The sequence below is a fragment of the Micromonospora sp. NPDC048999 genome (assembly GCF_040649295.1).
In the GTDB taxonomy this organism is placed as follows: Bacteria; Actinomycetota; Actinomycetes; order Mycobacteriales; family Micromonosporaceae; genus Micromonospora.
Window position 1 is genome coordinate 1 of record NZ_JBEZFI010000035.1, and the last position, 56,101, is coordinate 56,101.

54 protein-coding genes are annotated in these 56,101 nt (G+C 68.4%); 19 read left to right on the top strand and 35 right to left on the bottom strand.

Annotated elements, in window-relative coordinates; all coding sequences use genetic code 11:
• Positions 1 to 382: 382 nt before the first annotated feature.
• Positions 383 to 1,666 carry a low temperature requirement protein A gene (locus tag AB0C02_RS26060; protein WP_357551570.1) on the bottom strand — a complete coding sequence of 428 codons (1,284 nt, stop codon included), beginning with the start codon at positions 1,664 to 1,666 and terminating at the stop codon, positions 383 to 385.
• 160 nt (positions 1,667 to 1,826) lie between these two features.
• Between AB0C02_RS26060 and AB0C02_RS26065 the strand changes: the two genes are divergently transcribed.
• Complete coding sequence (locus AB0C02_RS26065; RefSeq protein ID WP_357551571.1) at positions 1,827 to 1,997, top strand: hypothetical protein; 171 nt, start codon at positions 1,827 to 1,829, stop codon at positions 1,995 to 1,997.
• 102 nt (positions 1,998 to 2,099) lie between these two features.
• Positions 2,100 to 2,606: a transposase gene (locus AB0C02_RS26070; protein ID WP_357551572.1), complete on the top strand. Its 507-nt coding sequence runs from the start codon at positions 2,100 to 2,102 to the stop codon at positions 2,604 to 2,606.
• 372 nt (positions 2,607 to 2,978) lie between these two features.
• Here AB0C02_RS26070 and AB0C02_RS26075 read toward each other — a convergent pair whose 3' ends face one another.
• Positions 2,979 to 3,125, bottom strand: a complete 147-nt coding sequence (locus AB0C02_RS26075; protein WP_357551573.1) for a hypothetical protein — start codon at positions 3,123 to 3,125, stop codon at positions 2,979 to 2,981.
• 102 nt (positions 3,126 to 3,227) lie between these two features.
• Here AB0C02_RS26075 and AB0C02_RS26080 point away from each other — a divergent pair, with 102 nt between their 5' ends.
• The gene (locus AB0C02_RS26080) at positions 3,228 to 3,674 is read left to right on the top strand and encodes a hypothetical protein (RefSeq protein ID WP_357551574.1); all 447 of its coding nucleotides are present in this window, start codon (positions 3,228 to 3,230) and stop codon (positions 3,672 to 3,674) included.
• Between the two features lie 930 nt (positions 3,675 to 4,604).
• Here AB0C02_RS26080 and AB0C02_RS26085 read toward each other — a convergent pair.
• From AB0C02_RS26085 to AB0C02_RS26095, 3 genes are all read right to left on the bottom strand, one after another.
• Positions 4,605 to 5,054, bottom strand: a complete 450-nt coding sequence (locus AB0C02_RS26085; protein WP_357551575.1) for a hypothetical protein — start codon at positions 5,052 to 5,054, stop codon at positions 4,605 to 4,607.
• The gene (locus tag AB0C02_RS26090) at positions 5,051 to 5,512 is read right to left on the bottom strand and encodes an Asp23/Gls24 family envelope stress response protein (protein WP_357551576.1); all 462 of its coding nucleotides are present in this window, start codon (positions 5,510 to 5,512) and stop codon (positions 5,051 to 5,053) included. The genes AB0C02_RS26085 and AB0C02_RS26090 overlap by 4 nt, the downstream gene beginning before the upstream one ends.
• 1,332 nt (positions 5,513 to 6,844) lie before the next feature.
• The gene (locus tag AB0C02_RS26095) at positions 6,845 to 8,080 is read right to left on the bottom strand and encodes a hypothetical protein (protein WP_357551577.1); all 1,236 of its coding nucleotides are present in this window, start codon (positions 8,078 to 8,080) and stop codon (positions 6,845 to 6,847) included.
• 176 nt (positions 8,081 to 8,256) lie between these two features.
• Between AB0C02_RS26095 and AB0C02_RS26100 the strand changes: the two genes are divergently transcribed.
• Positions 8,257 to 9,810, top strand: a complete 1,554-nt coding sequence (locus AB0C02_RS26100) for an NAD(P)/FAD-dependent oxidoreductase (protein WP_357551578.1) — start codon at positions 8,257 to 8,259, stop codon at positions 9,808 to 9,810.
• A 668-nt stretch (positions 9,811 to 10,478) separates the two neighbouring features.
• On the opposite strand, the gene AB0C02_RS26105 is transcribed toward AB0C02_RS26100, so the two are convergent.
• The 3 genes from AB0C02_RS26105 to AB0C02_RS26115 form a co-directional block, all read right to left on the bottom strand.
• Positions 10,479 to 12,062, bottom strand: a complete 1,584-nt coding sequence (locus tag AB0C02_RS26105; protein ID WP_357551579.1) for a glycoside hydrolase family 43 protein — start codon at positions 12,060 to 12,062, stop codon at positions 10,479 to 10,481.
• Between the two features lie 285 nt (positions 12,063 to 12,347).
• On the bottom strand, positions 12,348 to 12,536 hold the full coding sequence (locus AB0C02_RS26110) for a glycosyltransferase (RefSeq protein ID WP_357551580.1): 189 nt from the start codon (positions 12,534 to 12,536) through the stop codon (positions 12,348 to 12,350).
• Positions 12,537 to 12,781: 245 nt separating this feature from the next.
• Positions 12,782 to 13,711 carry an acyl-CoA desaturase gene (locus AB0C02_RS26115; protein ID WP_357551581.1) on the bottom strand — a complete coding sequence of 310 codons (930 nt, stop codon included), beginning with the start codon at positions 13,709 to 13,711 and terminating at the stop codon, positions 12,782 to 12,784.
• A gap of 846 nt (positions 13,712 to 14,557) precedes the next feature.
• Here AB0C02_RS26115 and AB0C02_RS26120 point away from each other — a divergent pair.
• A complete protein-coding gene (locus AB0C02_RS26120; RefSeq protein WP_357551582.1) occupies positions 14,558 to 14,824 on the top strand; it encodes a hypothetical protein in 267 nt (88 codons plus the stop codon).
• Positions 14,825 to 15,408: 584 nt separating this feature from the next.
• Here AB0C02_RS26120 and AB0C02_RS26125 read toward each other — a convergent pair.
• From AB0C02_RS26125 to AB0C02_RS26145, 5 genes are all read right to left on the bottom strand, one after another.
• The gene (locus AB0C02_RS26125) at positions 15,409 to 15,531 is read right to left on the bottom strand and encodes a hypothetical protein (RefSeq protein WP_357551583.1); all 123 of its coding nucleotides are present in this window, start codon (positions 15,529 to 15,531) and stop codon (positions 15,409 to 15,411) included.
• A 472-nt stretch (positions 15,532 to 16,003) separates the two neighbouring features.
• Positions 16,004 to 17,554: a hypothetical protein gene (locus AB0C02_RS26130; RefSeq protein WP_357551584.1), complete on the bottom strand. Its 1,551-nt coding sequence runs from the start codon at positions 17,552 to 17,554 to the stop codon at positions 16,004 to 16,006.
• Positions 17,551 to 18,921, bottom strand: coding sequence for a tetratricopeptide repeat protein (locus AB0C02_RS26135; protein WP_357551585.1), 1,371 nt, complete (start codon positions 18,919 to 18,921; stop codon positions 17,551 to 17,553). The genes AB0C02_RS26130 and AB0C02_RS26135 overlap by 4 nt, the downstream gene beginning before the upstream one ends.
• A gap of 41 nt (positions 18,922 to 18,962) precedes the next feature.
• A complete protein-coding gene (locus AB0C02_RS26140) occupies positions 18,963 to 19,502 on the bottom strand; it encodes a class F sortase (protein ID WP_357551586.1) in 540 nt (179 codons plus the stop codon).
• A gap of 227 nt (positions 19,503 to 19,729) precedes the next feature.
• Positions 19,730 to 21,292 carry a DUF4331 domain-containing protein gene (locus tag AB0C02_RS26145; RefSeq protein ID WP_357551587.1) on the bottom strand — a complete coding sequence of 521 codons (1,563 nt, stop codon included), beginning with the start codon at positions 21,290 to 21,292 and terminating at the stop codon, positions 19,730 to 19,732.
• A gap of 392 nt (positions 21,293 to 21,684) precedes the next feature.
• Between AB0C02_RS26145 and AB0C02_RS26150 the strand changes: the two genes are divergently transcribed.
• Entirely contained in the window at positions 21,685 to 23,946 is a 2,262-nt protein-coding gene (locus tag AB0C02_RS26150; RefSeq protein ID WP_357551588.1) for a catalase, read from the top strand.
• Positions 23,947 to 24,220: 274 nt separating this feature from the next.
• Entirely contained in the window at positions 24,221 to 24,403 is a 183-nt protein-coding gene (locus tag AB0C02_RS26155) for an antitoxin (RefSeq protein WP_357551589.1), read from the top strand.
• Between the two features lie 37 nt (positions 24,404 to 24,440).
• Here AB0C02_RS26155 and amaP read toward each other — a convergent pair whose 3' ends face one another.
• The 5 genes from amaP to AB0C02_RS26180 form a co-directional block, all read right to left on the bottom strand.
• Positions 24,441 to 25,016, bottom strand: coding sequence for an alkaline shock response membrane anchor protein AmaP (amaP, locus tag AB0C02_RS26160; RefSeq protein ID WP_357551590.1), 576 nt, complete (start codon positions 25,014 to 25,016; stop codon positions 24,441 to 24,443).
• A complete protein-coding gene (locus tag AB0C02_RS26165) occupies positions 25,016 to 25,552 on the bottom strand; it encodes a DUF6286 domain-containing protein (protein ID WP_357551591.1) in 537 nt (178 codons plus the stop codon). The genes amaP and AB0C02_RS26165 overlap by 1 nt, the downstream gene beginning before the upstream one ends.
• 12 nt (positions 25,553 to 25,564) lie before the next feature.
• A complete protein-coding gene (locus tag AB0C02_RS26170) occupies positions 25,565 to 25,993 on the bottom strand; it encodes an Asp23/Gls24 family envelope stress response protein (RefSeq protein ID WP_357551592.1) in 429 nt (142 codons plus the stop codon).
• Positions 25,990 to 26,169, bottom strand: a complete 180-nt coding sequence (locus AB0C02_RS26175; protein ID WP_357551593.1) for a hypothetical protein — start codon at positions 26,167 to 26,169, stop codon at positions 25,990 to 25,992. Before AB0C02_RS26175 ends, AB0C02_RS26170 begins: the two co-directional genes overlap by 4 nt.
• Before the next feature lie 363 nt (positions 26,170 to 26,532).
• Positions 26,533 to 27,006, bottom strand: a complete 474-nt coding sequence (locus AB0C02_RS26180) for an Asp23/Gls24 family envelope stress response protein (protein ID WP_357551594.1) — start codon at positions 27,004 to 27,006, stop codon at positions 26,533 to 26,535.
• Positions 27,007 to 27,461: 455 nt separating this feature from the next.
• On the opposite strand from AB0C02_RS26180, the gene AB0C02_RS26185 reads away from it, so the two are divergent.
• The 5 genes from AB0C02_RS26185 (at position 27,462) to AB0C02_RS26205 (ending at position 30,453) form a co-directional block, all read left to right on the top strand.
• Positions 27,462 to 28,139: a hypothetical protein gene (locus tag AB0C02_RS26185; protein WP_357551595.1), complete on the top strand. Its 678-nt coding sequence runs from the start codon at positions 27,462 to 27,464 to the stop codon at positions 28,137 to 28,139.
• On the top strand, positions 28,136 to 28,528 hold the full coding sequence (locus AB0C02_RS26190; protein ID WP_357551596.1) for a phage holin family protein: 393 nt from the start codon (positions 28,136 to 28,138) through the stop codon (positions 28,526 to 28,528). Before AB0C02_RS26185 ends, AB0C02_RS26190 begins: the two co-directional genes overlap by 4 nt.
• A 21-nt stretch (positions 28,529 to 28,549) precedes the next feature.
• A complete protein-coding gene (locus AB0C02_RS26195; RefSeq protein WP_357551597.1) occupies positions 28,550 to 29,146 on the top strand; it encodes a DUF3618 domain-containing protein in 597 nt (198 codons plus the stop codon).
• A 549-nt stretch (positions 29,147 to 29,695) separates the two neighbouring features.
• Complete coding sequence (locus AB0C02_RS26200) at positions 29,696 to 30,106, top strand: ATP-binding protein (protein ID WP_357551598.1); 411 nt, start codon at positions 29,696 to 29,698, stop codon at positions 30,104 to 30,106.
• Positions 30,103 to 30,453, top strand: coding sequence for an STAS domain-containing protein (locus AB0C02_RS26205; protein WP_357551599.1), 351 nt, complete (start codon positions 30,103 to 30,105; stop codon positions 30,451 to 30,453). Before AB0C02_RS26200 ends, AB0C02_RS26205 begins: the two co-directional genes overlap by 4 nt.
• A 147-nt stretch (positions 30,454 to 30,600) precedes the next feature.
• On the opposite strand, the gene AB0C02_RS26210 is transcribed toward AB0C02_RS26205, so the two are convergent.
• From AB0C02_RS26210 to AB0C02_RS26225, 4 genes are all read right to left on the bottom strand, one after another.
• A complete protein-coding gene (locus AB0C02_RS26210) occupies positions 30,601 to 31,113 on the bottom strand; it encodes a DUF3618 domain-containing protein (protein ID WP_357551600.1) in 513 nt (170 codons plus the stop codon).
• The gene (locus tag AB0C02_RS26215; protein WP_357551601.1) at positions 31,110 to 31,550 is read right to left on the bottom strand and encodes a phage holin family protein; all 441 of its coding nucleotides are present in this window, start codon (positions 31,548 to 31,550) and stop codon (positions 31,110 to 31,112) included. The genes AB0C02_RS26210 and AB0C02_RS26215 overlap by 4 nt, the downstream gene beginning before the upstream one ends.
• 123 nt (positions 31,551 to 31,673) lie before the next feature.
• A complete protein-coding gene (locus AB0C02_RS26220; protein WP_357551602.1) occupies positions 31,674 to 31,799 on the bottom strand; it encodes a hypothetical protein in 126 nt (41 codons plus the stop codon).
• A 371-nt stretch (positions 31,800 to 32,170) separates the two neighbouring features.
• A complete protein-coding gene (locus AB0C02_RS26225; RefSeq protein ID WP_357551603.1) occupies positions 32,171 to 33,205 on the bottom strand; it encodes a reverse transcriptase family protein in 1,035 nt (344 codons plus the stop codon).
• Positions 33,206 to 33,877: 672 nt separating this feature from the next.
• On the opposite strand from AB0C02_RS26225, the gene AB0C02_RS26230 reads away from it, so the two are divergent.
• Together AB0C02_RS26230 and AB0C02_RS26235 are read left to right on the top strand one after the other, a co-directional pair.
• Entirely contained in the window at positions 33,878 to 34,156 is a 279-nt protein-coding gene (locus tag AB0C02_RS26230) for a hypothetical protein (protein ID WP_357551604.1), read from the top strand.
• A 218-nt stretch (positions 34,157 to 34,374) separates the two neighbouring features.
• On the top strand, positions 34,375 to 35,067 hold the full coding sequence (locus AB0C02_RS26235; RefSeq protein ID WP_357551605.1) for an alpha/beta fold hydrolase: 693 nt from the start codon (positions 34,375 to 34,377) through the stop codon (positions 35,065 to 35,067).
• 348 nt (positions 35,068 to 35,415) lie between these two features.
• On the opposite strand, the gene AB0C02_RS26240 is transcribed toward AB0C02_RS26235, so the two are convergent.
• The gene (locus tag AB0C02_RS26240; RefSeq protein ID WP_357551606.1) at positions 35,416 to 39,345 is read right to left on the bottom strand and encodes a hypothetical protein; all 3,930 of its coding nucleotides are present in this window, start codon (positions 39,343 to 39,345) and stop codon (positions 35,416 to 35,418) included.
• A gap of 228 nt (positions 39,346 to 39,573) precedes the next feature.
• Between AB0C02_RS26240 and AB0C02_RS26245 the strand changes: the two genes are divergently transcribed.
• Positions 39,574 to 40,485, top strand: a complete 912-nt coding sequence (locus AB0C02_RS26245) for a hypothetical protein (RefSeq protein ID WP_357551607.1) — start codon at positions 39,574 to 39,576, stop codon at positions 40,483 to 40,485.
• Positions 40,486 to 40,543: 58 nt separating this feature from the next.
• Here AB0C02_RS26245 and AB0C02_RS26250 read toward each other — a convergent pair whose 3' ends face one another.
• The 8 genes from AB0C02_RS26250 to AB0C02_RS26285 all read right to left on the bottom strand — a co-directional run bounded on the left by AB0C02_RS26250 (position 40,544) and on the right by AB0C02_RS26285 (position 49,959).
• Positions 40,544 to 41,458: a site-specific integrase gene (locus AB0C02_RS26250; RefSeq protein ID WP_357551608.1), complete on the bottom strand. Its 915-nt coding sequence runs from the start codon at positions 41,456 to 41,458 to the stop codon at positions 40,544 to 40,546.
• A gap of 364 nt (positions 41,459 to 41,822) precedes the next feature.
• Positions 41,823 to 42,731 (bottom strand): IS3 family transposase, encoded by a 909-nt coding sequence (locus AB0C02_RS26255; RefSeq protein ID WP_357551630.1) that lies wholly within the window; start codon positions 42,729 to 42,731, stop codon positions 41,823 to 41,825.
• Entirely contained in the window at positions 42,704 to 43,003 is a 300-nt protein-coding gene (locus AB0C02_RS26260) for a transposase (RefSeq protein ID WP_357551609.1), read from the bottom strand. Before AB0C02_RS26260 ends, AB0C02_RS26255 begins: the two co-directional genes overlap by 28 nt.
• Positions 43,004 to 43,639: 636 nt before the next feature.
• Positions 43,640 to 44,515: a hypothetical protein gene (locus tag AB0C02_RS26265; RefSeq protein ID WP_357551610.1), complete on the bottom strand. Its 876-nt coding sequence runs from the start codon at positions 44,513 to 44,515 to the stop codon at positions 43,640 to 43,642.
• Between the two features lie 430 nt (positions 44,516 to 44,945).
• Positions 44,946 to 46,319 carry a hypothetical protein gene (locus AB0C02_RS26270; RefSeq protein WP_357551611.1) on the bottom strand — a complete coding sequence of 458 codons (1,374 nt, stop codon included), beginning with the start codon at positions 46,317 to 46,319 and terminating at the stop codon, positions 44,946 to 44,948.
• Positions 46,320 to 46,367: 48 nt separating this feature from the next.
• Positions 46,368 to 47,021, bottom strand: a complete 654-nt coding sequence (locus AB0C02_RS26275) for a hypothetical protein (protein WP_357551612.1) — start codon at positions 47,019 to 47,021, stop codon at positions 46,368 to 46,370.
• A gap of 725 nt (positions 47,022 to 47,746) precedes the next feature.
• Complete coding sequence (locus AB0C02_RS26280; RefSeq protein ID WP_357551613.1) at positions 47,747 to 48,352, bottom strand: hypothetical protein; 606 nt, start codon at positions 48,350 to 48,352, stop codon at positions 47,747 to 47,749.
• Positions 48,353 to 48,921: 569 nt separating this feature from the next.
• Entirely contained in the window at positions 48,922 to 49,959 is a 1,038-nt protein-coding gene (locus tag AB0C02_RS26285; protein WP_357551614.1) for a hypothetical protein, read from the bottom strand.
• Between the two features lie 757 nt (positions 49,960 to 50,716).
• Here AB0C02_RS26285 and AB0C02_RS26290 point away from each other — a divergent pair.
• Together AB0C02_RS26290 and AB0C02_RS26295 are read left to right on the top strand one after the other, a co-directional pair.
• The gene (locus AB0C02_RS26290; protein ID WP_357551615.1) at positions 50,717 to 50,914 is read left to right on the top strand and encodes a hypothetical protein; all 198 of its coding nucleotides are present in this window, start codon (positions 50,717 to 50,719) and stop codon (positions 50,912 to 50,914) included.
• Between the two features lie 73 nt (positions 50,915 to 50,987).
• A complete protein-coding gene (locus AB0C02_RS26295) occupies positions 50,988 to 51,311 on the top strand; it encodes a hypothetical protein (RefSeq protein ID WP_357551616.1) in 324 nt (107 codons plus the stop codon).
• A 95-nt stretch (positions 51,312 to 51,406) separates the two neighbouring features.
• Here the strand turns inward: AB0C02_RS26295 and AB0C02_RS26300 are convergent, their stop codons facing one another.
• Complete coding sequence (locus AB0C02_RS26300) at positions 51,407 to 51,796, bottom strand: Lsr2 family protein (RefSeq protein WP_357551617.1); 390 nt, start codon at positions 51,794 to 51,796, stop codon at positions 51,407 to 51,409.
• Between the two features lie 97 nt (positions 51,797 to 51,893).
• Between AB0C02_RS26300 and AB0C02_RS26305 the strand changes: the two genes are divergently transcribed.
• Together AB0C02_RS26305 and AB0C02_RS26310 are read left to right on the top strand one after the other, a co-directional pair.
• Positions 51,894 to 52,088, top strand: coding sequence for a hypothetical protein (locus AB0C02_RS26305; RefSeq protein ID WP_357551618.1), 195 nt, complete (start codon positions 51,894 to 51,896; stop codon positions 52,086 to 52,088).
• Positions 52,089 to 52,108: 20 nt separating this feature from the next.
• A complete protein-coding gene (locus AB0C02_RS26310) occupies positions 52,109 to 52,915 on the top strand; it encodes a nucleotidyltransferase domain-containing protein (RefSeq protein ID WP_357551619.1) in 807 nt (268 codons plus the stop codon).
• Positions 52,916 to 53,558: 643 nt separating this feature from the next.
• On the opposite strand, the gene lexA is transcribed toward AB0C02_RS26310, so the two are convergent.
• The 3 genes from lexA to AB0C02_RS26325 form a co-directional block, all read right to left on the bottom strand.
• A complete protein-coding gene (lexA, locus tag AB0C02_RS26315; RefSeq protein ID WP_357551620.1) occupies positions 53,559 to 54,209 on the bottom strand; it encodes a transcriptional repressor LexA in 651 nt (216 codons plus the stop codon).
• A gap of 872 nt (positions 54,210 to 55,081) precedes the next feature.
• A complete protein-coding gene (locus AB0C02_RS26320; RefSeq protein ID WP_357551621.1) occupies positions 55,082 to 55,813 on the bottom strand; it encodes a DUF981 family protein in 732 nt (243 codons plus the stop codon).
• A 7-nt stretch (positions 55,814 to 55,820) separates the two neighbouring features.
• Positions 55,821 to 56,051 carry a helix-turn-helix domain-containing protein gene (locus AB0C02_RS26325; protein WP_357551622.1) on the bottom strand — a complete coding sequence of 77 codons (231 nt, stop codon included), beginning with the start codon at positions 56,049 to 56,051 and terminating at the stop codon, positions 55,821 to 55,823.
• Positions 56,052 to 56,101 lie beyond the last annotated feature (50 nt).

Below are 56,101 nucleotides of genomic sequence, written 5' to 3' on the forward strand. Positions count from 1 at the left end.
TCTGCGACATCCACATCGGCCAGACCACACCCTGACCACAACCGCACCCAAACCCCGGCCAGTCAACCCCCGAAGGACTTACGGCGCGGACCACTTAGTCCAAACACGACGGAGGCATACGGGATGGCCACTCAGACTCAGCGCCCTTCCAATCCTTGTGCTGGCCGCATCGTCGTCAGCGGGGTCAGGGCGTGGGCGTACCTCGCTGGGGAGAGAACCGGTCATGCCGAGCACCGCCCGAGCCTTGACCCGCGCCGCCGGCGACCGCGCGAAGGCCGCCGGGATCCCTACACCGTGGCCCGCGAACAGCTCCTGCTGATCCGGCAGCTCGTCGACGAGCCGGAGCCGGCCCCCCACATCACGGCAGCCCGGGCCGGCCGGGTCACTCGCCCTCGTCGGGTTCGTTCGGCTCGTGCCAGCGGGCCCGGTAGGCGGCCTCGTGCGCCTCGTGGCTGGCCCGTTCCTCGAGGATCAGCCTGCGCAGCGCCGTCCGGCCCTCCTCGAAGATCACCACTTCCGCACCCACCATGCCCACGCAGATCACGGTCAGCAGGGCGAGGGCCCCGAGCGCCGGCAGCCGCTCGGCCAACGGGATGCAGACGGCGAGCAGCCCCACCGTGCCCACCCGGGTCCAGCTCACGGTGTGCAGGATCCGCAGTTGGAACAGCATGCTGCCGCAGAGGTAGAGGATCACCCCGCCGAAGAGCAGCGCCACGGCGGGGCCGAGCGCTGGCCCCCAGTCGGGGATCTGCGGGTTGGTGATATCACTGACGATATCCTCGGCGCCGAGTGCGAAGAGGATGATGCCGGCGATCATCGGCAGGTAGCAGTACCCGTAGGCGTCCCGGGCCATGGTGATCCGGGGTCCGTCCTCCGCCGCGTGCAGGGCGATCCGGGCGGCCGGCCCGATCATGTCGTAGTGCGCCCACCAGAGCGCGGCGGTGAAGAAGATGCCGAGCACCGCCGCCGCCACGGCCGCTGCGGTGGGCGGCTGCCCGATGAGGTTGCTCCCGACGCCGACCGAGATGACCGATTCGCCCAGGGCGATGACCAGGATCAGGTCGTACCGCTCGGTCCAGTGCTCCGCCGAGGCGAGGCCCCCAGCCCAGCTGCCGGTGAGTAGGCCGGTGCCGTATTGGAGCAGCACGACCAGGGCCCACAGCCCGTCTCGGACGAGTGGTGCCGCGGCGGAGCCGTGTATGGCCAGAGGGATCAGCGCCGCGGCGAGCAGGAGCAGGGTGCTGCCCGCCATCTCCGGGACGAACCGCATCAACTGCCGGCGCTCGTTCGGGCTGTCCCGCACTACGTACAGGTAGAGCAGCACGTGCACCAGGCGGACCACGATGTAGCTGACCGCCGCCACGATCGGCCCGGCCGCGCCCCGCACGTCCTGGAACGCCTGCGGCAGCGACAGGGCGAAGGTGAACAGCGCCGCCATGCCGACCGTCATCAGCACCGGCACGAAGCCCTCGCCGAGCCGGACCCGGGCGGCGACCGCGCTGTGCACCACCCACGACCACCAGAGCACCGCGAGGACCAGCAGGGCGTGCAGCAGCGCCCCGACGGTGATGTCCCGCGCGGTGGCCCGGGTGATGATGAAGAACGAGAAGACGAAGACCAGGTCGAAGAAGATCTCGAACCGGTCCACCCGAGCCGCAGGGGCCATCGGCACCACAGGCCCGAGGCGCCCCCGCCACCCAAAGCCACTCACCCGACGAGTCTTTCAGCGACCGCGCGCTCCCGCGCCGGATTCCATCTCCCTCAACCCCGGATACGCTGCGTATACCGAAAAGCACCCGAACACCCCAAGCGCCGTAGTCCGGTCAATGCATCGAGGGGCGCTGTGGCCGCTGGCGTTGGGCACCGAGTACGTGGCGTCATGGACCGGCTGGCCGGTGCCCGGCCTCGGCCGTTCCCGGATAGGCCAGCTGACCCGCCGGCGCACCGAGTTGACCGTCGCCCGGGGGCAGAAGATCCAGCGCCTGGAGAAGAGCTGAAGGACACCGGCATGAAGCTGACCAGCGTCATCAGCAACGTTGTCGGAGTCACCGGCCGTGCCATCGTCGAGGCGCTCATCGCCGGCGAACGCGAACCCGCAGGTGCTGGTCAGCTTGGCTGTGGGACGGGCGCGGAAGAAGATTGCCGACCTCGTCAACGCCTTGGACGGCACCTTCACCGATCATCATGCCTGGATGTGCCGGCACTACCTGGATCAGATCGACCATCTCGACCGGCTAATCGTGCGAATGGACGAGCGGATCGCCGCACTGACCAAGGATCGCGATGACGACCTGAAACAACCTCGACACCCTGCCCGGCGTGGGCCGCCGGGCCGCCGGGCCGCCGAGGTGATCCTCGCCGAGACCGGTGGCGACATGGCCCAGTTCGCCACCGGGCATCTGGCCTCCTGGATCGGGGTCTGCCCGGGCATGAATGAGTCGGCCGGGTCAACACGTCTGGAAAGACCCGCGACGGCAACGCCAACCTCAAGCGCATCCTCGGCGTCGCGGCGCTTGCGGCGCTGCGAGACAAGGACTCCTACTACGGGGTCTACTACCGGCGCATCGCCGCCCGCCGCGGCGGCAAGAAGGCACTCGTCGCAGTGATGCACAAGCTGGCCATCGCGATCTGACACATCCTGCGCGACAAGACCGTCTTCCGTGACCTCGGCGCAGACTACTTCGCCAAACGCGATCCCGAACGCACCATGCGCCGAATGCAACGCGAAGCCAACAACCTCGGCCTGACCATCCGCTTCGAGCCGATCCCCCAGGCCGCTTGACCAGGTCAAACCCGTTGTGGTCACTCACATTTTCGTGTCAGGTTCCGACCCTTGTCCTCGTCACCCCGAGTGCGCGGCGTGGGCGCGCGGTGCGGGGCTCGGATTCTGGCCGGCGGGGTCGGCCACCTGCGAGGGTAGACCGACCCACCGACAACCGGGGCAAGAGCCGTCCCCGGGCTGGAAACTACGGCCGGGCCTACGAACGGGCGTCGTAGTCGAGCGCGCCGGCCAGCTTCGCGAGGTCATCGGTTGCCTCGACGGCGTGGGTGTAGGCGCTGAGCGCGGCCACCGTGGGGGGCGGAGGGGGCGCCCGCTCGGGCCTGGTGATGGCACCGCAGGGCATCAGTGGTGGTGGTCCTGGGGCAGCTCTACCCAGGCCCGGGGCCGAGTCCGCCTGCTGGCGCAGGCCTATCGAGGTGGACGCGAGCCCGTGTATGTTGCCTCGATGAGTCGAGAGGATCAAGCCTCCGCCGCCTCCTTCGGCAGCCGCGCGGTGTTGTCGGCGCAGATGCTGCTGTTGGCCTTCTGCCTGATCGGCAGCTTCGGTGTGCTGCTCGTGGCCGCGCTGCACACCGGCGATCTTTTGGCTGTGCTCGATCCGCAGCTGGAACGGTTGGGCGACCCAAAGGATTCGCTTCCGCCGGTCGGCCCGGACTCGCCGTGGAACCCGCTGCTCTGGGTGTTCGAGCTCGGTCGGGTGGTGGCGATGTTCGTCTTCCCACTCGCGTTCGCGGCCTTGGTCCTCGGGGTGGTGGCCCTGGCCCGCACCCGGTGGATCGGCGACCGGAAAGCATTCGGCTGGCTCGCCATCAGCACGGCGGTGTGGTTCGCACTGGCGGCGCTCGCGCTGACGCCGTACGGCACGCAGCTACACGTCTGGCTGCTCGACTGAGCCATGAACCCCGCAGACGGCGCAATCCGTCAGCGTTGCTGCGGTGGTGCGGGCGGGTGGCCGTCGTCCTGCCTGCCTGCCTGCCTTGATCATCGAGTACTCGGGATGACGAGCAGCCGGTATGCTGCGGAGCGATCATGACCCATGAGGAGTGCGATGAGCGGCGGCATGCAGGGGCAAGGCTCGCGGGAGGGAGGTGGCGATCCCGGTGGGCCGTCCGCGATCGTTCCCCGCCTCCGCCCCGTCTGTTAGCAGTTGGGACTGGCCCCTGGCTGGTGCGGCCAAACAGTCCCGGCGCGGCGGGGGTAAGCGGGTAGCAGCGACGCTCTCCACTGCGGCAGGCGACGATTTCAGGCACGTACCGTGCCCGACGACCGGGACAGCATGACCGGCACCTCCTCCGGGTTTGAGTGGACGGCGCACCGGAACAACTCGGACACGTGTCGCGGGTCGTCCATCGCCGCCCCCGCCCAGGGGTGTGCACCCTTCGAATCGAGACAACGCCGCCACGCTAAGCAGCGATGGCCCGGGCGGGCATCTATATTTCAGGGCGGCCGTGGACACATGTCAGGCGGCGACGTCGGTGCGGCCCCACCGCCCAGGCACTCCCCGCAGCGTCAGATGCCGGACGTTTCGGGGCAGGTGCGGGTCGACGGCGAGCGCGTCGGGGCCGGGTGAGAGTCCGAGGATGGTACGTAGCAGGAGCAGCGGGGTGCCTGAGGCCCATGCTTGTGGTGAGCAGGCGGTCGGGTAGCGGACGGGTACACCGGTAAGGTTTCGGTCAGCGCCTACGAAGACTTCGGGTAGACGGTGGCGGAAGTGGCGGGCGGCTTCCAGCAGGGCCACCGCGATCCGGCAGGCCTGCGCGTGCCGGCCATAGCGTGCCAGGCCGGCGGCGATGGTCGGAGTGGTGGACCCAGTCCGCCCAGGTCAGCGCCCTGGTTCTCGCGGCGCCAGATCGCCATCTTCAGCGCGTCCAGGGCCAGGTCGGTGTAGAGGCTGGTGGCGACCTGCCAGCCGACGATCATGCGGGAGTACACGTCCAGCACGAAGGCGGCGTTTCCCGGCCCGAGGCGGGTCCTCCAGATCGGCGATCGCCACATCGACCCGACGACCGGCGGCCAGTGGCGCCACCGCCGCCCGGACCTGGCCGGCGAGTTCTCCGGCGGTGACCCCCCACCGGCTCCGGACCTGGACCACCACGGCGTCGGCGTCGACGGCCACGCCCTCGACCCGGCGACCGGGCAGATAGGCGGTACGACCTCCCATCCAACCCGCGGTCAGGCCCACCACGTCCGGACAGGCGCGGGCCGCGGCCGCGACGGCGTCCACGTCGACACCGTCGACCACCGCGTCGCGCTGCCCAACAATGGTGGTCATGACACCCGCGGCTCCTGCCGTTGGCCGTCGGCCTCGGGCAGGTGCACGTCATCGATGCTGATGTTGACCTCGGCGACGTTGAGGCCGGTCATCCGTTCGACGGCCGTCTTGACGTTGCGCTGGATGTTCCGCCCCAGATCGGCGATGCTGACCCCGTACTCGACGATCACGTCCAGGTCGATCGCGGCCTCGTTCTCGCCGACCTCGACGCCGACCCCCTGAGACACGTTCGGCCCGCTGCTGCCGGGAATCCGCTCCCGGATGGCACTGAACGCGCGCGTGCCCGCGTTGCCCATGGCGTGCACGCCCGCCACCTCCCGGCACGCCATCCCGGCGACCTTCTGCACCACGTTGTCGGCAATCATGATCTTGCCGTCTCCGCTGGTGAGCCGGTTCTGGCGGGCTGACTGGGCGCCACCCGCACGTCCAGCCTGCTCGGCCCTGGTCTCCTGACTCATGAGGCTGCCACTCCCTCGGATACTCGTCGACCCGGCGCGTTAGACGCTCTTCAGCGTGAGGGGTCTCACGGCCATCCAGACGCCTTTTGAGCGATGCATACCCCTTTCGGAGCACGCAGAGAGCTGCGACCATGCCGGCGACCTGTCGCCGCTGTCGCGCGAGGCACCCTGGCGCCCCGCAACATCTCACCCATCTCCCGCGGAGATGGTCTTCAGCGCGGCACTACCGCTGGCGCCAATGACTACTCGACGACCTCACTATCAGAGACATTGGAGGCGGTGCATGCCGCCATCATGGAGCACACCTACCTCCCGATCATCATCCCGCCGAGGCGATCACGGTCATCCGCGCGGCCTCGCATGCCTCTACGCCGGACAGCCGACCCCGAACACCGGCACCCGAAGAATCGGGCGGGTTGGGTGTTGGCGACGGGGCGGCGGGCAACCACTGCTGTAGGCGGCGGTTCCGGTTAAGGACCGCCGCCCCGTCACGCGCGCCGAAGGTATGGCGGCAGGATGCTGGGCCTACCGGCTCGTTGCCCTTCGTGCGGTTGGTCAAGCGGCGGGAGCGGGCGAGAAGTGCGCCCGCCGCGCCAACGCCGGTGACTCTATCTATCCACGCTCACTCCTCCGGGCGTCGCGCGGCCGGTCACCCTTTCGCGTGACGACCGGTCGCGGGCAACGTTCGCCGCCTCGGAACCTGGCACTGCCACACCCCGAACGGGTCCCTCGCCACCGCCCACCTACAACGCGACGGCACCGCGCCCCACATGAGCTGCCGTTATGGCCAGCGTTTGCCCGCGTCACAGCGATCCGTAACTTCGCCACTGACCGATGTGTCATGGCCGTGGCTCTGCCGGGGAACCGGTGTGACGAACCTGCTCGCCGACTGCGCGCAGGTGATCGCCTCGGCTTGGGGCCGGGTGGTGCTCTGCCCCGACACCGACCTGTGCGGGCGGTCACCGGCGAGGTGAGTGCTCTGCTGTGCTGTGCTGGGTACTGACCGCCTGCAACCCGGCCCTGCGGTGCGTCGAAGCCGGCGACGCAGCGGAGGCGATGCACCGGACACTGTCCATGGCCCGACCGGGCGATGCGATCCTCGTGCTGTACGAGAAGCTCGACCCGATCCTGTCGCTTGCTGCACACGATGGGCGCCACCTCAGCCGAGGAGCCAGCCCCGCTGATCCCCGAAGCGACAGACGCCGCAAGGTGACACGGCGGTCCATGGCCCAGCTCGATCCCGCTCTGTCGCCACATCCGTGGCAGGTGCGGGCCCGCTCAGTCGCCGGTTCGGGCCGGTCCGCCGCTGGCCCGCACGCCAATAAAAGGCGGTCAGATGATGAAGTGGTTCCAGTAGGCAAGCCAGGTCACGAAAAGCACACCCTGGAGGAGGGCCAGGCCGGCGGTCAGCCACCGGTCGAGCGTTGCGTGCCGGGCCCAGCCGGCCAGCACGAGCGCCACCGGGAAGGCGGCGAGCAGATAGCGCAGCAGACTCTTGTACACCGGTGGTCCCATCGACAGCGGCACCAGCACCATGATCAAGCCGTATACGACGTAGGGTGGGCGGATCCGGCGGACGCCCGCGACCACAACGACCAACGTCAGGACGGCGGCCCCGACCCGCAGGGCGTCCGCGAGCGACCGCCCGGCCAGGCCGTGCCACAGCACGCCCAGCGGGTTCTGCACGGTGACACCCCAGCCCTCCCTCTGGGCGTGCTGGTAGGCGAACCAGTCACCTCCCTGCCACCGGCAGAACGCCATGAAGACGAGCCATCCCGACGGCAGCAGCAGCAGCGGCCAACCGGCGCGGATGTACCCGGACAGCGCGCGTCGACCGAACCGGAAGTCGTGCTGGCTCAGCAGCAGCAAGGCGAGCGGCACCACGACGAAGAAGCCGACCGAGCGGCTCAGCGCCAGGAGGAACCCGACCACGCCGACGAGCAGCCAGCGCCGGCGCTCGGCATAGTGGAAGGCGGCGAGCGTCAGGCACAGGAACAGCGACTCGGTCAGCGCCGCCTGGAACAGGAACGCGGTGGGCAGCAGCACGAGATACCGGACGAACCGGCGGGCCATGGCGTCGTCGCCGAGCAGTCGGTCCCCTAGCCGGTGGGCGTAGTAGAGCATCAGCAGGAACGCCAGGTTGGCTACCAGCAGCAGCGCCACCGCGGTGTGCCCGCCCAGCAGTGGGGCCAGCGCCCGGCCCAGGAACGGGTAGAGCAGCGGGAAGGCGAACTCCTGCCAGGGCCGGTCCAGTGGCAGCCGGGACAGGTGGTCGTAGAGGAACGAATCCCAGGCGAACCAGAGCGAAAGCCAGCGATGCGGGGAGATCGCCCGCTGTTGGTGGCGCATCATCCACTCGTCTGCAGGCGGAGTCCAGGACACCCGGTCGAAGGCGTTCAGCGCGAGCATTCCGACCAGCGTGAGCAGGATCTTCGTACCGAGGAACACGGTGACGGCGAAGCGCCAGGGCGCCGGGACCCGGTCGGCGGCTGCCGCCACCCGGTTCCGCGTGGCGGCGGCGCGCGCGCCCCGGCGCCCGGCCCCGACGGCCCGCCACCTGTCCCCCACAGCGTCTCCCGATCGCGCCGGACGAGCCGGGCGACCCGGCCCGGACGGTGGCACATCCCCCTTTGGCCGCCCTTGATACCTGAGCGGGCACGCTCACCGGCGGCCGGACCGGGTGATTCGGCGCGCACGGCGGGTAAGCGGAGCGCCCGGATCCGGAAGCAGGGGGCGGAACAGGCATGGACGAACAGCGGGACACGGTGGTCATCGGCGCAGGGCCTGCCGGTCTGACCGCGGCGTACGAGCTGCTTCGGCGGGGTGCTCCGGTGCGGGTGTTCGAGACCGACGAGGTGGTGGGTGGGATCAGCCGCACGGTCGAGCGGGACGGCTGGCGCTTCGACATCGGTGGCCACCGGTTCTTCACCAAGGTGTCCCGGGTGGAGGAGTTCTGGCACGAGATCCTGCCGGATGAGGACTTTCTGCTGCGGCCCCGGATGAGTCGGATCTACTACCGGGGCGCGCTCTTCGACTACCCGCTCAGCGCGGCCAACGCCCTGCGCAACCTGGGCCTGCGGGAGGCGGTCCTCTGCCTGGGTTCGTACGCCCGGGCCCGGCTGCGCCCGCCCAAGGACCAGACGCATTTCGAGGGCTGGGTCTCCGCCCGCTTCGGGTGGCGGCTGTACTCCATGTTCTTCAAGACGTACACCGAGAAGGTCTGGGGCATACCGGCCGACCGGCTCCAAGCCGACTGGGCCGCGCAGCGGATCAAGAACCTGTCGCTGTCCAAGGCGCTCGGCAACGCGCTGGTGCCTCGCCGCAGCCGCACCGACGTCACCAGCCTGATCGAGGAGTTCCAGTACCCGAAACTCGGCCCCGGCATGATGTGGGAGCGCTGCGCGGAAGAGGTACGCCGTCGCGGCGGCCGGATCGAGCTGGGCAGCTGGGTGACGACGGTACACCGCGACCCGCAGCGCCGCCGGGCGATCGCCGTCACGGTGGACGGCGTGGGCGGACAACGCACCGTGCCGGCCGCGCACGTGATCTCATCGATGCCGATCTCCGAGCTGGTGGCCGCGCTGCGCCCGCCCGCGCCGCCGCAGGTGCGGGCTGCCGCCGCCGACCTGCGCTACCGGGACTTCCTGACCGTCGCGCTGGTGGTGCCGGCCGAGTTCGCGTTCCCCGACAACTGGATCTACGTGCACGACCCGACGGTCCGGGTGGGCCGGATCCAGAACTTCGGCTCCTGGTCACCGCACATGGTCAAGGACGGGCGCACCTGCCTGGGGCTGGAGTACTTCGTCTTTGAGGACGACGAAACCTGGTGTACGCCCGACGCCGAGCTGGTCGCGACCGCGACGGCGGAACTACAACGGCTCGGCCTGGTCCGGCCCGGTGTGGTCGAGGCCGGATACGTGGTGCGGATGCCCAAGGCGTACCCGGTCTACGACGAGCGCTACCAGCACAGCGTCAAGGTCATCCGTGACTGGCTCGCCCGGGAGGTGCCAAACGTCCACCCGGTTGGCCGCAACGGCATGCACCGCTACAACAACCAGGACCACTCGATGCTGACGGCGATGCTGACCGCCGAGAACATCACCTGCGGCGCGAACCACGACGTCTGGTCGGTCAACGTGGAACAGGACTACCACGAGGAGGCCACCGGACGGGACAACCACAGGCGCCAGGGCACCGGCCGCGACGCACCCATCGTCCCGGCACCACCCGCAGCCGTCCTGCCAGCCCTCGGCGGCGGTCCCCGACCGGGGTCGCAGGCTCAGGTACCCCTCAGCTGACCGACTACCGCCGGGCAGGTCAGCCGTGGCACTCAGCCGTTTGGCCGGTACTGGTGCTGGCGTTCGCCATCGTGGCCATCGACATACCGCCGAAGGTTCGGATGGCAGTGGTCAGCTGTGCCCAGCAGACGGCGGACCTCGCCGAGGGTGCGCGGATGAGCCGTCGTGATCGGATCCGCCGCGCCACCTCTGCGCCCGGCCTGCGATGACGGCGATGCCGCCGGCATGGCCTCAGCGGCGGTGTCGGGTGTGCCTCGACACGGGCGGGGGTAGACCGACGCCCCGCACTATTCGAGCCGCGAGGCGGACAATACCCGAGCCCAGGTCCAACCAGGTCGTCGTCATCGCCGGAGCCTCCACCCGCATGCGATCGCTCGTGTGCACCCATTTCGACGGCGTCGCCCTGCCGGCTGCGCATGCCGTGACGGAGCACGGCGCCGGGCGGTGGCGGCCCACCGGTCGCCACGTCAAGGCCGCTGGGCCGTTCTCCGTCGGGAAGGGCCGTGATGGGTGAGACTGTAGCCACGCGCCGGGGCCTGAACTGCAGGGGCGCCACCTGAGACGGCAGGCCCGCCCCTTTTCTGTTCATTCCACTCGTCCGCAAATGGCCACGTGGCTGGGCGCCAGAGAGCTCCTGCCGGGGTGCTGCCGCCGCCCGCGAACCCGGATCACGGCGCAACGATCGTCTCTCCCGCACGGTCCGAGCCGGTTCCATGTTCCCGGGGCTCGTAGTCGAGCCAGTCGAAGTGGACGGTCCCAGATGCGGCGTACATGCCGATGACGCGGCCGGTGAAGCCGCCGGCGACCTCCGTCGACAGGTAGCGGCCATCGAGTTCGGCCAGCACCACGACCCTGCCGTCCGCCTGCTCGACGCCGAACCGGAGCACGTCGGGTCCCTTGCTGGGGTACCAGTCCTCGCGCGATGAGTCCAGCGCCTCGACCCGGAGGCGGACCGGGCCGGCCGCGACCGGTCGGGTGGCCACCATCGACAGCACCGATCCGATCCGCGCGACGACCCGGACCTGGCCGTCGCCCGCCTCGATTTCGTAGTGGTGTCGCTCGTCGAGGCGTACGGCGAGCCCGCCGCACCCGCCGGTCGGGTCGATCAGGGTACGGACGCGGCACGACAGGTGCTGCTGGCGGCGGCCGACGAAGGTGATGTCGGGGGCGTCCAGCGACGCCCCGCGCGCCCGTAGCGTGAGCCAGCCCGGGCGTTCCGCCAACGACCAGCTATCAGCGGGCCGGGAGCGCACCGAGGCCCAGCGCGGATGCAGACGGTCGTCGTCGAAGTCGTCCCGCGACGGCGGCACCGGGACCGGGCGGGCGGTCCATGACGGCGCGGCCATGACCGGCGCGACCTCACTCACCACCGGCCAGCCGTCGATCCAGGTCACCGGCGCCAGTAACGTCTCCCGCCCGAGCACGTGCCAGGCCGGGGTACCACCACCCGGGCGTACGCCCAGCAGCACCATCCACCACGACCCGTCGACAGCCTCGACGAGGTCGGCGTGACCGGTGTTCTGGATCGGCTTGTTGGTGCCTCGGTGGGTCAGGATCGGGTTGGCCGGGCACGGCTCGTACGGGCCATCAGGCGCCGTTGCGCGGGCGATCGAGACGGCATGTCCACGTTCGGTGCCGCCCTCAGCGATCAGGAGATACCAGTAGCCGCCGACCTGGTACAGGTGCGGCGCCTCCGGGGCCTGCGCCCCCGGGGCGCCAGACCACAACCGGCGGGGCCGGCCGAGGGTCTGCCCGGTCCACGGGTCGATGCGCACCTGTTCGATCCCGGCGTAGGTGCACCAGCAGGTGCCATCGTCGCCCCAGGCGAGGTCGGGGTCGATGCCGGCCAGTCCCGGCACCCACACCGGATCCGACCAAGGGCCTGCCGGGTCACTGGCGGTGCAGATCAGGGTGCCGCCACCGTCCGCGACATTGGTGACGATCAGCCAGAAGCGCCCGTTGTGCTGCCGCAACGTCGGCGCGTATACGCCGGCGGACGCCGGCGTCGTCACCGGCAGGTCCAGCTGGCCCGGCCGGTCCAGCACGTTGCCGATCTGCTCCCAGTGCACCAGGTCCCGACTGTGGAAGAGCGGCACGCCGGGGAAGTACTCGAAGCTGGAGCACGCCAGGTAGTAGTCGCCGCCGACCCGGCAGACACTCGGATCGGGATGCAGACCCGCGATCACCGGGTTGGCGAACGTACCGTCGGCCCAACCACGTACCCCGGCCGCCGCCGCGCGGGTTCGCGCCATCGTCAACATGTGCCTCCCGGGTTCGAGAATCGTTCCCCGGGCCGGGTGATCGCGGGGTGTCCCGTCGGCGGCCCTCGTCGTCGGTCAGGAGGTCAGCGGCGACAGCCAGTTCGCGCCTGGACCGCCAGGGCTTTCCCGAGGCGTACGGAAGAACGTTTCTGACCAGAAAGTAGTGGCGGTTGACGATATCGTCAATGGCCTCTGCCCCACTGTCAGGACGATCAGGGGCTCAGCTCGTCCGCCGCTCTTCGCGACGAATCCATCCCGGATGGTGGGCGTCCAGCGTCAACGTCGCGTTGTACCGGTCTCGGCCTGGAGCCTCTCCCTCGCCGGGCAGATCACGTGCACCTCGTGCCCACGGCCAAGCAGCCCGGTGGCGAGCCGGTGGGTGAAGTTCGCCGCGCCATTGACATCCGGCAGGTAGGTGTCCGCGCCGATGACGATGCGCTGCGGTCGGGGGCGGGGTTCGTTCATGACGGACTCCAGTCATGGTGCAGGCCGGCCGAACGGGTGCCGATCTGGGCGAGGTGAGGAAAGGGGACGGAACGGGTGATGTGCAGCACGCCCACCACAGCCACGGCCGAACAGGTCAGCCCGGTCGCGTAGCCCGACCAGCAGTCCGGCCCACAGTTGGGCGGGCCGCCCCGCCTCGGCGAAGGGCGCCTGCAGCCGCCTCGTGTTGCAGGCGCGCGCCCGCGCACAGCAGTAGTGGCCCTGGTTCAGTTTCTGTCGGCAGACAGGGGTTGGGTTGGTCGCGTGCCGACTGTCCGCAGGTGCTGCAGCGCTTGCGCCCACGACCGGGTCAGCGTGGTCTCGTGGTAGGAGACGCCGTGCTCTGTGCAGAATCGGCGGATCAGTGGCTGGGCGCGACGCAGGTTCGGTCGAGGCATGCTGGGGAAGAGGTGGTGCTCGATCTGATAGTTGAGCCCCCCGAGCAGGACGTCGATGAGCCATCCACCGCGCACATTGCGAGAGGTCAGCACCTGCCGCCGCAGATAGTCGAGGCTGCCGGCTTGGTCAAGGATCGGCATGCCCTTGTGGTTGGGCGCGAACGAGCAACCCAAGTACAAACCGAACAGGCCCTGGTTGACCAGGATGAACACGATCGCCTGCGGAATGTCCAGGAGCAGGAACACGGCCGTGAGGTAGCCGCCGATGTGCAGGGCGAGCAGGCCGGCCTCGGCCGGGCGGTGCTTGAGCCGGCCGCGGCCCAGCACGGCCTTGACGCTGTTGACATGCAGGTGCAGGCCCTCCAGCAGCAGCAGAGGGAAGAACAGCGTGGCCTGGTGCCGGACGAACACCGCGCCGAGACCGCGCCGCACCTCGGCCTGCCCTGGGGTGAACGACAGGGGCGCCACGACGATGTCCGGATCATGCCCCTGAGTGTTGGGGTGAGCGTGGTGCCGATTGTGCTTGTCCACCCACCATCCGTAGCTGAGACCGATCAGCAGGTCGCCGAACACCAAGCCGACAACATCGTTGGCGCGACGGGAGCGGAAGATCTGCCGATGCCCGGCATCGTGGCCGATGAACCCCGCCTGAGCGAAGACCACCGCGAGGACCGCCGCGACGACGGTCTGCCACCACGAGGGCCCGAGCCGGACCAACACCACGCCCGCGACGCCGAGACACCCGAGCACCAGCCCCATGCGTAACGCGTAGTACCCGGGCCGCCGGTCGAGGAGACCAGCACCCCGCACCAGGCGGGACAGGTCGCCGTACTCGCTGCCCCGCTCGCTGCGGGCACCAAGATTCGTGTCGCTCACCCTCGTTACTCCCGTAAGCCGCACCAATCGGCATGTCCGGTCTGGCGGGCGCCGTCAGCCGCAACCGGCCAGGCACAGGTCTCACTGGGCGTCCCACCATCCGCGAGACCGCCATCGATGCTGATCCCGCCCCAGCAGGCTCTACCGCACACTGCGGCTCCCGCTGCCTCCGGCGCTCAGCCACCGAACCGTTCGAAATTCCCGCGAAGCGCCGCCCTCGTCGTGTCACCGTTGGCGCGGTGAACGACGTGATCGTGGTTGCGTGTAGTCCCGAATGAACACGCGGACCAACCCGGCAGGTCCCGGCTCCAGTCTCACTCATGGCTGCCCCTCCTACACGGGAAACGGCAGCTCACCCAGCGGCCGTGGCGTAGTGGCCCGCGTGATTGCCATACAAGTCCGCCGATTAGGTGCATGGCCTCGGCGGTCGAGTCGGACAATCAAGGCCATGCAGGCACGTTGGGCTCAGGGAATAGTCGTGGGGCGCAGAAGAAACCCAAGCGTTCGACAAGCGTTGATCCTCGCCTTCGGGGCGGGGGCGTTGGCCGGGGCGGCGGGCACGCTGACGCTGCGGCTTCGCAGGCAGGGGGGCGACATCCCGGCGGCTGATGTCGCCGGCCATCTCGACACCGCCTTCCCGTCTCCGGTCGGACGTTCCGACGGACCCTCGCAGGGCTTGGTGACCGCGCCAGCGCTGCAGCAAGGCTGACGCGGCCATCGGCAACCCAGATGACCCGCACGGTCAGCCAGAAAGCCTCCCAGCGCGCCGCGGTCGCGAAGCAGAAGACCCGCCAGGCCGTGGCCGCGGCACGCCGCTCGGCCGCAGCCGGCACCCAGACCACCGGTAAGGCCAAGTCCGCCGCGGTCACCACCGCACGTGCCGCAGCAGCGAAGGTCGGCACCACGGTACGCGCCAAACCCGTACCGTTCCTCACGGCCGCCGGCGCCGCAGCCGCCCTCGCGGTCGTGGCCTACCGACGCCGCCGGACGCAATGACCAACGGCTCGGCCAGACAGCCGCAACAACTGATCGGCCATGCGCGCAGCGCAGAATGCGTAGCGCCTCCCCGTCACCATCGACACCTGGCACCGGCAGCCGGTCGGCGTCCAGACGCAGTGCGGCCAGCACGGCCAGGTGGGCGTCGATCGGTCGGACTTGCCCTTGCCCCGGCGCTGCCTGCGCGCACCGGCCCGCCGGCGGCGGAAAGCGAGCGCTAGCCCCGCGCTAGCCCCACCCCCGTAGCTGCGGCTGCTCTCGAGCGAGACCGCACCCGTCGGCACCGGCCCGGATGGAGTCACCGAGCGGCGCCTCTGACGGATCATGCCTTCGGCGGACAGGCTTCTGAATCAGGCCAACGCGGTGGGCCAGGCCGGTGCTGGCGACCGGGGACGGGTCAGAAGAAGGGCCCGCACAAGCGGCCAGACGGATCCGTAGCGAGGCACCCGGTACGCCGACACCGGTCCTGGCGGCAGTCCACCCAGAACCGCTGCACGCTCCCTCCGTCGGACACTCCCGGGCGTGGCTTGCCTCACGTCCCGGGCACCGTGTTGGTACCGGCGGGGTGCCGCCGTTGTGGTGATTCAGTGAGGCAGCTTTTGGCGGAGGTGCTCGACCTGGCGTTCGAGGCGGTCAATTGCCTGTTTGTTGTTGACAACGGTGGCGACATCGGTGGCGAAGGCGATGGCTAGCAGGACGGCGATCACGCTGAGGACCAGGCCGCCGATCGCGACTTGTGGCCGGTGACGCCGGGGCGTCGGGTCATCCGTAGTGCCACGACGCCGAGGATGAGCCCGATGATTCCTAGCACCAGTTTCACGGGGGCGAATATGGTGGTCAGCACGCAGACCAGGGCGGGGACCCCGAACATCAGGGCGAAGGCGGCGGCGGAGCTTGTCTTCGCCGCTGCGCCGGGGCCAACCCGTTCGAGCTCGGGGTGGCCACCAGGGCTTTTGCAAGGCCGGTGTTTGCGCCATTCAGAACATGCCCACCGCGCGCCGTTCCGGCTGGCCTTCCCGGTGCGGGGTGAGCCGCTGCTGCAGGCCGACAGGAGTGCTCCTCGACCTGGATCAGGGTCGTCTCGCCGCGCTGGCGCCGGTCGTGCGGTTGGCCGCCGTCCAGCGTGCCCCTGTTCGTCAGCGACGAGGCGCCGATGATCGACGTACAGGCTGTCAAGACCTAGAGCGACCCGACCGCTCGGAGCGTCAGGGTGACTCCGAGGGCGAGGACGAGGGTTGCGGTGAGGATGGGGGTGGCGGTGGCGAGGCGGCCGGGCCACGCGCCGGACCATGGTGGCAGTTTCGCTGTGCGCAGTCCGTTGTGCAGTCGGACGAGTAGTAGTCCGGCCAGGGTGAGGGTGGCGGCCATGCCGAGGCCGTAGGCGATGACGAGGAGAACGCCGAACCAGGTGCGGCCGAGCGCGATGGCGCCGAGTAGGACGATCAGCGCGGATGGGCTTGGGACGATTCCGCCGGCTATGCCCATGCCGAGCAGGCCGGCCCGGCGGGGTGGAGCATGTCGGTGGCCGTGGCCGTGGCCGTGGCCGTGGTGGTGATCGTGGTGAGACTTGCCGTGGTCGTGGTGGTTGCTCGTGGGATTGTGGATCTGGGTGTTGGACTCGTGGGGCGAGGCGGATCCGACGAGCGCGGGAGCGGGGCTGGGTTCGCGGGGTCGCGGGCGGCGGGTGAGTGCTGATTTGAGTAGGGCGGCGCCGATGGCGGTGATGAGTAGTCCGCTGATGGCGCCGAGCCAGCCGAGGATGAGTTCTCCGGCGAGGCTTGTCGCGGTGGTGAGGAGCAGGCCGACGGCGAGGACGGCGGCGGTGTGGCTGACGGTGACGGTGGCGCCGACGGTGACGGCGTCGCGGTAGGTGCCGCGCCGTCCGGCGATGTAGGCCGCCATGATGGTTTTGCCGTGTCCGGGCAGCATCGCGTGGGCGGCGCCGAGGAGCAGGGCCAGGGCGATGCCGAGTATCCCGGCCAGTGGGGTGAGCCGATGTGCGCCGGTGAGCGCGTTGAGTCGGTTGCCGAGGGCGCCTACCGAGCGGACGAGGGGCCCTGCGAGGGGGATGGTGACGGCTCCGGTTGCGGTGGTCCCTGTTCCGGGCGTGGTGGTGCGTAGCCGCACCGAGCGCTGGTTCAGTGGTGAGGACAGCAGGTCATCGGGATACTTGCGTAGTTCGTCGCTGATGCTCGTGGTGGGTACGGGTGAGCTGTTGATGCCGACGCCGTCGCCGTTTGCGGTGATCTCGTGCCAGCCGATGCGGTCGGTTTGGAATCTGTCCTCGATGTTGATCGTGGTGGGTTGGCGCAGACTAATCGTCGTTGTGAGGTGGCATTCGAGGCGGGCGGTGGGCAGGTTCGCCGCGCCGGGCCGGTAGGTGAAGGTGCTGGCGGTGACGTGCCAGGTGAGGGTCCGGCCGGCGGCTTCGGTGTGCAGGGTGTTGGCCATCGCGGTGCAGGTGGTGGCGGCGTAGGTGGCTTGTTCGTTCGGGCTGACGGTGCCGTCGCCGTTGCTGTCCACGGCGGGTTTGTGTTGCAGGGTGGGTATCTCGGCCTCGTCGAGGACGGCGAGGTCGTCGATCCGGTCGGGGTGGAGCCGTAGGCCGTGGTAGTGGTTGACGGTGAAGTTGCCCAGGGGGTGCGCCGCCGCGGGTGTGGCCTGGCAGAGGCCGGCGCCGACGGTCAGGAGGGTCGCCGCGAGCGTGATCGTGCAGATGTGGCGTTTCATCGTTGGCCGCCGAGTTGGGTGAGGAGTTGCTGGGCAGCCGGCGCCTGGATGATGTCGAAGTACGGGTTGATGGTCAGTGCCTGGTGCAGGTCTTGTCGGGCTCCGTCGAGGTCTCCGACGGCGGACCGGATGGCTCCTCGGTGGTAGTAGATGCTGGCGTTGCGCCAGCCGAGGGCGGTGGCTTGCTCGGCGTAGGTGAGTGCCTCGGTGTGGTGTCCGTTGCGGTGCAGGGCCCAGGCCATCGCGTCGGCGGTCCAAACGGTGTGTCGGGTGGCCCATTCGGCTCGTGCCTGCGCGAGGGCTTCGGCTGGCTGCCCGTGGTCGGCGAGGAAGATCGCCGCGGTGAGGTGGTCGGTCACCCCGTTGGCGGCGAGGAGTTGCCGGGCGGCGGTGACCAGGTCGTATTGCTGTTGCGCCTGGTGGAGCTGCCCGGCTGCGGCCAGGTGGTCGCCGTACTCGGTCAGCAGTTCGGGTAGTGGAAGGGCCTGCACGGCCCGGGCGTAGTCGGCGAGGGCTTCCGCGGTCTGTCCGAGCGCGGCGCGTGCTCTCGCCCTGCCGGCGTAGAGCTGCTGGTAGGTGGGGTCCGCGTCGATGCCTGCCTCGTATTGGCGCAACGCCCCTTGCGGGTCGCCGTTGTTGAAGGCCAACTCGCCCAGGTAGTACCGGCAGAAAGCGATGTCGGCGGCGGCGGTGGCGGCGGTCAGCGCGCGGTTGAGGGCGTCTCGGGCTTCGCTGGCCTGTCCGTGCAGTTCCAGGTCGTATGACGCGCGGGTGAACGAGGAAACCCCGGGCTCGACGTCGAGCATGCGTTGCACGTGCGTGCGTGCCCCGTCGGCGTCACCGAGTTGGGTGAGCGAGTCCACCAGCACCCCGTGGACCGTGCCCGCGTACGGGTTGAGGGCCTCGGCGCGGCGGCCCCAGTCGCGGGCCGTGGTGAAATCGTGGCGCGCGTTGGCGAGCGCGCCCATCCCGACCATTGCCTGCCAGTTGGTGGTGCTTTCCAGTTCCAGGGAGCGGCGCAGCGCGCCCTCGGCCTTCGGGTAGTAGGACGGGTCGGCGGTGATCCGCGCCTGCTGGACGTAGGCGGAGCCGAGCCGGGCCCAGGTCGGCCAGTCGTGGGGAACATGTTTGAGGCGTCGCTGCGCGGCCGTGATCGCCGACTCCAGAGCCGTTGAGGTGCGCCCGCCGGTGGTGGGGCCGGCCGGTGGCGCCGCGGGACGACGCTGACCGGGCAGGGAAGTGGAGACGATCGGCGTGCCGACCAGCAGCACCACTGCGGTGAGCAGCAGAACGATCGACAGTCGGTTGAGTTTCGGCAGTGTGGCGATGAGCGGACGCACTCGACCGGGGCGGCGCGGCGGGAGCACGCCAGGAGCCTCAACTTGTTCCAGGCCCCGCCGGCGGCGGATCATGATCCGCCGCCGAGCAACGTGGCGTAGACGACCAGGTTGTCCCGGTAGCTGCCCGCCCGCCGGTCGAATGTCCCGGTACAGGTGATCAGCCGCAGTTCCGGCCGGTCCCCTCGGGCGTACACCTCGCCCGAGGGGAACTGGGCCTTCGGGTATTCGCTCAGCCGGTAGACCCGGAACCGCCACACCTTCCCGGCGATATCCCGAATGCGGACGTCAGCGCCCACCGTGACGTCCCGCAGCCGGTAGAACACGCCCGGCCCGGTATGCGAGTCCACGTGTCCGACGATCACCGCGGGCGGTCCACCCGCCTGTCCGGGCATCGGACCGTTGGCGTACCAGCCGGCTACCTGGTAGTCCGCGGGGGCGGGCAGCGCACCGTCCGGCTCACGCGCTAGATCGACCAGCGTGGACCGCACCCCGATCGAGGGGATCGCCAGCTCGACCGGCTGCGCCGGCGATCCAGAGCCGACCTGACCGGCGCCTAATTGAGGCAGGACGGCCGGCGCGGTAAGCCTGTGGGCGGCCACCGCATGCATCGGTGTCTCCTCGGTCGCGGCCCGCGCCGCAGCCGTTGGCGTGGCCAAACCCACGGCGACGGCCACCAACACCACTATCGGGAATCGGCGACGCCCCCGCAGCGCGAGGGCCTTTCCCCCGTGTGGTCTTCCAGGCGCCTCACTCATGCCGGAAACCTCCCGTGACTAGTGCGGGCGCGGCGCAGGCCGTCCAGCGCCAGGCCGGAGGGCCGCGCCGCACCGTTCACTCAGTTCCCGCTCGCCCGCGCGCCTTTTGCTGCCGCCCGGTTGCGGCGGCGGCCGAGCAGCAGGCCGGCTCCGAAGAACCCGACCGCGCCGACACCGCCGGCGATCGAGATCCACGCGGCGGGGCGCGAAGCGGTGCCGCCCGCGCCGCTGGGCACCCCACCCGAAGGCATGCCGTCGGCATCGATCTGGTTCACCGCCACGTTGCTCGGCAACGCGAGATACGGGAACGTGTTCCCGAAGGGCACGTTGTTGGTGTTGACCTCATCGCCGGCGGCGAGCGCGGGCACCAACTGTCCCGTCTGCGCCGCCCCCTCAAAGGCCTGCAGCTCGATGTCGAGGACATCGTCGGTGAGGCGGCGGCCGTTCGGGAAGCCCTGCGGGTCGCCGCCGAGCACACCCAGCCGGTTCGGGTTGGCGGTCACTGGGACGCTCATGTTCAACCGGAGCATCTCCGAGGGCACGAACGACGCCGGGTTGACGTCGGCGTTGAGGATCTGCGAGTTCAGGTCGGCCTGGATCGGTGCCTTCGTGCCGTCCAGGGTCGGCGCGTTCTTGGCGATCCCGGTCAGGAAGATTTCGGCGAGGTCGTTGCGGGGCGTCGCCGGCGCCGGGATGTTGTAGATCTTCTGGATCACCTGCGGCAGTTCCGGGTTGAGGATCCGGTCGATGAGCTTCTGGTTCTTGCTGTCGTCGGCCGGTGTGCTGGCGTTGAACGCATCCTTCTGGTTCGCCGCCGGTACCAGCTCGTTGACCAGCGGATTACCCAGCCGGGACACCTGCACCTGTTCGCCTCCAGCATTGGGGGCGTTGACCTGCATCCCCTGCTGCGACGTGGCGCTCCAGACGCCGACCACCGGGTTCTTCGTGGCATCGCCGTTGAGGGCGAGCGCCGACTTGGGCACCTGCAACGCCACGGTCTGCACGTTGTAGCCGGCGAGAGTGTCCTGGCCGCGCTCCGACAGGTTCCCCCCGTAGATCAGGTCGAAGACCCGCAGATCGAGAAAGAAGGGATCGTCGGCCTGACCTGCGTACGTCTGGCCGCCGCCCTCCACCGGCACGATGGCCTGCTGCCGCAGCCGGCCGTAGTCCGGCATCGACGCCGGCCCCACGTCCGACGGTGCGACCGGCCCGTCCTGCACCAGGACACGCGACTGGCCACCCTTGATCTCCGTCAGCGTGTAGGTCTGCTTGAACAACAAGGTCGGATCGGTCAGATTGTTGACCACGCCGTTGTTGTAGAGGAACGTCGTACCGTCACGCTTGTCGTCGTTGGTGAAGACCCACCGGTAGGTGATGTCCGCCTTCGCGTCACCATCATTGTCGATGTTGATCTCATAGTGCGCGCCAGGCTTGAAGAAGTAAAAGTTCGGGCCCCCGTTGGGCTCCTCGAAAGGCAGCCAGTTCGCGATCAACGTGACCGTGTCCTGGTTGTCCGGGCTCACAAAGGCGTATACGTCGGTGTTGTCCACCTCCGGGTCACCGGCGATCAGCGGCGCCTCCCGGTGGCTGGACGCACCCGCCACCCCCGACACCAACCCGACACCGCCGGTAGTGGAAAGCACCGCCAGCACCGCGGCCGAGGCATAGCACGCCAGACCAGCTCGCCCCGGCCATCTCACCAGAACACCGCGCATCTCCCACCCCCGTCTGATCACAAGGAACCCCGATCGATCCCCACACGCTCATCAGATTCAACAGGGCCCACGAGCGGCGGGGACGGAAACATGAAAACCTTTGCGCGGGTCGACCGTGCGGCACGCATGCCAGCAGCGGAAGGCGTGTGAAACCCGGCCGGAGTTGTTCGCCTGCTCTGCCCCAGCGAGCCGGGTGCCCGGCCCGGTCCCGACGTGCCCCCAGTCACCCATCTCCGTGTGGGTGTATCCGGTTTTGGGTGCTCTTGGGTGGGTAGAGCCGGAAGGTCGGCTTGCGTCGCTTCGAGGAGGTACCTGTCCCAATGGATTCCCCCAAACCCGTCGAGGCTGTGAAGGATGCCGTGGAGGCAGCCACGGAGAAGGTGGCGGATGTCCTCGCCCCGGACGTTCCCGGCGCACCGGGCAGCGCCCCACCGTCTGTCGACGAACCGACCCGCCCGCGGGATCCGTTGCCGCCGGAGACAGAGCAGGGCAGCCCGGATACCCGCACGGCGACCGGCGCGAAGACCGGTGCGCCGGCCACCGCGAACGGTCAGCAGGGGTCCTTCCTCACCACCTCCCAGGGAGCCCGGCTCCGCGACACCGATCACTCCCTCAAGGCCGGACCACGAGGCCCGGTGCTACTCCAGGACCACCACCTGCGAGAAAAGATCACCCACTTCGACCACGAGCGCATCCCCGAGCGCGTCGTTCACGCGCGGGGCGCCGGGGCGCATGGCCTGTTCACGTCGTATGGCACCGCCGAAGGGGTCACGCGGGCCGGCTTCCTGAAGAAGGGGAAGGAGACCCCGGTCTTCGTCCGGTTCTCCACGGTCATCGGGTCCCGTGGGTCGGCCGACACGGTCCGCGACACCCGCGGCTTCGCGACCAAGTTCTACACCGACGAGGGCACCTTTGACCTGGTCGCCAACAACATTCCCGTCTTCTTCATCCAGGACGCCATCAAGTTCCCCGACGTCATCCACGCCGCCAAGCCGCACCCCGACCGGGAGATCCCCCAGGCCCAGACCGCCCACGACACCTTCTGGGACTTCGTCTCCCTGCACACCGAGGCGCAGCACCACACCATGTGGACCATGTCCGACCGGGGCATCCCCCGATCGTTCCGCATGATGGAGGGCTTCGGCGTACACACCTTCCGGCTGGTCAACGAGGCCGGGGAGACGGCGCTGGTCAAGTTCCACTGGAAACCGAAGCTCGGCGTGCACTCCCTCACCTGGGAGGAGGCGCAAATGCTCGGCGGCATCGACCCGGACTTCCACCGCCGGGACCTGTACGACGCGATCGAAGGCGACGCGTACCCCGAGTGGGAACTCGGCATCCAGGTCCTCCCCGACACCCCGGAGGAGACCTTCGCCGGGATCGACCTGCTCGACCCCACAAAAATCGTGCCGGAGGAGCTGGCACCGGTGCAGCGGGTCGGCAGGCTGGTGCTCAACAGGACGCCCACCAACTTCTTCGCCGAGACCGAACAGGTCGCCTTCCACGTGGTCCACCTGCCGCCGGGCATCGACGTCACCAACGACCCGCTGCTGCAGGGCCGGCTCTTCTCATACGTCGACACGCAGCTCACCCGGCTGGCCGGCCCGAACTTCTCGCAGATCCCGATCAACCGCCCGCACGCCGACGTCAACGACATGCTCCGCGACGGCTTCCACCAGAACGCCGTTCACGCAGGCGTAGCCCCGTACCGGCCGAACTCCCTCGACGGCGGCAACCCGTTCCGCGCCGGCGACGCCGACCACGCCTTCGTCGACGTGCCGGTCACAGTCTCCCAGGCGCCCAAGATCCGAGCCAGCCCGGCGTCGTTCGACGACCACTACAGCCAGGTGCGCCTGTTCTGGCTGAGCATGTCGCCGGTGGAGAAGGAGCACATCATCGGCGCCTACACCTTCGAGCTCGGCAAGTGCTACCACCAGGCGATCAAGGAACGCCAACTGCGCTGCCTGGCCAACATCGACCCCGTGCTGTGCGCGCAGGTCGCCGCCGGCCTGGGTCTGCCCGTACCCGAACAGACCGAGCCGCTCGCCGACATCGCGCCCAGCCCGGCACTCTCCCAGATCGGCCGAGAGTGGCCGGGAGATGGCCGCAGCATCGGCATCGTGATCGACCCGGACGGCGACCTCGACGACCTTGACCAGATACGCCTCGCTGTGTTCGCCGCCCGCATGGTGCCACTGCTCATCGCCCCGCGCGGCGGCATGGTGGGCGATGTGGCCGTGCAGCGAACCTTCGCCACCGCCCGATCCGTCGAGTTCGACGCGCTCCTACTGGCCGGCGCACCGGCCCCGGCGCCGAACGCGCCGCCCGTACGAGATGCCAAGACTGGCACGGCGAAGCCGACTCAGGTCGACCCACGGATACTGCTGCTGGTCGAGGAGTGCTGGCGGCACGCCAAGGCGATCGGAGCCTGGAGCGCCGGCACCGACGTGCTGGACCAGACAGGCGTAGCCGGCAGCGAGGGCGTCGTCACGGGCGACTCGGCCATCGACGTTCTTACGGCCGTGCGGCAGCTGATGGCCGCGCACCGGGTCTGGCAGCGGTTCCCCGCATCGCTCTCCTAACCGGTCGAAGCAGCCGTCGAGGGCCGCCTCCACCTTGGTCAGAAGCGGCCCTTCTCTGCCGACGGGAAGACGCGGGACGCCGCAGACACCGGCAGGAACTGTGGGAATGCGTCGGACCGGACACAACGCTGCGGGGCTGGGCTCCGCTGGGATCGAGGACGGGCCGACTGGTTGACCACTTCCGCCCTCCACACATTACCGACCGCGAGCGCGGGCAGCCGTTTGTGCGCCCGGGCCGCGGGGAAGGCACGGACGTAGGAAGGGAGATCCAGACATGCGTGACTTCATGGACAAGGCCGAGGACGTGGCCAAGCAGCACCCGAAGCAGGCCGACGAGGGCGTTCAGAAGGCCGGCCAGGAAACCGACCAACGCACCGGCGACCGGTACGACAAGCAGGTCCAGAAGGGCGAGCAGGAAGCGCAGCAACGCATCGACCAGGGCGGCCGCAACCACTGATTACGTCGGGCGATCCCTGGCCCGACAACCCCAGTCCTCAGCTGACGCGAGCGCTTCGGTGGCGGCTGTAGCTGAGGTCGAGGGTGACGGGCAGGTCCGGCTTGCCGAGGGCGTACCGGATCCGGGGCAGGGCGAGGGTTTCGAGCTGCTCGCGCAACGCGGCGATGTCGACGTCGGGATCGGCCGTGACCCGCAGCGCCAGGCGGGGAGTATTCGGGCTGCCCCAGAGCCGGGTGTCGACGTCGTCCACACCCGGGCAGTCCTCGATTTCCGCGCTGACGGCGCTGGCCAGGGCACCGGAGTCGAGGACGGTCCGGCCCGCGGTGCCGTCGGTGCTGATGTTGATCCGCCGTTGACCGGGTTCGGTGGCGACGACGGCGGCCAGCCAGCGCAGGCCGAGCAGCGCGAGGATCGCGGCTGCCACGGCCGCCACCGGCCAGAGCCAGCCGCCATGGGTGCTGAAGAAGCGCGCGGCCGGGTTGGCGAGCAGGGGCTGCCCACCGTGGTTCGGGCCGAAAACGTTGGTGCCGGCGAGGAGGATCGTGATGCCGGCGGCGAGCAGGACCAGCGCGAGGAGGGTGAGCAACGTCCGGTGGGTGCGGTCGGCGCGCATCAGTGCCGCTCCTCCCTGTCGATCCGTACGGTCAGTGCCGGGACCGTGGCCAGGCGCAGCGCGTCGAGGCGGTGTTGGGCGGCCGAGGCCACCGCCTCGTGCAGGGTGTCCACCGGCGCTGCCCCGTCGTGGACCTCGGCGCGGACACGCACGTCGTGCCAGCCGACCATGACATGGACATCGTGAACGCCGTCGACCTCGATGGCCGCGTTCCGCAACGTCCGCGCCAGGCCGCGCCGGGTGATGGCGGCGTCGGTGGCGGAATCGACGGGCTGCAGCCGCAACCGTTCGGGCCGACGGGGTTTGAGCTGCGCGGCGAGCAGAAGCAGACCGAGGACGACCAGGCCCACACCGACCAGCCGGACGATCCCGCTCCCCCAGGTCGTGCCGGACGCCCAGCGGTAGAGGCCAGGCCAGTTCAGCACGACCGGCTTCGCCCCGACCAGGTGGGCAACGATCTCGATCAACACGAGTACGGCGCCGAGGGTCAGCCCCAGGCTCAGCAGGAACGCGAGCAGACGGTTGGCGATTCTCACCAGAGCCTCGATTCAGTGCACCCGGCTGCCGGCCGCGCGGTCGGTGACCAGGTCGGTGACGGTGATCTCCACCTCCTGGACCCGTAGCCCGGTCAGGTCCGACACCCGGGTCCGGACGCGGTCGCGGACCCGGGCGGTGACCTCCGGGATCGAGGCCGGCCAGCGGACGCTGATGGACAACTCGATCCTGGTCACCGAGCCCTCGACGTAGGCGGACGCGCTCGCGGCGGCGTCCAGGTCGGTACGGCGGATGCCGAAGCGACCCGCTCCGGGCAGGGATCGCCCGAGAACGCGCGGCGTCGCGCTGCCCGCCTGGGCGATTTCCTGCGCCGCCCGCGCGGCGATCTTCTCCACCACCCGGTCGTGGATGTTCAGCCGGCCCAGATCTTCGTGCGCCGGCTGGCCCGGGCCGCTTGCCAGGGCATCGGTCACTGCGGTCACCGGCTGCTCCGCCGGCCCTGGACGTACGGGGCGAGATTGACCTCGCCGGCGAAGAACTTCGACACCGCGTAGCCGATCGCCGCGAACAGCGCGACGATCAGCATCTGACCGAAGCTGCCGAATGCCAGGGCGAAACCCAACGCCAGGCCGACGACGATGCCTATCAACTTGATCATGCTGTCGCTCTCCACATCATGCTGCGCGGACTGTGAAAGCGGTGAACGCCCTGCGTCGGACGGATCGCCGGGCGCGGCAGACGAGGCGCGGCCGGAGGTTCACCCAGTCGCTCTGTCGTCCCCGGATCAACCGGGTCGGCCCACCCCGTCCCGGCACCCGTCCGTCCCGTCCGTAGGCGGATCCTCCAGATCAGCGGACAACCAACGTCGACCCGACGCCCGGCAACCAGCGGCACCACCGCCGCCCGGACCTGGCCGGCCAGCGCTCCGGCGGTCACCCCCGTTATCGGCTGCGGACCTGGACCACCACGGCATCCGCGTCGACGCCGTCGACCGCCGTGTCGCGCCGGCCAAGCGTAGCGGTCATGACATCCGCGGCTGCTGCTGTTGGCCCTGCCGCTGGCCATCGGCCTCGGGCAGATGCACGTCATCGACGCTGATGTTGACCTCGACGACGTTCAGTCCGGTCGTCCGTTCGACGGCCGTCTTGACGTTGCGCTGGATGTTCCGTCCCAGATCGGCGATGCTGATCCCGTACTCGGCGATCACGTCCAGGTCGATCGCGGCGTCGTTCTCGCCGACCTCGACGCCGACCCCCTGGGACACGTTCGGGCCGCTGCTGCCCGGAATCCGCTCCCGGATCGCGCTGAACGCGCGCGTGCCGGCGCTACCCATCGCGTGAACGCCGGACACCTCCCGGCAGGCCATCCCGGCGACCTTCTGCACCACGTTGTCGGCAATCATGATCTTGCCGTCTTCGTTGCTGAGCTTGTTCTGGCGGGCTGACTGGATACCACCCGCGTGTCCAGCCTGCTCGGTTTTGGTCACCTGGCTCATGCGGAGTGCACTCCTTCAGCTGCTCGTCGATCCGGCGCAAATCCCAGACGCTCCCATGGTGCGGGGTCCACGAACACGTGGGCGCCTTTTGACCGGAACATGCTTCTTTCGAGGTCGGCGTATCCGAAGGCGCGGGTGGTGGCGGGTGTACCAGGAGATCCGTCAAGGCGCGACGACAGGAGGCACGAGATGCGGATCGATCTGCAGATGCGATCGAAGCAGGGCTTTGGGGAGAAGCAGCCGCGGCATCGTGCCGATCGGATGCTTCGCGGCATTCGTGGTAGTTCCAGGCGCGATAGCCCCCGCCCTGGTCCAACCCAGGCCGGGCGTCGCTTGTAAGGGCGGAGTTTACGGCTCTTGTTCCCAGTCCAGCTGTGAATGTGGTGAGGCGGTGAGGGTACGCGGGTGGTGTTCCGGGCCGCACCACGGCCTGGAGCTGAGGAGAGGAGCACGTGATGACGGCGATCAACCAGAGCAGACCGCCGGGCGACACCACTGAGCAGGCCCGCCGGGCGGCGTCCCAGGTGGGTCAGCAGACGACGCAGGCGGGTGGCCAGGTCGGTCACGCTGTCGCCGAGCAGGGCCGGCAGTTGGCTGCGCAGGCGCGGCAGGAGGCTCGGAACCTTTCCGGGGAAGCCACTTCGCAGTTGCATGACCAGGCCCGGACGCAGCAGCATCGGGCCGCGGAGGGGTTGCGCGGTCTCGGTCGGGAACTGGGTTCTATGGCCGATCGGGGCGGAGATACCGGTATGGCCGGTGAGGCTGTCCGGCGGGCGGCGATGGTCGCGGATCGGACCGCTGGGTGGCTCGACGAGCGTGAACCTGGCGAGGTGATGGACGACGTACGCGGGTACGCCCGCCAGCACCCAGGGATGTTTCTCGCCGGCGCGGCGGTGGCCGGAGTGCTGGTCGGCCGGCTCACCCGAAACCTGGCTTCCGGGAACGGGAGGCGGCCAAGCGAACAGATGGGCCAGACCTCGCAGCCGGGCCACCCGACCGGCCAACAGGCGTCCGAGGAAGCGGTCCAAGCTCCGTACACCGGCGAAGGCCCCTACATCGGGGCGGCGCGGGCGCAGACCGCCCGGCCGGCGAGCCAGCGGGAGACGAACCTTCCGGGTGAGGTGGCACCGTGAGCGCCCCGGAGAAGGAGCGCACTCAGTCGGTCGGTGAGTTGCTGGGTGACGTGACCCGTGACGTGTCGACGCTGTTCCGCCAGGAGATCGAGCTGGCCAAGGCGGAACTGCGCGAGGAGGCGAGCCAGGCCGGCAAGGCCGGCGGCATGTTCGGTGGTGCCGCGCTGGCCGGTTTCCTGACCGTGCTGTTCGTCTCGTACGCAGTCTGGTGGGGTCTGTCCGCCGTGATGGACCAGAGCTGGGCGGCACTCATCGTGGCGGGAGTGTGGGCGATCATCGCCGCCGTCCTCCTCGCCGTCGGGCGGACGAAGCTGCGGCAGCTGCGCGCGGTGCTGCCCCGGACGCAACAGACCGCACGGCAGCTGCCCGGCGCCCTGCGTGGCCGGTGAGCGAGCCGGAAGGGAGCAGACATGTCGACCGATCCGGACCGGATCCGACAGCAGATAGAGCAGACCCGCAACGAACTGATCAGTGACGTCGACGCGCTGAGCGACAAGGTCAACCCACGGCGGATCGCCGGTGACCGTGTCGACCAGGCTCACGGGGCGCTCACCCGGGTCAAGGAGAAGGTGATGGGTACACCGATGGACGGGCAGGGCGCCGGCCAGCAGATGTCGGCCGCTGCAGGGTCGATGCGCGACCAGGCGCGCGAACTCGGGCAGCAGTCCCGGCAGCAGGCTCAGGGCAACCCACTGGCGGCCGGCCTGATCGCCTTCGGCGCCGGGCTGCTGGTCTCCGCGCTGATCCCAGCCAGCCGCTCCGAGCGGCAGTGGGCCGGTCAGGCCAAGGGGATGGCCCAGCAGCACTCCGGCGAGCTGCGCGAGCAGGCCAGCCAGGTCGGTCACCAGATGCGGGACAATCTGCGCGAGCCCGCGAAGCATGCAGCCCAGTCGGTCGGGTCCACCGCGGTACACGGCGCGTCCGCCGTTCAGGGTCAGGCCAAGTCGTCTGCTCAGCAGGTACAGGGGCAGGCACAGGGAGCTGCAGGTGAGCTTCGGCAGGGCTGAGCCAGGTGCGGCGACGGGGCGGGCCCTCATCAGCGAGCCCGCCCCGCAGCGTCGTCCCATTAGTCAGGTCAGCGGTGGAGGGGGCTGATGGAGGCCCGCCGCTGCGCGAGGCGGAGCGTCACGAGCCGGCTCATTTCCTCACCGCCCGGTACCGGCTGTTCACGGTCATCGCCGGGCAGGTTTGCGGCGGCGGCGGAACACCCTGAGTGGCCGCTGCGCCGGGTCGAGTTGCTCCGGCTGCACCAGGACCTACAATCGGCGCGGCTGCCGGCGTCGGCCGGCAAGCCGCTCCTTCACGCGTCTGCCGGCGTTCCCGTACGAGTGGGCAAGGGCACCCACTGGAGCGACCCTGATTCCCCGCTCAAGGCGCGCGCATCCACGTTCACCGCATACCCCGCACCCGCCAGGCCGAAAGCGAGCTGAATCCGCACTCGCAGCAACGCCCGCTGCCGTGGGTGCCGAACCAGAGGCGAGGAAGACCAAGCGCCGCATGCTCGAGTCAAGTTGCGGTTCTCTGCGAGATAAGCCAGGTGATGTAGCGTCCGTTCCATGGTCAGCGCGAGAGGCGACGAGAGCCTGTCGCTTGCTGCGCTGATCACGGCTGAGCAGGTGCCCGAGTTGCGGCACGCCGTCACCGCCGCCGCAGCCGCTGGCCTCCCCGACGAGGAGTTGAAGGACTTCGTGCTGGCCGTACACGAGCTGACCACCAACGCCGTGCGCCACGGCGGCGGCAGCGGGCAACTGGCGCTGCGCCGGCTCGGCGACCAGCTCACCTGCCAGGTCAGCGACCACGGCCCCGGCATGACCGGACAGGTGCCCGCTCTGCCCGATCCCACCCGGCCCGGCCGTCGCGGCCTGCGGCTCGCCCAACACCTCACCGCGGGACTCGTGCTCGACAACACTCCAACAGGACTGTCCGCCACCGTCACCGCCGCACTGCCGAAGGGGAAGGCGCGATGACCAGCGACAATTTGTGGCAGGCCCGAACCGAGACCCACCCCGACCGTGCCGTGGTGACCCTGTCCGGCGAACTCGACATCACCGCCGTCGACCAGCTACGCGACCTGCTCACCACCACCCTGCGGGCCAACCCGGTCGTCGACGTCGACCTGTCCCGGCTGACCTTCCTCGACTCGACAATCCTCAGCGTTCTCGTCACCGCCTACCAGGACGCCACCGCAGCCGGAGGCACCCTGAACCTGATCAACCCTATCGGTCACGTGCACCGGGTCCTCACTGTCACCGGCATCCTGCCCCTACTCGAACCCGGCGACACCGCAGAAGCCACCCCGCCCCACCACGCCTGACACGTGCGGCTGGGACCACTCGCGCAGCCCGTTGTCGTCGTCCCCGAACATCCTCCGCTCGGCTGTGATGACAGCCTGATGCAGTCGTAGCCGCGGTTGCTCGCCCATCAGCGCGAGCTGGCCGACCTCGCCGCCGGAGAGGACATGTCAGGATCGGCGACGGACGTGTCTCGGTTGAAGCTGTCGTGCTGCCACCGCGACGCCGATGCCGGTCATGGCAGCAATGACGAGGACAGCCGGGCGGCGGCGGGCTGCTGATCGAACTCTTGCGGCCACATCGCGGATCACGCTGACGGCGGCGGACCCAGCCTGCTTTGCGGCAGATTGGCCGCTGCTACGAAGTTCTTCTGTCGTCCGCATCGTGCGCTGGCGCAGTGTGTTGCCGCGTTGCTGCAAGTCGCGGGCGGCGCGCGTGAAGCCTGTGCTGTCCGCTCGTTGGCGTGCTGTCCGCAGCAGTGCTGAGCTCTTGCCGCGCACCGCCTGGGCCGCGTCTGTCAGCTGTTGCCGGACGTGGCCTTTGATCTGGTTGGCGCTGTCTCGGCCCCGTGCCTTCACGTCCGTCTTGGCTGCCAGCGCCTGTACCGTGTCGGCCAGCTCGGCGCGCGTCCCCTCGACGTCCCTGCGGATGCGCTCCGGGTCGGTGCTCTCGCTCGCCGTCATCGCCCTCGTCCCTCCTTGACGGCCTGCTGTACGGACTCGACGTCCTTGCGCACGCTGTTCAACGTCGACTGCGGTGCAAGAGGCTCCACCCGTTTGCTCTGCTTCTTCCCGAACAGCGCGAGCAGGCCAGCCACCGCGAACAGGACCACCGCCACGACCAGAGCGGCCAGCCACGCCCACATGACCTTTTCCAGTAGCAGAATGAACGCGGCGACGAGTGCGCCCCCGCCGTACACGGCCACCCCGCCAGCCCCGCCGAACATCACCGCAGCGAAGCCGGCGCGTTTGCCTTTGTCGGTCAACTCCACGCGGGCCGAGGCCAACTCATCGCGCACCAGCCGGCTGATCTGGTCGGTGGCACGCTCGATGAGTTGCGCAACCGTAGCCTCTGCCGCCGGCTCTGGTGCTTTCCCGTCGCCCTCGGATGCGCCATCCATCTGCCGTCACCTCCTAAAGCAGGGGGTTTGCGAGCCGAGCGGGGACGCGGCGATCAGGCACTGTGCGACCGTCCCCGCGCCGCGCCCCGGCCCCAGGCGGAATCCGCCTGGTCAGGCCGCAGGTCAGCGAATGGCCGATGCCGTAGCGGTGGTGTCGTCGCTCGCGCCGGTCACGGTGGCGCTCAGCGATCGCGTTCCTACGCCTCCGGTGACGGAAGAATCGCCGCCAAAAGCGGCCAGATCACCCATCGTCGCGTCACCTCGGGTGCGTGACCGGCTCGCACGAACAACCGCCACCGCGGCCGCCGCCGCTGTCAGGACCATCGCCGCTGCCTGCAGCAGTGGCCGTTTCCTGCTTCCCCTACGTCTCATGTCGCACGCCCTCTCCTTGCGTCTCAGCTGGGCCCAGCCCATCGTGAACCCGGAAAGAGACAAAGAATGGCATTGGGGACGCTTGTACCCCGTTCGTGCCTCTCCGCCCGCAGGGGCCCACTTGGCGTCGAGTCGAGGTGCGTATGCGCCGCGGCCACCCCGGCGTCTGGCCCACAGCCCTGGCTGTGAGCAGGGCTCACTGCGGATGTTGTGGGGAGGTGTCCACCGCCGTGTGGTCGCGTGGCGGTTCACTGTGCAGCGAGTGCCTGGGCCAGCAGCCTGGCCAGCTTGGCGGCCCGTGTGGGGTGGTGATAGGCGATCCAGGCGACGCGTCCGGTGAGGTGTTCGGCGAAGGCCGGGTGGCCGGAATGGTTCTGCGCCTCAAGGCCGGTGCGGGTGACGTTGTGGAGGATGGCGCGGAGCCGGTCGTATTCCTCGCGGGGCGCGGCGGGCCGGTGGTTGACGACAAGTCCAGCGAGGAATTGCCGGTCGGCTTGGCCACGGACTCGGATCTTGTCGGGGTGAATCCGGAAGCCCTCGTCACGCACGATCCCGGTGACGGCGGCGATGAGGTCCCTGGCGCGGCGGGTGGCGAGGTCGCCGGAGAAGGCGAGATCGTCGGCGTACCGGGTGTAGTTGACCGCGAAGGCGTCGGCGAGGCCGGTCAGACGTCGGTCGAGGCGGTAGGCGCACAGGTTCGCCAGCGCCGGTGACGTCGGCGCGCCCTGCGGCAGATGACCAGCCCGCGCAGCCGCGAGCCGCGCCGACCGGTGCGGCAGGTCGGCGGGCGCCTGACGCAAGATGGTGTGCGGGGTGCGGGTGGTGAACAGTCCAGTGAGGGCGTGGGCGACGGGTTCGGGGTAGCCCGCGGTGCGCAGCAGCCCGTACACCCGGGTGGCGGGGATGTGGGTGAAGAAGGCGAGCAGGTCGATCCGGACGACGACCGGCTGTCCGGCGTGAGCGGCGGCGAAGGTGTGCGCGGAGCGTCCGGGCACGAAGCCGTGTGCGGCAGGGTGCGTCGGGATCGGATCGAGGACCTCGGCCAGAAGCCGCCGCTGCAGGGCACGCAGCCGAGGCTTGGGTGCTTCGATGAGACGCCCTCGGTCGGTCCACCGGTATCGGTAGTGGTGCAGCCGCTGGTCCATGGCGCGGCGGTTCATGCCGCGCCGATCCGCGTACCAGTCGAGGTGGTCGATGCTCAGGTCGAGCATCGCGGCCAGAGCGCTGATGTCGTCGATGACCGGGGTGTGCCATGGGTGGCGTACGGTGCGGGTCGGCGCCACCGGGCGAGCGCGGATGACGATCGGCCGGCCGTGTTGGCGGGCTGCGGTGACCGCGCCGCGCAGCGGTTCGAGGGTGGTGCCGAGGTGAGGATCGCGTCCCCGGGGTTACCCCGGAGAGACCACGGCCGCGCTCCACGATGGGGAGCGGCCTGGTCAGCTCGGGACACGCCGCCATTCGTGCAGCATAGAAGAACTCCGAACCAGCGCCGGTACCTGACGCCAGGGCACGGGTTGGTGTTCTGGCGCATCGCCGTCGGCCGCCGAGAGCTGGCTGGTGGCTGCTCCTGGACATTGCGGCCACCCAGCCCATCGGGAACTGCGTTGTCGACAGTCTGCCGCGGGGCCGGAGGTAGTCCGTGCGCTCGTACCGAGATGGGCAGCTAGGCCCAGGCTCAAGGGTCGGCTTGGTCCGTACCGCTCGGAGCTGACGGTCCAGGCGGAAGTTGCTCGAAGATCACGGCCGGCGGGTCAAGGCAGCTACCGCCGGTCATGCCCTCCGTCTGTCGGACTGTGCTGCCGTTGGACGGCGGTCTTGTCTGTACAAGCGGCTGTACCGGGCCGCTACGAGACCGACGTGAGGGACGATATGCGGGTCGTCGAGGTGGTGGCCTACAACCCGGCCTCGTGAATACCGAACGTGGCGCGCGGGTGGCTGAGAGGGGAGGAACAGGTATGTCAACCGAACCGGAGCCGGGCCTCGCGCCCGAGCACGCGAAACCCCGCTATGCCAAGGTCGATCCGATCATGATGACGGTCGACGGGCAGGACTTTCGCATTCGTGAGCGTGCAAAGCCCGGCGAGTACGACTTCGACTGGCTCAGCGGGCCGCACGACTACGGCTTCGGGCTCAGCAGAGCTGACGGCTCCGCAATCACCCTGCCTGAGATGGAGGAGGCCATCCGCAACTTCCTCGCTGGGATCGACCCCGCCACCGGATACCTAAAGGAGTAGCTCAGCGGGCAGGACCTCCCCCGGCAGCTCCGCGAACGAGGGGTCACACGACCAAGATGGGCCGGCGAACTGCGCGGATGGCCTTCTAGCAGCGGAAACGCCTCTCGACGTCTCACACAGCACTCCCTCGCCGACCGTCGACCTGTTGCCGACCAGATGCGGACCACTCATCCGGCCAGGCGATCCGGAGCATCATCCGGTTGTACGAGGATGGGACTGTGCTCGCCGAACCGACGATGGTCCTCGTCCACAGTCCGCTCCTCACCTCGGCGACGTGGGACGCCCTGCGGCCGCACCTTGAAGCGGCGGGGTGGCGCGTGGCCGTACCAGACCTTCGCCCTTTGGTCGAGGCACCGTCCTTTCACGCAGCGGTCTGTGCGGCAGCGGCTGCCAGCGTCGCCCCCGGTGCGCCAATCGTCGTCGTCGGCCACAGCCGCGCAGGCCCATACTTGCCCGGCATCGCCAACGCGATCGGCACCGACCGGCTCGACGTCGTCTTCCTGGACGCCCGCCTGCCGCACCCGGGCACCAGCTGGATTGGGTCACTGCCGCCGGAGCGGGCCGCGTGGCTGCGGGAAATTGCGGTGTCGGGCCGGCTGCCGACGTGGGACACCTGGTTCCCCACCAGCTCCCTCGGCGATCTCCTGCCCGACCCCGGCCAGCGGCGCCAGGTGCTGCACGGCCTACCCGAGCTGCCGTGGAAGATCGTCTCCGAGGTGCTGCCCACACCAGGCAGCCCGTGGCACTCGGCCAGGCGGATCTACCTCCAGCTGAGCGCTGCGTACCAGTCCACCGCAGAGCAGGCAGAAGAGTGCGGGTACCGGGTCCGGCGCGTGGACGCCGATCACCTGGCGATGGTCACGCAGCCCACGATGGTCACGGATCTACTTCTATCGGCATTACGCGCATAGCCCGCGATAGCTGCAACCGTCACCGAGCTACGGACCCCGCCTCGTCGGGCAGCAGCCAGACCGCCTGCCGGGCCCTCGCTCACCTCGAACTGTCCGGGGCCAACCTGAGCGACCGGCACCGGCCTGCGGACCTGCCCCGCCTACGGATGCTGGAGCTCTCCCTGACCCAACGGCGCGACTACGTGTGCTCGATCCGCTGCCTTTTTGCCCGCCGGCTGCGCTGCCGGGGCCGGGTCGCAGCAGCCGTCCCTCAAACGCACGCCCGCTCTGCGGTAGCAGACTGCAACAGGGATAGTCGAACTCTGTTGGAGTCCACCCGTCGGGACGCACGCATGTTCTATCCGTCGGTCAGGCCACCCCGGACAGGTGAGACCGACTCGGAGCGACCTCGTGGCGGACGTTCGGCCCAGGACACGGCGCAGCCGAATCCGCCAGAATCCGCGAAAGGCAATCAATGGTAGCGAAGGGCACCAGCGGTTGCGGCACATAGGCGGCCGGGATCGGCGCGGGAGTTACCACCATCTCGACCACGGTCCAGCCGCCCATCTCGGTGTCCAAGCCGTGGGCGCGAAGCAGCGCGTCAAGCTGGCCTCTGATTGCGCCCGCCTTTTTCACGAGCTTGGGCAGATAGGGAGTACCACGCTGGGGGCGGAAACCCTCCCAACGTGCATGACCCGAGTCGGGCGCGCCGTGAAAGTCGATGATGTCGTAGAGCACCCGCTCGATGTCGGTGGCAACGTGCCCTGCCTTCGCCTCCATGACGAACACCCGACGATGTGCGACGTCGATCGCGATGAGGTCAATTTCGCCGGGAATGGTGATACCCCATTTTTCGGCCCGTCTTGGCTTGAGGCGGGGAATCAGAATTCGGTCGGGCGCTTCGGCTTCGCGTTCGACGTCCGCTTCAAAGGCCTTCTGCTCGCACTGCTCCCAATCCTTGAAGGCTTTGATCACCTCGGCTGGCGCATCGGGCCATGGCAGGCGGGCAACCTCGAGGTATCCGAAGAGTAGTTTGGCTGAACGGGCGACACGTCGGGGCATCAGGATCAGCGTGGCAGCCCTGTCAGGTACGGGCAGGAGGGGTCTGCCGGAGAGACGCTCGCCGAGTGAGGCCAGCTGCCCACCGATCGTGATGCGGGACGCGATGTCGGTACGCAGGGTCAGAAGATCGACCGCCCGGTGTATCCGGTCGGGCTGCAGGCCGGACCAGCGACGAGCGGTGTCGACAAGATCGATGACGCGGACTTCGGCGATGTCGTTGCTGGTCTCCCACCCGGCGGCGACGGTGAGGACGGCAAGTATCTCGTCGCAGCCGGTGCCGTAGGCGACGCCGAGGATGTTGTTGGCCCTCAGCGCTGCTTTGGCCGCCTGTTGGTGCAGCGGAGACTTCCGCGATGCCTGGATGCGCCCGTGCATGCTGTCGGTCCACAACACGAGTTGCCCGTCATCGGATCCCTGCGGCCATGCGGGGTCAAGTTCCGACTCGTTGAGCAGCATCCGGCCGTGCCGAGCGTCGTGGGTGAGGTGGAGGTCGGCGGCGTAGCGGTCTCCGTAGAACGGCAAGTCGCGTGCCGCCGGGTCGGTTTGACCGTCGAAACTGATGCCGGCGCGTGCTTGGTCGCGGCTGCCGAGGAGATGGACCACAACGGCCGCAAGATTGAAGAGCCGGTGCCAGTCGCGGTGATCCATGGGCAGACCGGTATCGGGGCAGTGCCCAACGATCGCCTCGGCCAGGAGATCGGCCGCGCGGCTGGCCACAATATTCGTGCGGGCAACGTCGTCGACGTCGTTCTCTGTGGGAAAGCCCAAGGCGCGTCGGAGTACCCGATCGTCGTCGGTCCGGACCCTCGCGGCCCAGAGGCGCTCGACGGCAGCCGCCGCGGTCCGCAACGCTGCGGTGGAGCCGAACTGTGCGATCTCGTTGTGCAGGAGCTCCACTGTTCCCGATATGACCTCGTTGTGGAGGAAGTGGTTATGATCGTCGAGTGCCCTGCTCAGCGGGGCGCGGGGGGCCGTGTGATTGGCGATTGATCGTTGCGCGCGTGCGCGGGCCCCTTCGCTGATGCTGGCCGCGACGCCTCCGGTGGCCGGACGTCCCGCGGACACCGTTCTTAGAAACGTTGCCGTCGGTGGCAGTTGCGCCCATGCGCGTTTGAATGCCTCACCAGCTTGACGAACGTCGTCGCTCTCGGCTGCCGCCGTGTCGGCGTTGACGATGTGGCTGCCGGTGGCCGGCTGGTCCCGGACCGCAAGGGTGCCCACGAGCAGGCACCAGAGCGCGTCGCCAAGCTGCTGGTGAATCATGAGCGGAGTGGCCGTCAGGTTCGTGGGAGGTAGATAGCCGAGGACGACAGTGATCCCGTCGGCGGCAATCAGTTTCACCGCCTGCTCCGCGCTCGGCGGCAGGGCATGGAAGGCAATCCGGATCGGGTCGGGGATCGCACCGGTCCAGGCCCGCCAGCCTGCGGCAAGGTCACTGGCCGCCGCGCTGGCCAGCCCTGTTAACCCGGCGAGGATCGCGTCGCCCAGCAGCTGCGTCCACAGGCGCTCGTCGGCGTTGTCCGCGTTCACCACGAAGACGAGTTCTGGCTCGGCGCTGATGACGACGTGCTCATACGGGGTGGTTTGGCCGGCGGTCAGGCAACCGCCGACGACGGTCGCGGCGAAGGGCCAGTCCCTCAGTCCGGGAAGGCCGACGCGCCGTAGAACAATTTCGTAGGGGTCGCACGCTGCGCGGCTGTTCCACCGATTCCTGAAGTCGGGTCCGGGTTGACTCAGCGCCATCGAGCCATCGAACAAGATTCCTCGACGCTGGAACGTCTCCCACAGACCAAGCGGCGTGGCGCCTTCGATCATCCGCAGCCCGGGGAGCTCCGCGAGTTCGTCGAGGAACGCCCAGAACTCTTCGTGATCGTCTCCGGCGCCGGCGGCGATCTGCCGCCATTCATCAAGCGTCACGAAGACCGTTCCGGGGCGGATCTTGTCCGGAGCGTTCCATGGCCCGTCGATGACTACTACCCGGCGAATCACCGTGCTCTTGGCGATGAGCGCTGTCGCCGCCCCTTCGCCGGGGGTGAGAGGGCTGTCGGGGCCCACTAAGGTCGCCCAGTGCTCGGCGTTCGAGGTGTCCACGTCTATCGTCAGGGCGTGGCCCACCTTCACTGCGGCGAGGCGGCGTCGCGCCCGGTCGGCCTCCCGGGCTGTCTCCCGCTCGCTCGTGCCGACGGCAACCTGGACGGCGATGAGCCGCCGGGCCGCGGGAAGCATGACCGCGGTCAGCCTGCCTGACGGGGCACATTGCACCGGGCCGGCGAAATGGGTCGCCAGGCCGCGCGCATTGACGGTGAAGGCGTGCTCCGCCTCGTCCGACAGGCTCGCTGCTGCAACACGGCTCGTCCTACCGGCAAGCGCCAGGAGTTCCGCACCTGTCGTCGCGAGCGCGTCGAGAACCAGGGCGGCAGGAACCGGCAACAAGGCGTCCGAAGTCCGGACGAGCAACGCCCCGTCGAGCAGCCACGTACTTCGGGCCACGTCGCGCGCGTCCCGGGCACACCAGTCGATCGCTGCCCGAACTCTCCCATCGACGTTGATGCCCCCTGTGGAGCTCAGCCAGGCCGGCAAGCCTTCTGCATCGCGCTTACGGCAGGATTCGATCAACGATGCCGACGCTGGCTGATGAAGGTCGCCGTCTTCGGCGCTCGACATCCCACCGCGCGGATCTCCCCGGAAGGCGCGCTGGATCGCCATGGCGTGCAGGCCGATCTTGACGACGTCGGCGATGCCGAATCCGAGCGACGGCACGAGAACATGGTCCGCCGCAATCGCGTACCGGCGCAGCCGTTCAATCACATGCTCGGGATCGTCCACCATGCCCGGATGCAGCGGCCACATCCGGTTGTCCCAGAACACGTGCACGCTCAGATCTGGGTCAAGCCGTTCCGTCTGCTGATACTCGTCAACGACCGGTAGCCGCCGTCGGATGCCCTGTAGCCAGGCCGCCACATCAGCCGATCGGGCCTGGCGCTCGCCGACTGCCTCGCCGGCGAGGGCCTGCCCGACGAGGAAGGCCAGACTCGGCAACTGCCGCGCCGACGACCACGAAACGTCGTACAGGGCATTAAGGCAGCTGACAGGCTCGAAGCGGCGGACGGACTGACGGGCGATCAGTGCCAGTTCGTCGACGATCGACCACTGCTGACTTCCGGAAGGTGTGTTCACCTGGTGAGTGCTCCGGGCTAGCTCCAACGAAATCGGCGTGTTCGGCGGCAGCGGAAACATTACCTCCACTCCTCCCAGATGTCGGTGCCTCACCGGCTGAGGAAGCCAAGCACCAGCCGCGCGTGATCGCCGCCCGCTGTCGGCGCTCACGTATTCAGCGCGCGACGACAATCATCTCCTTGACGATCTGACGGATCTGAGCGCTGGAGCCCGCCTCGTGCCCACCTGTCTTGAGTGTGACACTGTCTACGCTCGGTGCCCGGTCCACATCCGACGGAGGCATACGGAATGGCCGCTCCTGATCCGACTCACATCGTCGTGTACTGCCGCGACGTGCTGCCCGGCATGCTGATTAAGGCGTGCGACGTGGATGAGGACCTGGCCCGCCGGATCGGCGACGACGTGTTGCAGCGGGCTGAGGCGCTGGCCGCCCTGCCGCAGCGTGCGCAGGACGTGCTGATCGCACCGTTCGTCGAGGAGGTGTACGACCACAAGCCGCTGGAGTCGCCGCTGGACCTGAAGGCCAAGGTCACCCTCGTGGTCCGTAACAGCCTGCTCGAGCAGGCACACCACGACGGCCCGCTCGACGACGGGATCATCCCGGCGACGCAGTACGCGGCCGGCCCGCTATCGCATCTGCTGGCCGCGCGCCGCCGCCAGCCCGTCGACAACGATCAGAGTCCGAACCCGTTCGCCGGGCTGGCCGAGCGCTACCCGCGTGCATGGGCATGTCTGGACGCGCTGACCGACACCTTCGCCGACGGCGGCCGCGGTCCACTGCGCCTGCCTTCGGCACCCGTACCTAGCCTGCCTAGCGGCGACGAGGTGGCCGCGGCGCCGCCGTCTGACGATGACATGGTGACCGTGTTCAGCGCGATCGACCCGCGCTTCGACCAGAGACTGGTGGACCTGCTCGGAAAGGCCGCGGAAGGCGACTTCGTGCTGTACACCTCCGCGCTCAGCCGGTACTCGCGAAACAGTGAGAAACTGCACCGCATCCTCGAATTCCTCCTCGCGCACAGGGCGACAATCCTGACCACCAACTACCTGATCCGCCCCACCGACGTCTGGGTGCGCCGCGGCGCGCTCGTCAAACCGGACAGCAGCAAGCCCTTCGCCGGTGTGCTCGACACCCGGGGACTGGTTGGCACTCACCGGAAGGTGGCCGAGAGCGTCGCCGCGCAGCACGGCCTGCGCTGACCGTGAGCTGGTTGCGCGTCGGTTGAACACGTCTTTGCGGTCGATCAGCTCGGATGCCTCAAGTCGAAAGCAGCGGGTGCGGCTCCCCTGTCAGCGCCATAAGAGCGCGGGCGACCTCGTAGGCGTCAGCCCGTACATAGGTGCTGGTCGTACCAGCGTCGGATCTACCGTTATGGCCTGCGTATGCCCGCGCCACAGCGTATCCGAACTTTCGCTCCACCCAGGTCAAGGTTGTGTGGCGTAGCCAGTGTGTGCTGATCTGCTGGGCAGCCACCCAGGGCAGGTGCCGACCGAGGCGCTGCCACAGATGATCGTAGCGGCGACTCGTGATTGGCTTTCCTGTCCGGTACCTGAGCAGCTTGTCGCTCGGATCGCCACCACCGCGGTCCTCGGCAAGCTCCGCTAGCCGACCAGCCAACGTCGGGGAGATGGGCTGCCACCGCACAGTGCCGCCCTTTTCATGCAGCTGAACCATGCACTGCTCCGTATCGAGGTCCGCTCCGCGGAGAGCGAGTCCGCCGCCGCGTCGGCAAGCGGTCTCGATGTGGAGTCGCAACAGGAGAGTGTCGAGGTCAGGATCGTTTCCAGTGGTTGCAGCAACCTCGTTGATCGAGGCGAGTTGCCTCTCCGACAGGGCACGGCGCGTGCTGGCCAAGCGTCGCGGCTTCGGCACCCGCTTGGCCGGGTTGCCGGCCTCGGCGATGAGCCCGTCGGCTACGGCGTAGCTGTAGAGGCATCTGAGTGAGGAGATCAGGTGCTCGGCGGCCGTCCGACCGCCGCGAGAGTTCCGTCGTACTACCAACTGTTCCTTCATCCGCTCGGCGAGTTGTCCGATTTCCAGAGGGCTTGGCTCGTTCAGGCGCCTGCTGCCCCAGACGTCGCGCACCCGCTTCCAGTAGGTGCCATAGACCCGCCGCGTGCCAACCGTTACTGCTTCGGACACGCGGTCGATGTACTCGTCGAACGTGGGCATGTCGCTGGGTGTGTTCGACACCGATAGAAGCTGCTCTGGCGTTAGCCCTAACCGGGCCAGGAGAAGGCGTGCCGCCCTCACTTCCTCGCCCTCGGCTGCCTGTCTGCCCATCCCTGTCACCGCGCCTCATGCTCGCCGGCGTACAGGGCGACCATAAGTTCCAGCGCGCCCATCGTGTACGCCGCCAACGAACCGCGTTCCGGATAGGCTGCCACCAGGAGGCGGTCACCGGCTACCATGCCACAGCTCCGCCGTAGCGAGGATGGCAGCATCAGGTGACCTTGTCGGGTGATTTTCCATCGCCCGCCGCGCCGCGCGGTCACAGCAATATGAGCTTCCACCCTGGGACCGGACACCGGGGTTTTCACGCTGCGAGGGCGTGGGTGTGACGATACCCGAGGCGGGCCTCGGCGGGTGTGCGGTAGCCGATGGTCGAATGTAGACGGCGGGTGTTGTAGTAGGCCAGGTAGGCGAAGACGGCTTGGCGGGCGGCTGCTCGGGTGGGCCAGACCTTGGTGCCGACCTCGGTTTTCAGGGTCGCGAAGAAGCTTTCCGCGGCCGCGTTGTCGTAGCAAGATTCAGTACGGCCCATCGATGCCCGCAGTCGGTGTCTGCGTAGGCAGCGGCGGAACTCGGCGGAGGTGTACTGCGATCCGCGGTCCGCGTGGAAGATCGCGCCCCTGCCGGTCAGGCCCCGGCCGGCAGCCAGTTCGACGGCGTCGCAGGCCAGTTCGGCGCGCATGTGCTCGGCCATCGCGTGCCCGACGACCTCGCGGGTGTGCAGGTCGATGACGGTGGCCAGGTACAGCCAGCCCTCCTCGGTGGGTAGGTAGGTGATGTCGCCGACGAGCTTCTCGCCTGGCGCGGCGGCGGTGAAGTCGCGGCCGAGCAGGTCCGGCGCCGGTGGCGCGGTCGCGTCCTGCTTGGTTAGCGACCGGCGTCGCCGGCGCGTGAGGCCCACGATCCCGCGCTGACGCATGATCCGCTCGACCTTTTTGCGGTTGACCCGCCGGCCCCGCCGGCGCAGCTCCACCGTCACCCGCGGGGATCCGTACGCCTGCCGATGCGCCGCGTGGATCGCGGTGATCTCCGCAGCGAGCGCGTCCTCGGCCTGCTCACGCTGCTCGCGGGCCTGCGCGGCGTCCCGCCACTCGTAGAAGCCCTGACGGCGCACTCGCAGGACTCGGCACAGCCGCGTGACGCCGTAGGTGGCGCGTTCGGCGGAGATGAAGCGGTAGCGGCTGGTCAGTGCCCCATCTCCTTCGCAAAATATTGGGCCGCCTTGCGGAGAATGTCCTTCTCCAGCTCCAGCTCACGCACCCGGGCCCGAAGTTTGCGCAGCTCGTCCCGCTCGGACGAGGTCAGCTCCGGCTCCGCGGACCGGCCACCGGCCTCCCTGCGCTCCGTGGCGCGGACCCAGCCGCGCAGCGTTTCATGGTTGACGCCAAGATCACGGGCGATCTGCCGCAGCGGCGAGTCCGACGAACGGACCAACGCCACCGCGTCCTTGCGGAACTGTTCGGTGTACTGCGAGGGACGTGCCACCAGGACATCCTTCCTCCTGGCTCTCCTGCCAGGGATCAGGGTGTCCGGCCCGAAGGGGGAAGCTCAATAGCACCGTCCTGGTAGGCGATGTCAAGCGTTCGGCCTGCCAACCATCCGAGGGCTTGCAGCGGTGTCCGATCAGCTAGGCGACCGCTAGCATCGACCGGTGTGACCGCATAATAGGCTGCCTGTGATTGCGCGTTCCTTGTGAAGTGCGGGAGCGGCAAGCCCTGGACCAGAAGGCTGCCATGGCGACCGCACCGATCAGGTCGGCATAGATCGATTTCCGGCCTCAAACCCGCCGATCCAGCCACATCATTTTCGTCCTTTAGCACCCGATCACCTCCGTGACTTCAGCCAGCAGAAGCACCAGGCACCTGACGTCCGCCGCCCACAGATTCACATCTACTACTATGGACCGTCCGGGCTCGCTACTCCCCTGCCCCTTCGAACCACAAACGGTTTAGTGGGGCAGCGCTGCGGACGACGCCTTCGGTCACCGCGCGGGCCGTTCTAGATGCGCGACGTGAGACCTGCTCGGTCAAGTGGGTCGGCACTTCTGCCGCAACCGAGGCTAGTGAGTGCCCTGACGGCGATCAAGAGAAGAGGCTAAAGGTGGTTGCTTCTTGACATCACTTAGGACTTCACCTCTGCCGATCCTGCGGGCACCTGGGTGGTCGTAACTTCGTCCGCGGCGCGTGCAAGGGATGCGCGCCGTGGTGACAACGATGTCAGCGGCCCAGCGACGGGTAGCCGAAGGCTGTCGTAAAGATCGAGAACGTGTTCTGCCATGGTCAGCGTTAGGGACAGCATGCTAGCCAGCATGGCAGGCGGTGGCGCGATCTTCAGCCGCACGATCCCAACGGTGGAGCCAGGTAGTTCCTCAAAGTCCATCAAGGTGTATGTCCATTCGTCGCCGTGCGCGCACGCGCTGCAGCTCTTCCATAGATACTCGGCCATGTCCGCAGTCTTGTCGTCGAAGCCGAGCGACCGCACGATCTGGTTCCACGGGTCCTTCTTCTTGACTTTGACCATCGACAAGTTGTTCCGGCCGGCAACCGCCCGCACTTGGTCCAAGCGCTCGCCAATACCGTCACTGCGTGTGAGTTCGGGGAAGTGCGGCTCCAGCAAGGCGTCGGACTTCTGGAAATCCATCGCGTCCCTGTACTGCGCCTGCAGCGCCCTCAATACACGCTCGGTCGCGTCCTTGCCGGATATGAGCCACATGGCGGATCCGAGGTTTTCCACCGCCGCACGCAGCAGGGTGAACGCCGCGTACGTCGGCAGTATGTCCGCGTTGACGATCAGCGCCCGGATCGCCGTCAGATGGTCGATGGCGAAGTCGAGATGCCGGACAGCGTAATGGCTGACCGTGAAGGGTGCGGCCGCAGCATCGGCGACCGCCAGAATCGACCCTGCGTGTACCGCGAGGGAACCGTCATCGGGATACCGGAGCCGTTCTAGCTCGTCGATACGGTCGAACAGGCGCTTCGGGAATCCGGCTTCGTTCACCCGCGCACCCTAAACGGCAGCGGCCGCGGCCAGCCACCGGGTTAACCGGGCGATTCGCTCGGCGCGCAGGGCCTGCCGCTCGGCCTGGTGGCGTTCGAGGACGACGGCCCGAGCCCGGGCGCGGGAGGTCGGACGGCTGGCCGGGCCTGACGCTCCTCGACTGCGGACGCGGCTGGCCGATCGACATGCTCGCGCTCACCCGTCTGCGCCTGCAAACCGCCCACCGCGAGCAGCAGGAAGGGCCGCCCGTAGGAAACGGGTCACCAGATCCAACGGGGATGATCTCGGTAGCCGACCGGCCAGGGAACGGCTCGGGGCAGCGAGAGTGTGCCGCGCCACGCGATGATGTTGCGCCGTAGCCCGATCACTGGGCTGGCTCTATAAGCACCAGAGGGCTGTGCTGTGCAATCCCGGCCGCCGGCCCGCAATGTCACGCCGCGGAATCAGGCAGGTAGCCGTGTGCGATGAACAACCGTGTGAAGTAGCGGCGCAGCATCGGCAGAGACTGTTCCTGCGACTGGAACTCCGCGCCGCCGAAGCGCACGACCTCGTAGCCGGCCAGGTGGAGTTCCCGATCTGCGGCGACCGTCTCGGCGTAGCGACGAGGGCTTGCCCGCCCGTCGTCCTCGGCGTAGTGATGCTTGCCGTCGCACTCGATGACGAGCCGCCAACGGCCGCGCATCAGCAGTAGGAAGTCCATCCGCTGGCGCGGTAGCGGTCCCGGCTCACGCCGCTGGGCCCGGGTGTAGGGGTCGTAGTGCAGGTAGACCTGTGGAATCAGCGCCGGCAGGTCAAAGCCGTGTTCGCTGAGCAGCTCGCCGTATGCGCGGAACACCTGCCGCTCTGGGCCGGGTGGATCCAAGGGCTTGCGGTCGCGGTCCAGCGAGCGCCGGAGACGCAGGTACAACTGCCGACCGGCCTCCTGTTCGCTGGTCCCGGGCTCAGCGTGGATTTCGGTCCACCAGGTGACCAGTTGCCGCCAGCTCAACCCGCTGGGGTCCAAGGCGCGGTCGTAGACGAGGCAAAACTCGCCGTTCTTGCTGATCTCGATGGTGTTGCTCACCGCGTCGGTCAGCACCAACTCCGGTTTGGGACCGTCCGCGGCGAAGATGAGGTTCTTGAACGGCGAGTCGACTCCGGTACGCCGGCCGGCGTGCACCTGCAGCAGCCCCCACAGGCGTGGTCGGTAATGCTGCTCGACAACACGTGAGCCGAGTTGACACAGCTGATCCAGGGTGTAGTCGCTGGTCCGGCTGCGCACGTACGCGCGCTTGCTGCCCATCGCCTCGTCGACGTCGCCATCCCCGAGCCCGAACGCCCGGCAGACGTCCGGGAGCTTGGTGGCACTGACCGGCCACAACGCCTCGGCGATCTCGTCGCGCAGCTGCATGGCATCCGTGCCGCTGCCCAAGTCGTTGCGGGCGAAGGGGTCGGCGAGCACGGATGCGACGCTCACCTGGTGATTGCCGCTGTCTCCCCACTTCCGGACACGATCAAACTGGGCTGCGATCACCTGCAGATCCGCCGGCCGAAACAGCCCGACGAACGCGGGATGTACGCGCAGCACGACGGGAACGGACGCGCGCTCCCACGGCAGCGATTCCCCGATCTCTACCTGCTCGGCCAGTGACAGCAGCCGCGCCGCGTGCTGATTCCCGGCCTGGACCAGCATCTGCGACACCGTGGCTAGCTCCTTGCTCGTCTGGCTATCCACCGTGGCGTCCCTCGGGCACGGTGTCACTGTAGGCGAAGACACCGACACGGACTCTGTGCTTCGAGTCCGGAACCTGTCGCCTGTGGTCACCGAACCGCTCCGTTGAACGGCATTCGATCTTCAGTGCCTCCGTCCCGGTCATGAGTGGTACCGCTGGTGCAGGCGGTCGAAGAACGCGCTGAGCAGGTGCTGTGCGGCATCGTCGTCGACGAGCTCGGCGCCGCCGAAGCGGTACACCTCGTACCCCTTCAGGCGAAGGTCGCGATCTGCGCGCATCATGTCGGCGTACTGGCGCGGGTTGGCGCGGCCGTCGTCGTCAGCGTAGTGCTGCTTGCCGTCGCATTCGATGACGACGCGGGCCCGGTGAGGCAGGAGCAGCAGGAAGTCCATGCGCTGACGTGGGAGCGGGCCGGGCGCCCGTCGCTCGGTCGCGGTGTATGGGTCGTAGTGCAGGTAGACCTGCGGGATCAGGGCTGGGATGTCGGAACCGAGCCGGACGTAGCGCCCGGCGTAGGTGCGCAGGATGCGCCGCTCGGCGTCGTTGTCGCCGAGCGACTGGTCCAGCCTGCGATAGAGGCTGCGTGAGATGTCCCGGTCCGGCTCGCCGGTCATCCCTTGTCGATCGGCCCACCAGTCGGTCAGCTCGGCCCAGGTCAGGCCGTGTGCGCCCAGCGGCCGGTCGTACACCAGGCAGTTCTCGGCGTTGCGGACGAAGTGCAGGTCGTTGTTGACGGCGTCGTCGAGCACGATCTCCGGCTTGGGCCCGAGCGCGGCGAAGATGAGGTTCTTCATGGAGCCGCTTCGTCGCCAGGTTCGCCGGACAGACGATGATCGCCCGCCTCACCAGTCCGAGTCGCTGCATCTCGCGGAGGTACAAACCAGCCATGATCGTCTTGCCGGTGCCTGGCTCGTCTGCAAGGAGGAACCGTAGCAGCGGTTGCGGCAGCATCGCTCCATAGACGGCTGTCGTCTGGTGAGCGTACGGCCTGAGCTGGGTCGAGGCGATCGCACTCGACTCGGCGTTAGTAGCCGCAGCGGCCATCCAACGGGTCCACATCCCAGCTAGCACACGCGCAGAGTCAGCCCTGCCGTCGGAGAAGATGCCACGCGCCTTTTCCGTGTCGCCTGCCTGTATCGAGACCTCATGCAGCCTCGCCTGGTCGTCCAGCAGAATGAGTACCCAGCCACCGTCAGAGCTTGGCATCGCGAGCCGGACTGTGGCGAAGTCTGGTACTCCCTCCGCGCGCACTCGTACACGCTGCCCCTGCTCGAACACCGCTCTCCAATCGAAGACAATGCCTACGAGGGATGGCCGTCCTGCTACTGCTTCTGGCGATCTGACGATACGGGCCGAGCGACAATCTGACCAAGAGCAAGCCGAGAGCCTGATCACACTGGGGAAGATGGTCCCTGGGCCGGCCTGTCAGTTTCTACGACACGCACCAGCAACTCCATAGACCGTCCGGTCAATGATCGGTTGGGCGGCTTCGCCTGGCCGGATTAGAGCGCCGCATGGGTCACGGTCGTCCCGTCTGATTCACCCCCTGGCCGGCCACCTGTCGGGCAACGGGGGCGGGGCCAGCAAACAGCTCGACAGTCCGCGGACTCGCCTTCGTGACGCTCCGCACATGCAAGGCAAGCAGACGGCGTGCTTCGGCGAGCTGCCGGAGCACATGCATAAGCTCGTCCTCGTCTTGCATATCCCGCTTGCCGTTGGTCTGCATCGCGGCTTCCATGACGTTGCTGACGCCATCGAGCACCTCGTTGCTCAGCCGGATGCCTTCAGGATTGCCACTAACCCAGATCTCGGCCCAGGCCTCCTCCATGGCCGCCATGTCCGCCGCCAGCCAGTCGTGAAGCTCCATCAGGTCGAGCGGCTTCTGGAACCCCCATAGGAGGTTGCTCGCCTCCCGAAGCCCAGATCGAAAGTACTTCTGGCGCCTGAGCACCTCGGCCTTCTGCGCTAGGCGGAGCGAGAGCGCCAGCAGGACAACGTACGACCTCTGCATTGCGGCGCGATCTTCTCGGATGCGAGCGAGCCGAGCCTGCACCGCCACCACACCCAACGAGGCGAACGCGGTCAAGCCGGAGGCGACCAGCGCTGCGATGACTTCTGATGTCACTCAGCCATGATCGCGCGAGTGTGCAAGGCCCTCCCGCCTCGGCCGACTGGACCAGAGCGACATGACAGAGGCGCGGCGGATACTGCGCCAGCTTGTCACATGTGTCGAGGACGGTGAGTTGAACGCTTCACCACTCATGCTCGCTGGCCTCGCCGGGGCGCTAATTAGACCACGTCGACGCGTCTGGAGAGCTTCGTCGTGGCGAAGTACGACCCTCTGACCGACTTCCTGAAGCGGCACGAACAAGGCGAGATCCGGATGTCGTTCCAACGGCTTGAGGACGATCTCGGGCGTGTCCTTGCCAGCGAGCGCGTGGTCCAGGGACCTGTAGGGAGCAACACGTTCAACCAGACCCGCGTCCAAGCACGCGCCCGGCCGATCGCTGGATGGAAGGCCAAGGCGATCGACCTATGGGCGCGGGTTGGTGACCTTCGTCCGAACCAGTACCTAACACTCACCGCTGGAGGATCCCGGACACCCACACATAGCCGATGAGCGGTCGCGTCGCCAATACTCCGCTGAGCGCTGGGAGGTCGGCAGCGCTCCGGATCACGCGGACGGGGCGCTGCTCAGGACTTCTCCTGCCCCGGGTCAGTCCCGGCCACGATCGGCGGGAAGCGCCGGTCCCGTGCCATCGCCTCCCAGTACGCCTTCACGGCCATCTCACGGGCACGGTCGCGTGCGCGCGTGGTCCCGCCCTGCCGCAGGCGTTCGGCCAGCGGCGTTCCGGTGTCGCTCAGGTCCACCTGCGCGGGTAGTCCACCCGGCAGCGCCATGCCGGTGATCAGCGTGGGTAGCACGACGTCGCCGACGTGCCGCGAGAGGCAGTCAAGCTCGTAGCTGGGGCTGACCCAGACGCCGCCGTCCGGACGCTGCACATGTAGCGCGGGCGAAGTGTCCACGGGAGTGAGCACGCCCTTCTGGACGACCTCAAGGACGGTGCCGGCCTCGATGTGCCGCATGCCGAGTTGGCGGGCCCGTGGCACGTCGTCCAGCCGCTGAACCAGCGACCGGCCGGCGGCGAGGCGGATGGTGCGATGCTTATCCTCGTTGGAGTAGTCGCGGAGAAGAACCAGCGGATGCTCGCTGCCCAAGTCGGGGCCACCGCCCATCAACATCGACATTGCCGGCGGGATCGCCGGAACGGATACCTTGTCGACGAAGGGCTGGAGCGCTGCGATGCGCTTGCCCAAAGTGGCGGTGGTCGCGAATTCGATGAGCCGCTGCCGTACGAGGCCCTTCACCTTGTCCTCGAACTTCTTCGGGTTCTCGTAAATCAGCATGCTCACGGCCCGAGCCTGCGAGTCGGTCAGCGGCTCATCGCGATTGCTCTCCACGAGGTAGAACACCACGTTGTCGATCGCTGACCGGAGGTGGTGGACGGCCCCGCTGAATAACATGGCGGCGATGGGCGGCACCGGCCTGATCGTGACCACCTCGACATCCAGGTAGCCGGGCGTCCGCTCCACCTGCCTCAGCGTCAGCGGCCCCTCGTCGTCCGGTCCTCGCGACCACGCCAGCGCGATCTCGGCCAACTCGAAGGCGAGTTGATCGGCGTGCGCCAAACGCATCGCTACCGGGTGCAGTGCCTCGGGCAGCCAGTCCATCGCTCTCACGGCACCGACCCTAATTAGTCGGCCATTCCCTCGGCGGTCTGGTGGCCTGCGGTGTGACCGCCGAACGGCAGGGACACGTGCCGCAAACTCGTGCTTGAGGACATCGGCCCGCCGGAAAGCGACGAATACACCCCGCAACACCAACATCCGCAGGAGCCTGTTCATCGACGGCTACATCGACTGGAACCCGCGTGACCGGAGCGCGATTGCCCGGGACGACAGCCACCGAATCGTTTGCTAACCGCACGCATCGCTCCACCATCTAGCTATCGACCACGTGTCACACGCCCGCCCACTCACCGCGGCGGGCCCATCCGCAGCTTTCGATCGGGAACCAACCCGAGCCGGCAGGGGGCAAGGTGGCCTTGCCCCCTGCCGGCCGTGGCCGCCCAGGGTTCGCACGTCTTATGGGTTCACGGGTACCGCAGTGGGTCACGTTGATGTCGGCTCCGGACATGACCAGGGCGATATCCACAACCCGTCAGAGTTATCCACAGCCCAGCGTCCGGCGCTCGCGGGCAGCGGGGCCGGCGGCTAACCCGAGGCAGGTCGGCGAGGTCACCGCTTCGGCCGCCGGCCACGGCCATGTGCAGTGGAGCAGTGTCGGCCGCAGGCCACCGACCCTGTCGGTACCCGCAACGATATGGCCGTTCGCGGGCATCGGTGCCGCGCGCCACTGCGGGTCCTACTCGGGCGGCTGAGTCGGATGCCCCGGGTCTCGGGCTCGTCGAGCGCGTACCGTCGCAGGGTGGACGTGCTGCTGCGCGGCGGGCCAGGCGACGGGCAGGTGGTGCCCGGCGGTGGGGAGACGGTCGTGTGGCGGGCCTGCCTTTACGAGATCACCACCGAATGCGGCCACCAGCGTGGCCGTGACCTACGCGTCTACCGGCATCGCCCCGACTGCTGTGAGCCGTACGGCCGGCGTGGAGAGGACCGCTGCGAATGACCCGCCCCCGCTGCGCACCTGCTGGTTCACCACCTCAACCCGCCAGGGAATCGAACGTGTGTACGATTCGGGTGTGGAGGAGGTGGTCCGGCGGCTCTGGAACGGCGTCTGGGGGCGGCTGGCCCGCCGTGACGTGTGGCTGGTCCGGCAGACCCGCTGGACGGTGATCGCCCGCGCCGGCGACACCGAGACCGGGAAGGTGCTGCGGTGGGCGTTCGACACGCAGCGGGAAGCGGCGGACATGGTCGACCGCCTCCTACGCGCCGACAGCGCCGGGCAGTGGCGGGAGCAAACAGCCGGCACGCCACCCCAGCCCAGCGGCATTGATGCGAGCGGCCCTCCGGCCGGGCCCACCGCCAACCCGCAACCGAATGAGCCGCCGCGCTCTGGCCGCTGACATCGGGAACAGCAGCACCGTGTCGGCCTGCACCCCATGAGCGTCCGCTATTTGTGCTGCTGGCCAGGAGGAATGCCTCCGCCGGGCCACTGGGGTTAACGGCCGGCAGTGGCGTGGTACTCGTCGACGATTTCCTGCGGGATCCGGCCCCGGTCAGAGATGTCCTTACCGGCCTTCTTTGCCCAGGCGCGGATGGCCTTGTTCTGCTCCCGATCGACGACGGCGCCGCCTCCAGTACGGGCGGCTCGCCCGCCGCCTACGCCTGCCACGCCACGGATCGTCCGCCCGCCGCCGCCCACGACACCGCCGCGACCGACCTTGGTCCCCTTGGCGGTGTACGGGGTGAATACATCGCGCAACTTATCCGCGTTGGCGGTCGAGAGGTCGATCTCGTACTGCACGCCGTCGAGGGCGAACCTGACGGTCTCGTCGGCGTCCCCGCCGTCCAGGTCATCGATCAGCTTGTGGATGATCTGCTTTGCCACGTCTTCGTTCCTTCCGATCCGCTTGCGTCGGTGGACTGCACACTATCCCGCTGTAGGTTCTCGTGGATCTTGTCGGCGGTGGTCGTGTGGACCAGCAATGGAGCGGCTGCTTCTCATGACGATGTCGCCGGCTGATTTTCAAGATCGTATCGTTTTCCTTGGCGGTCCTGCCAGCAGGGCGGTGACGATCGCGGCGAGATGGTTGGATCGGATCATGACGGAGCCCTTGCCGCTGGCGGCCTACCGGCTTGATCTCCTGCGCTCGCTTGTGGCTTGGATGTTGGGCGTATGACCGGCGCAAACGAGCAGTCGGTGGACGCCCTGCCCGTGAAGGCCCGGGCGCTGGTCGCCCGATATCTCGATGAGGTGGATGCGGCCCTTCCTGGGTTTGTGGAAGGGCTGTATGCCGTCGGGTCGATCGCCCTCGGAGCGTGGCAGATCGGGCGGAGTGATATCGACACGCTGATCGTCACATCACGCGCGGCTGATGCTGATGAGTTGGCCGTTCTGGCCAAGATCCATGCCGGTATGCCTGCTGGCCCATGTTTCGATGGGGTCTACCTCGATCGGGTCACCTTTGGTTCGCAACCGATCGATCGGCGCATCGTTCCGTTCTTGGTCAACGGACAGCTCCGCACCGACAAGCCGTGCGGTGAACTGAACCCGGTCGTCTGGCTGGTCTTGCAACGGTACGGGTTGCCCGTCCGTGGCCCCGCCGTCGCCGATCTTGGCTTGGAGGTGGATCTCGGTGCGCTGCGGCGTTTCAACCTGGACAACCTCCAGACTTACTGGGCGCCGTTGGCGGATGAGGTCCGGGCGGCGCTGCATGGCCTACCCGACGACGAGCTCGCCGACGCCACGGAATGCACCGGTGAGGGCGTGGTGTGGTGCGTGCTCGGGCCGGCGCGTCTGCACTTCACGCTGGCGAACGACGACGTGATACCCAAGGCGGGCGCTGGTGCGTACGTGGCCGCGATCGTTCCCGCATATGGGCCGCTGGCGGATCGTGCTGTCCGATGGCGTCAAGGCGAACCGGCGACGTTCACTGTCGCCGACGCACGCGCTGCCGCGGACTCCATTGATGCAGTGGTGGCGGATGCCGTGCAGAGGTGGGGCTGACACGCTTCTTCTTCGAACACGAGGGACGACGTCTTCACGAAGATGTCGTGCGGCTGGCGGGATCGGCGTGGGCGCCAGCCTGGTAGCGGTTTGGCGTAAAGGTCGAGCAGCCTGGCGCCCTGAACTCGATGCCCAGATCTGATTGACCGATGGGGCGACGGGCCACCACTGGCACCCGTTACGGGAGATGGTCTCGGCTCGGGGACGATGGCGCCGGCGCGGTCTCAGGGGACGCACGGGGTCGGCCGGCAGCGCTGGCCGTCACCACGCTCATCGCGTACCGGATGTCGTCGAGCTGCGGTCCCCCGGCGTAGCGCAGCTGCGCACCGACGCGCCGCGCGATCGGCACCTCGAACACCACAACCGACGGCGGGCCACCCGATCCCCCAGTCATGATCAGCCACCCGCCCCCGCCCGTCGCACCTCACCGCAGGCCGTTCCAACGCCACCAACGGGTTCATCCCGCTCTGTGAGTTGGTCGCCGCTCGCCGCAGCCACATCGCGGCCCGGCTCCCGCAGCGCTCGCACGTTCCGCAGCAGACACCCGGACCGTTGCCGTCCAGATACAGGGCAGTCACAGTCTGGACGAGATGCCCCGACAAGGTCATCACCCAAGCCACCCCACCCTGATGAGCGGCGAGGCCTACGGGCGGTGCAGCACACAGACGACCTTGCCGAGAATCGACGCTCCATCACCCGGGATCACCGGGTAACCCGGGTTGCGGGGAACGAGTTCGAACCGGCCGTCGCGGACCCGGTACTGCTTAACCGTGGCCTCGCCGTCGATCATGGCGGCGACGATGTCACCGTTGTCGGCCACCGACTGCTGCCGCACGACAATGACATCCCCGTGCGTGATGCCGGCGTCGACCATCGAGTCCCCGCGTACGCGTAGCGCGAACAGACTGCCCCTGCCCACCATGTCGGCAGGCAGCGACAGGACCTCCTCAACATGCTCCTCGGCGAGGATCGGCGTGCCCGCGGCGATAGCCCCCAGCAGAGGCACCGGCACTCCCCGACAGGCGCCGGACGGCGGGAATGTGTCATCGGCAGCCGGCGGGCGGGCATCAACCGCTCGCGGGCCGCCCGGGGTACGGCGCAGCAGACCGCGCCCTTCCAGGGTCTTCAGGTGATGAGCCACCGACGACGGCGAGCCCAGACCGACCGCAGCGCCGATCTCCCGCACCGTTGGCGGGAAGCCATACTGCTCGACCCATCCTCGGATCACCGCGAGGACCTGCCGCTGCCGATAGGTCAGCCCAGGCGGATCCGGGGGCGCGTCGGAGACGGTCACGCCACGACGATACCCCCGACATTCGATCATTTGTGCTAACCCAGGATGAGTTTCTCCGGTGCGAACCGCTCGCCGACTCGCTTACTCGCGGGACTTGGTGTCAGCGAACGAGCCGTCCCTCGGGAAGGCCGTTCGAGCGCGCGGCTGGGGACGGCTGCTTGGAAGGTTGGCGGCTCAGGGCAGCAGTGACGCCCCATCGGTCAACCGTCTGTCCGTACGGACCCAGGCATCGGCGACGGAGTGAGGAGGCGCAGGCGTTCGGTTCGGTATCCGAACGGCCGGCCAGGGCAACCACGGGGGCAGCCGCCCTGACCGGCTATGCCGCAACCGTACGGGTGCGCCTGGTCGCCGGCAACGGGTCAAGCGGATGGCAGAATTGCGCCTGTTCGGGGTGGCCTGGCTGTTTTCTCGGCTCATGGTGGACGCTGGCTGGCGGCGGTCGGCTCCGCCGGTCGGTCGGAAGCCCTTGGCGGAGCCCGCTCACGCGGGACCGCAACAACTGCCAATGCCCCGCACAACGGCTGGCGCGAGGATCCTGGAGCAGGGTGCGCGAGAAGCTGCGCTGCCTGCAGCCCACCTTCGTACCTCACCTACCCACCGACGTGCGGGCACCGACGTCGATGCCCTGGCCCCCGCGCGATCGAGATCCCGGGCTGCTGACCCGAACCCGCCTCCAGTCGATGAGTGAAGCAGGTAATGCGTCATCAATGGATGTGATGCCGCTGGCATCACCGCCACCAGAGCCGGCGAGCAACAGACCGTGGCGTGGGATCGGACCCGGGCGAGGCGGGATCCGGTGCTGGCGGAGGTTCCGCTCCCCCGCCAGCACCGGAGTCCGGTTCCGCCGCGGTGATGCCGGCGGCATCAGCCCTCTATACGAAGGCCATTCCAATGTGGGTGTAGTACACGAGCGCGCCGGTGAGCATCCAGCCGGCCCCGGCGGCGGTGAACGCCACCCCGGAGATGGCCATCAACGGACGGTTGCGCAGCCACACCCCGATCGGCGCCAGGGTCGCCCCGACGCCGGGCAGGCCGAAAAGGCTGCTGAGGCCCGCGTTGACCAGCCACTTGGGGGCGGTGCCGAGGATCGGCTCCTGGACGGGTGCGGTGGCGAAGATTTCGTGTTGGAAGGCGGCGACCGTGACGGCGATCAGGCTCAGGCCCAGTCCGAGGACTAGGACGGCCGGTGGGCCGGCTGCGGCGTACAGGCGGCCGACGGGGTCGGGTCTGGCCAGCAGGTCGTCGCCGCGCCTCCATAGGAAAATCGCCGCGGCGATCAGGAGGAATCCGAAGGGGGCTGTCAGGCCGCCGAAGAACTCGTTCTTGAACTGCTCGCCCTCGAGCCCGATGCTCTGCGTGAGGACCATGTGCAGGCCGCTGACGGCCAGCAGGACGCCGGCGGTTCCTAGCGCGAGCGCCCACCCATCAAGGCTGGCGACCTCGCCGCGGTGTAGCTCCCTTCCGAGCAGCGCTACCAGAATGAGGCCAGCCCCCGCCGACAAACCCATCATCGTCGTATACATACACATTCGCCTTTCTGAGAGCATCTGCCTGGGGCGGAACCGAGGATCGTCCCTTGCCTCAAGCCCTGTATTGGTAAACACGCGTTCATCACATGGGACCTTGACCATCGGCTGGCAATCGGGCGTCGGTTCCCTTGGTCAACAGTTCGAGAATGGCAGCGACCGGTATTCGGTAGTGACGTCCAACCTTGAACGTTCGCACGGGAAGCTGCTCGGCTTTAGCCAACTCGTATGCTTTTGTTCGGCCGATGCCTAGAATTGCCGCCGCTGTCACCACATCGGTGACGGTCCAAGGGAACGAACTTGCTCCAGACTCCATCCCTCGGGCGTTAGTATGCCGCGCCTTTGCTCGCTCATCACTTCAGCTCC

Excerpts from the sequence above, each read along its gene's own strand:
- AB0C02_RS26200 (WP_357551598.1), top strand. The coding sequence starts at position 29,696 with ATGGTCAGCGCGAGAGGCGACGAGAGCCTGTCGCTTGCTGCGCTGATC.
- AB0C02_RS26205 (WP_357551599.1), top strand. The coding sequence starts at position 30,103 with ATGACCAGCGACAATTTGTGGCAGGCCCGAACCGAGACCCACCCCGAC.
- AB0C02_RS26220 (WP_357551602.1), bottom strand. The coding sequence starts at position 31,799 with ATGGGTGATCTGGCCGCTTTTGGCGGCGATTCTTCCGTCACCGGAGGC.
- AB0C02_RS26275 (WP_357551612.1), bottom strand. The coding sequence starts at position 47,021 with ATGAAGAACCTCATCTTCGCCGCGCTCGGGCCCAAGCCGGAGATCGTG.
- AB0C02_RS26250 (WP_357551608.1), bottom strand. The coding sequence starts at position 41,458 with ATGCCCACGTTCGACGAGTACATCGACCGCGTGTCCGAAGCAGTAACG.
- AB0C02_RS26105 (WP_357551579.1), bottom strand. The coding sequence starts at position 12,062 with ATGGCGCGAACCCGCGCGGCGGCGGCCGGGGTACGTGGTTGGGCCGAC.
- AB0C02_RS26215 (WP_357551601.1), bottom strand. The coding sequence starts at position 31,550 with ATGGATGGCGCATCCGAGGGCGACGGGAAAGCACCAGAGCCGGCGGCA.
- AB0C02_RS26080 (WP_357551574.1), top strand. The coding sequence starts at position 3,228 with ATGAGTCGAGAGGATCAAGCCTCCGCCGCCTCCTTCGGCAGCCGCGCG.
- AB0C02_RS26285 (WP_357551614.1), bottom strand. The coding sequence starts at position 49,959 with ATGGACTGGCTGCCCGAGGCACTGCACCCGGTAGCGATGCGTTTGGCG.
- AB0C02_RS26305 (WP_357551618.1), top strand. The coding sequence starts at position 51,894 with ATGGAGCGGCTGCTTCTCATGACGATGTCGCCGGCTGATTTTCAAGAT.
- AB0C02_RS26115 (WP_357551581.1), bottom strand. The coding sequence starts at position 13,711 with ATGGGGCTGGTGCTCGGGTGTCTCGGCGTCGCGGGCGTGGTGTTGGTC.
- AB0C02_RS26085 (WP_357551575.1), bottom strand. The coding sequence starts at position 5,054 with ATGACCACCATTGTTGGGCAGCGCGACGCGGTGGTCGACGGTGTCGAC.
- AB0C02_RS26155 (WP_357551589.1), top strand. The coding sequence starts at position 24,221 with ATGCGTGACTTCATGGACAAGGCCGAGGACGTGGCCAAGCAGCACCCG.
- AB0C02_RS26075 (WP_357551573.1), bottom strand. The coding sequence starts at position 3,125 with ATGCCCTGCGGTGCCATCACCAGGCCCGAGCGGGCGCCCCCTCCGCCC.
- AB0C02_RS26090 (WP_357551576.1), bottom strand. The coding sequence starts at position 5,512 with ATGAGTCAGGAGACCAGGGCCGAGCAGGCTGGACGTGCGGGTGGCGCC.
- AB0C02_RS26060 (WP_357551570.1), bottom strand. The coding sequence starts at position 1,666 with ATGGCCCCTGCGGCTCGGGTGGACCGGTTCGAGATCTTCTTCGACCTG.
- AB0C02_RS26180 (WP_357551594.1), bottom strand. The coding sequence starts at position 27,006 with ATGAGCCAGGTGACCAAAACCGAGCAGGCTGGACACGCGGGTGGTATC.
- AB0C02_RS26065 (WP_357551571.1), top strand. The coding sequence starts at position 1,827 with ATGCATCGAGGGGCGCTGTGGCCGCTGGCGTTGGGCACCGAGTACGTG.
- AB0C02_RS26120 (WP_357551582.1), top strand. The coding sequence starts at position 14,558 with ATGACCCGCACGGTCAGCCAGAAAGCCTCCCAGCGCGCCGCGGTCGCG.
- AB0C02_RS26195 (WP_357551597.1), top strand. The coding sequence starts at position 28,550 with ATGTCGACCGATCCGGACCGGATCCGACAGCAGATAGAGCAGACCCGC.
- AB0C02_RS26185 (WP_357551595.1), top strand. The coding sequence starts at position 27,462 with ATGACGGCGATCAACCAGAGCAGACCGCCGGGCGACACCACTGAGCAG.
- AB0C02_RS26230 (WP_357551604.1), top strand. The coding sequence starts at position 33,878 with ATGTCAACCGAACCGGAGCCGGGCCTCGCGCCCGAGCACGCGAAACCC.
- AB0C02_RS26245 (WP_357551607.1), top strand. The coding sequence starts at position 39,574 with ATGGCCGCTCCTGATCCGACTCACATCGTCGTGTACTGCCGCGACGTG.
- AB0C02_RS26150 (WP_357551588.1), top strand. The coding sequence starts at position 21,685 with ATGGATTCCCCCAAACCCGTCGAGGCTGTGAAGGATGCCGTGGAGGCA.
- AB0C02_RS26130 (WP_357551584.1), bottom strand. The coding sequence starts at position 17,554 with ATGAAACGCCACATCTGCACGATCACGCTCGCGGCGACCCTCCTGACC.
- AB0C02_RS26210 (WP_357551600.1), bottom strand. The coding sequence starts at position 31,113 with ATGACGGCGAGCGAGAGCACCGACCCGGAGCGCATCCGCAGGGACGTC.
- AB0C02_RS26140 (WP_357551586.1), bottom strand. The coding sequence starts at position 19,502 with ATGCATGCGGTGGCCGCCCACAGGCTTACCGCGCCGGCCGTCCTGCCT.
- AB0C02_RS26240 (WP_357551606.1), bottom strand. The coding sequence starts at position 39,345 with ATGTTTCCGCTGCCGCCGAACACGCCGATTTCGTTGGAGCTAGCCCGG.
- AB0C02_RS26325 (WP_357551622.1), bottom strand. The coding sequence starts at position 56,051 with ATGGAGTCTGGAGCAAGTTCGTTCCCTTGGACCGTCACCGATGTGGTG.
- amaP (WP_357551590.1), bottom strand. The coding sequence starts at position 25,016 with ATGCGCGCCGACCGCACCCACCGGACGTTGCTCACCCTCCTCGCGCTG.
- AB0C02_RS26100 (WP_357551578.1), top strand. The coding sequence starts at position 8,257 with ATGGACGAACAGCGGGACACGGTGGTCATCGGCGCAGGGCCTGCCGGT.
- AB0C02_RS26110 (WP_357551580.1), bottom strand. The coding sequence starts at position 12,536 with ATGAACGAACCCCGCCCCCGACCGCAGCGCATCGTCATCGGCGCGGAC.
- AB0C02_RS26175 (WP_357551593.1), bottom strand. The coding sequence starts at position 26,169 with ATGATCAAGTTGATAGGCATCGTCGTCGGCCTGGCGTTGGGTTTCGCC.